This is a genomic window from Pirellulales bacterium (assembly GCA_019636335.1).
Taxonomy (GTDB): Bacteria; Planctomycetota; Planctomycetia; order Pirellulales; family JAEUIK01; genus JAHBXR01.
The window spans coordinates 1-57,671 of record JAHBXR010000004.1; the positions used below are offsets into that span (position 1 = coordinate 1).

Genomic DNA, 57,671 nt, shown 5'->3' on the forward strand with positions numbered 1-57,671 from the left:
GGATGAGCAGCTCTTTTCTCGATAGGTAGGGACAGGCCATGCGATTTGGAACCTTCTATTGGACGACGTGCCTAGTGGCATGTTTGGCCTGTTTCCCGGCCAGCCGAACGGTGCATGGGGAGCCGTTGTACCGCGTGACCGATCTTGGCGATCTGCCTGGCGGTGATAATCGCAGCTATGCGTCTGCCATCAGTAACAGCGGTTTTGTGGTGGGTTTCAGTTCGGTGGCAACGGGGAGTCACGCGTTTCTGTGGTCGAGTAGTGGCGGCATGCAGGATCTGGGTGAGTTGCCCGGCGGCGACGTTTTCAGTTCTGCCGCCGGAGTGAACGACGCCGGCGACGCTGTGGGTGGAAGTTACTCGGCCGTCGGGCAGCGCGCCGTGCTATGGTCGGCCGGAAGCATGCAGGATCTCGGCCAACTGCCGGGCTCTTCGGGTAGTAACGTGGCCTTGAGCATCAACAATCTGGGCCAGGTAGTCGGCTATAGCGGCCAACGTGCGTTTCTGTGGACGAGTGGGGCGGGCATGCAGTCGCTGGGCGATCTCACTGGCGGGCAAGGCTTTAGTGAAGCGGTCGCCATCAACGATGCCGGGCAGGTTGCGGGTTACGCAGCAAGTGAAGAAGGCTTTCATGCGTTCCTATGGACAAGTGCTGGTGGTATGCAAGATCTGGGGGACTTGCCCGGCGGTGAAAACTTCAGCCAGGCGTTGGATCTCAGTGCGCATGGTCACGTTGTGGGGTATAGCCATGGGGAGACGGGTTATCTGCCGTTTCTGTGGACTCCGGAGACGGGCATGCAGAGTCTAGGCGATCTATCAGACGGCATCGGCTATAGCGTCGCTTGGGGCGTCAATGCGCTAGGCCAAGTTGTTGGTATCAGTGATGGCACCTCCGGTAGCCGCCCTTTTCTCTGGACCAGCGCCGAGGGGATGTTGAATTTGAATGATCTGCTCGACGAATCGGGGGAGGGCTGGCAGATCTTTTTCGCCAACGACATCAATGACCATGGTCAAATCGCGGTGTATGGCCTGAGTCCGGATGGATCGCCCCGTGGTGCATTGTTGACGCCTGTGCCGGAGCCATCGACGTTCGTGCTGGCTGCCGTTGGTCTGTGCGGCGTGTGGTTCGTCGCACGACGTCGAGCGCGGCATGCTTACCCCGCTGCGCGGTGAAAGCATGGCACCCCCGAGCTTGTGCTCGAGTTGGACGCGACACGCACGCTTGACGTCGTTGCCGGGGGTGGGTGGTGCCCTTATCATCAGGGCCTATGAGCAAGCCGGATGAAGGGATACTGATTGCCGTCGAGGGGATCGATGGCGCTGGCAAAACGACGCAAGTCGAGCTGCTGCGCCAGGCGCTCGTGGCGGTGGGCGAGGTGGTCATCGCCTCGAAAGAGCCGACCAACGGGCCCTGGGGGCGGAAGATTCGCGAATCGGCGCAGCAGGGGCGCATGTCGGCGGACGAAGAGCTGCACGCCTTTATCGAGGATCGCAAGGAGCACGTGGCGCAGCTCGTGCAGCCGGCGCTCGAGCGGGGAGAGATTGTCATCCTCGACCGCTATTACTTTTCGACGATCGCCTATCAGGGTTCGCGGGGCATGGACGTGCCCGAGCTGCGGCAGCGGATGGAGTCGCTCTTTCCGCGGCCCGACGTCGTGTTGCTGTTCGACGCGCGGCCGGAGATTACGCTCGAGCGGATCGAGTCGCTGCGGGGCGAGGTACCGAACCATTTCGAGCGGCTCGATCTGCTAACGGCGATTCGCAGGGTGTTTCTCGATCTGGCGGCTCACGATGAGACGATCTTGCGCGTCGACGCCGAGCAAGTCGTGCCGGCCGTGTTTCGTAAAGTGATCGGCCTGCTTGTCGATTCCGTACTGCGGACGAAGCGCGCGGAACGTGGCTATCGCGCCGAGAGTTTTGCCGAGACGATGCGCGTGGCGGAAGCGCGCTGATGTTCGTTCCTGGGCGGTGAAGTGCGCCGATGCTCGAAGTTGAAATCAAGTTCCGCGTGCCCGATCCAAACGCCGTCGAGCGTGGGCTGGTGCAGCTTGGCGCGCGGTTCGGCGCGTCGCACGAGCAGGTGGATCGTTATTTCGCCCATCCGGCACGCGATTTTGCCCAGACCGACGAGGCGCTGCGGATGCGTTTGTCCGAAGGTTCGTGGTGCGTGACCTACAAGGGGCCGAAGCTCGACCGCCAGACGAAGACGCGGCGCGAGATCGAATTGCCGCTGGCTGGCGGAGAGGCGGGCGCGGCGCAATTCGCCGAATTGCTCGAGGCCCTCGGCTTTCGGCCGGTGCTCGAGGTGCGCAAGCTACGCCGCGAGGCGCGCGTAACGTGGCAGGAAGCCGAAATCACCGCGGCGCTCGATCGGGTGGACCGTGTGGGCGAGTTCGTCGAGCTGGAGATTTTGTCGAGCGAGAGGGATCTCGACGCGAATCGGGCGCGGGTGATGTCGCTGGCGGCGCATCTGGGACTGACCGAGACGGAGCGTCGCAGCTATCTCGAATTGCTGCTCGAGGCGGAAGAGGTTTAACGCAAAGACGCTAAGGCGCAAAGACGCAGGGATACACGCTAAGTGTACTAGCCGTGCGATGTCGTACTATGGTGTTTCGCCGAATCACTAGTCCCCTTACGCTTCGGGTTGGGATGAAGGACGAGCTGATTCTCGAGCAGAATTTCTACCCCCTTCTTTGCGCCTTCGCGCCTTTGCGTCTTGGTGTTGAAAAAGTTGAGGTTTTGTCACGCACGGGGTACGTGGCCTACGCGCCTTGTGGCGCACTGCTCATGTTGGCGTTCGCGCCAGGTGGTGGCGGCGAGGCGGTAGAAGACGTGTGGTAGTCGGGCGTGGATGATGTCGCGCTCGTACTCGAGACCCGACTTTTCCATCACGCGGCGTGAGCCCCAGTTGTTCCACAGCGTCCAGGCGGCGATCTCTTCGAGACCGAGCTCCTCGAAGCCGACGCGCAGCACCTCGCGCGACATCTCGGTCGTGTAGCCGTGTCGCCAGAACTCGTGGCGGATGGCGTAGAGGAGCTCGACGTGCGGTTCCTCCTGAACCACGGCCGAGCGGAGTCCGCAGCGACCCACGACGTGGCGCGTGCCGGCCTCGCGCAGGAGCCACGAGCCGTAGCCGTGCGTCTGCCAGTGCTCGACATGGCTGGCCAGGCGCCGGGCGACGGTTTCGCGCGTGATGACCGGCTCGCCCAGCAGGATGCGGACGCCGCGGTCGGACTCGACGAAGAGCAGGTCGTCGAGGTGTTGAGGGCCGAGTCGCTCGGCGATGAGCCGCGCGGTGCGGAGTTGGTCGATCGTGGGCATGATTAAATAATACGGCAGCGGTTTGCCAGATTACACTGCTGGGCATGCCAGCAGTGCCACACCGTGCGCGACTCGTGACGTCGCGGGACGTGACGTGGGTGGCGCGGCTGTGTATCCTCGGTCTACTTCCATTCTAGTGAATCGGGCCGGCGAACGTGATGGGAGCGTTCGCCCCTCCTCGAACAAGTTGTGATGAAGCCCTTCGCAGGCAGGCTTTGATGCGTCGTCAGCAGAGGATACCGTTCGAACTGCGCGATTTGGCGCCGGTGATCAGTCTGATGATCATCGTGGTCTTCTTTCTGGCCACGAGCGACTCGTTCTGGAAGCTCGCCACGCTGCGGCAGGTGCTGCAGCAGGGATCGGTGCTGGCGATCGTGGCGGCCGGTCTGACGTTTGTCCTGTTGTGTGCCGAGATCGATCTTTCGGTCGGCATGGTCGCGCTGTGGACCGCCTGCTTGTGCGGCTGGATGTTTCAACACTGGGGCTGGATCGCCGAACGTGTGTTTCAACAGGGGGCGCCGGCCGCTGACGTGGCGATGCCCGGGTGGGTGATCCCGCTGGCGATCGGCGTGCCCCTGGTGACGGCGGTGCTGTTGGGCTTGCTCTCGGGCCTGCTGACGGCGTGGTCGCGCATGCCGAGCTTCATCATCACGCTGGCCATGATGTACGTGGCGCAGGGTTCGGCCCGGTATCTCACGCGGAGCGAAACGCTCGACGTGCCCCCGGTGCTGAAGATGATCGGCAACCGGGGCATCGACGTGACCGAGCGCTTGAATGTTCCCTACAGTGCGATGCTGGCACTGGCGATCATGGTTGTCGGGCACCTTGTGCTGGTGCATACGCGGTTCGGGCGCTATGTCTACATGGTGGGGGGCAATCGCGAGGCGGCGCGGCTGGCTGGCGTGCGCACGGGGTTGATCGTCGTGGCGTGCCTGGCGATCTGTGCCTTGACGGCGGGCATCGGCGGATTGGTGAACGCGGGGCGCTTGAACAGCGTGAGCCTCGATCAGAATGCCGACCTGTTGTTGAACGCCGTGGCGTGCGTGGTGCTCGGCGGGACGAGTCTCTTCGGGGGCGAAGGAAGCATGCCGAAGACGGTGATCGGCGTGCTCACGTTCACCGTGCTGAACCTGGGTCTGGCGCAGATCAACTGGATCGATGATCTCGCGCGGCAGTTGCTGATGGGAGTGGTCCTGCTCGTGGCACTGGTCATCAATGGCGTGTTGGCGAAACGGGAATAGGACTTCGAGTTCCACGGCAAAGTGGCACAGGCTGCCAGCCTGTGCCTTGGAATCTTTTCCACACAAGGCCGGCGGCCTGTGTCCTTTTCTTGCTTTGCTCTCTGAATCGAATGCCGCGACCTAGCGAACAACTCCGCGAAGATGCGCTAGCGATCTGGCGTGCCGGGCTGGCGGCCGTGGCGGCCGATCGTTTGGTACACGCGGCGGTCGAACGCGCGGGGGACTTGCTGTTCGTGGCCGATGAAGCGCCAATCGATCTGGCGCGTGTGCGCCGCATCGCGGTGGTGGGGGCGGGCAAGGCGGGGGCCGGCATGGCGGCCGCGGTCGAAGAGGTGCTGGGCCACGAGTTGCTCGCTGAAAAGGGGGTGACCGGTTGGATCAACGTGCCGGCCGATTGTGTTCGCCCGCTCGAACGTATCCACCTGCACGCCGCGCGGCCCGCGGGGCGCAACGAACCGACCGCTGAGGGGTTGGCAGGCTCGGAAGAGATTTTGCGCCTCGTGGGTGAAATGACGGAAGAGGATCTTTGCTTCGCGCTCATCTCCGGTGGAGGATCGGCGCTGTTGCCGGCACCGGTGCCGGGGGTGTCGCTCGAAGACAAGTTAGCGGTGACGCGCTACTTGAGCGCCGCGGGGGCGAACATCGTCGAGCTGAACACCGTGCGCAAGCAGTTGAGCCGCATCAAAGGGGGCGGGCTGGCACGAGCGTGCCGCGCGGGGCGGCTCGTCACGCTCGTGATCTCCGACGTGCTGGGCGATCCGCTCGATCTGATCGGTTCGGGTCCGACCGTGGCCGATCGTGCGACACCGGACGAGGCGCTGACGATTCTCGAGCGCTTTGGCGCGCGTCGCGAGGCGCAGCTCGCCACGGTGGTGCAGTATTTGGAAGGCGCGGCCAAGGCAGGCAATCGTGCGAAATGTGATGCGCTGTCTGCGCGAACGACGTGCAGCATCCACGTCATCGGCAACAACGCCACGGCGGTCGATGCAGCGGGGATCGAGGCCGTCGAGCGAGGATATTCGCCGGCGCTCGATGCGGCTCGGGCGCCTGAGGGTCAGGCCGAAGAAGTGGGCAGGCATCTGGCCGACATGGCTCGCGTGATGCGCGCGCAAGTGGGGCCCGATTGCCTGGTGAGTGGGGGCGAGCCCGTGGTGACGCTGGCGCCCGAGGGGGAGCGAGGTCGCGGTGGCCGCAATCAGCAGTTGGCACTGGCGGCGCTCGAACGCCTCGGTCGCGGTGGATTGGAAGGTGTCTCGCTCGTGTCGGGCGGGACCGATGGCGAAGATGGTCCCACCGATGCCGCGGGCGCGATGATCGACGGCGAGATCGCCCAGCGCGCAGTCGCGATGGCGCTCGACGTGGAAGATTTCTTGCGCCGCAATGATGCCTATACGTTTTTCAAACGGGCCGGCGGTCTGATCAAGACGGGGCCCACGCACACGAACGTGGGGGATCTGCGCGTGGTGGTGGTGGATCGCGTGGAGCTGGACGCTCGGCCGTAGTTGCTGCACAGGCCGGCAGCCGGTGCCACTTTTCATTTTTAGAACCCCGCGTGCTACTTCTGCTCGAGCACGTCTTCGGCGGCGGGGGGGCTGGGGAGCGCGCCGGCGGCCATCTCGTTCTGCCGCTCTTTGTCCTGATTCTTGTTGAACTGCAGTCGTTCGTTGCCGACGGCTTTGAGCGTGGCGAGCGAGGCGGCGAAGTTTTGCCAGGAGTCCATGCCGTGGCGCGTATTGACCCAGGAGCGCGAGCTGCGCTGATACGGCTTGGCGAGGCCCACCTTTTGGAGATGGTTCATCTCTTTCTGCGTGGGGAGGCCGAAGCTGGTGAAGATGCCGAACTTCTTGTCTCCTTCCCAGTCGTAGTTGTCGACGGCCCACGATTTCCATTTCGTGACCGAGAAATCGAAGTTCACCGGTCCGTCGTCGAGTCCCTGGGGGATGCTCGTCTGTTTGACGCGGATGTGAATCTCGGACCGGATCATCGTACCGAAATAGGTGAGATTGTCGTCGGTGACGCCGCCGCTGGCGCTGCCCGACTGCCAGATGAGCACCACCTCGACTTCGGCCGGGTGGAGCTTTCCGCCGGCGGTCGGAAAGCCATTGGCTTGAATCCACTTGCCCGCGGCCTCTTGCAGCGCGACGAGGCGCATCTTCTCGACGGCCTGCGCCATGTGCTTGACTTCGGACTCCGCGCGGACGCGTTTGACCTTCGATTCGGGGATCTCGACGAAGGTGTCGGTCTTGTCGAGATAGTGATCGATGGCGGCGACGGCGTTCGGAAACTGTCCGGTCCAACTGGCGACGTTGCGCCACTTCTTGATGCGCCGCAGGATGTCGTCGGCCACGAGCGCCGCGGAGGCGGTATCGGTCGACACGCCGAACGTGCCGATCGGAGCGCCGACGGGAGTGGTGGGGGCCGGCTTGGGATCGAAGACCGGCTTGTGCGTGCGATCCTTTTTGGGCGTCTGATCCTGGCGCTGGCCGGGACGCCGTTTTTCTTGCCGCTCTCGCAGATGATGATCCGGGACGTAGCTCATGGTGGATTCGCGATCGACGGGAATCTTTGCAGGTCTTCCATCATTTTCGACCGCGCCTGTCGAGGTTGCGGGGAGGCGGTTTGCTCAGAACGGCGTCGACTTTTGACCGGAGGTGGCGTTGTCGGCCTCGGTGGGCTTCGTGGGATCGGCTTCTTTGGCCTGTTGGGGATCTTTGGGATCGGGCGCGGCGGGGATGCTGGGGACACCGGGGCCTTGGCCGGGGGAGCCACCACTGTTGATCTTGACCAGCATGCCTTGCACGGTGACGCCGCTGGGATCGATGCTGATGAAGCCGCCGGGACCCTTGAGGGTCAGTCGCATGCCCGCCTCGATGACGACCTCCTGGCCGGCCAAGACGTGGAGCACCTTGCCCGCTTCGATAATGTGGTTGCCGCCCGACTGTTCGACGCGGTCCTTGCCCGAGACGACGTAGGTGCTTTGCCCCACGGTGTGGACGTGGTCCTTGCTGATGGTTTCGTTGTGGGCGCCGCCGACGGTTTCGTTGAGATCCTGGCCGATCGTCAGGTCGCGCGCGTCGGCGATGCGAATCGTCTGAGCGCCGCCGATCGAGACGTCGTGATTCGAGCCGACCTGCTCGGTGTGGTTCTTGCCGACGATGTAGTCGTGGTTTTCGCCGATGGCCTCTTCGACGTTCTTGCCGATGGCCTCGATGAAGTTGCCGCCGACCTTGCGATCGTGGTTGCCGCCGATCTCTTCGAAGAGATTGGAGCCGATCGTGGTGTGGACTTCGTTCAGCACGATCTCGCGCTTGTCGTGCAGGATGCGCTGATCCATGTCGTACTGGGCGTGAACGAAGAACTGTTCCTTGCCGGCGGTGTCGTCGAGCCGGATCTCGTTGAAGCCGTTGCCCCCGGGTGTGGAGTTGGTCTTGATGAGCGTTTTGTTTTTTTCTTGCGGCAGGTTGTAGGAGACCATTTGCTCGGGGTTGTAGACCACGCCCGTGATGAGGGGGCGGTCGGGATCCCCCTCGAGAAAGCTGACGATCACCTCCTGGCCGATGCGAGGAATGGCCATGGTGCCCCAGCCCTTGCCGGCCGAGGGCTGCGCGACGCGCATCCAGCAGGAGGTCTTGTCGTCGCGTTTGCCGTAGCGATCCCAGAAGAACTGCACCTTGACGCGGCCGTATTGATCGCACCAGATCTCTTCGCCGTCGGGCCCGACGACGACGGCGCTCTGGATGCCGTGGATCATCGGCTTCGGCGTGCCGCGCGTGGGCCGGAACGTATTGGCCGACGGAATGCAGGTGAAGTGGTTGATGTAGTCGATGCGGTGCAGGCCGCCGTCTCCCATGCCGTACCTGGTGGGCTCGCTGGCCGAATGCGAGATCGACGTGATGACGTACGACTTGCCGACTTCGCTTTCGCAGTCGTGCTTGTTGATCGTGAATTTCTTGCCGACGCCGAGCGTGCGATAGGTGCTCGAGGCGACGGCGCCGTCGTGGCGCGTCTCTTCCGACCCGATGCGGGCCTTCGTGTCGGGGTCTCCTTCGGGTTTCTGCTCGTACTCGCCGGGGTAGTAGAAGACCTCGTACTTCTTGTTGCCGTCGAGCTGCACGACGCTGGGTTGTTCGGTCTGTAGCAGCTTCGAGGGGGTGCGCTCGGCCCGGGCGGGGTTCTCGAAGTAATAGTCGGTCTGGGCCCATTTGCCCGAGGTGAACTCGAACTGGTGGTTCCAGGCCGTGATGCGATCTTCGCGCAGGCGCGACGCATGCGTGTATTCGTAGACGAGATCGCTCTGGTCGGCGTTCTTGTAGGCGCTCTTCGAATCGGCCAGCACCATAACGTGCTTGTCGCCATCGTGGCGAAAGAAGTAGAAGATGCCCTCCTGTTCCATGAGTCGGGAGACGAAGTTGAAGTCCGACTCGTTGTACTGGACGCAGTACTCCCACTTCGGATGCTGCTCGCGAATTTCGCCGATCTCGTAGTCCTTGAAGCCGTGCTTCTGGAAGATCTCTTCGATGATCTCGGGCACGGTCTTTTCCTGGTAGGCCTTGAAGTCGGTGTTCAAGGTGAGAAACCACAACCAGGGGACGGCCTCGGCGCGGTACATGCGCATGGCGGACTCGCGCTCGCCCGCGCCGAAGCGGCTGATGTAACCGCTGAACTTGCGCTTCGATTGGTCCTCGAGCATGACGGACCAGGAGACTTTTTTGCCGACGATCTCCTTGGCGTCGATCCAGTCTCGGGTCGAGTACATCTCGAGCTGGTAGGTGTAGAGGGTCGACATGTTCTCGGTGCCGGAGAACGAGTCGAGCAGGAGCACGTCCTTGCCCAGCGGCGTGGTGACCTCCAACAGACGTGACTCTTGCGTAATCATGGAAAGCTGCCGTGTTTGCGACCAACGTTGCCGTGGAGTTACCGAGTGCCTTGCAGGTAGGAGTCTGGCCCGACCGGACTTGCTCGCCAGGCTGGCACGCGTCGATCCGACCAACTAGGGTTATCGTGAGACGCCCCGCGTGCGTTAACCAGTTCCTGCCGGGAATCGTCAAAGTCGTCCGGGCAGGGGTGGTGCGATGCCCTCGCGTAGCGGCGATCTTACTGGTGCCGGGTACCCGCGGCAAAACAGTTGACGACCGCATCGCGCGGCGCCGCCGCGAACCGTTCGTCGCTCTCCCTCGAAGGACGATTGGGGACGCTCTGGCCGAAGGCCGAACTTGGCATGGAGAGCAAGCGGGTAGCCATGAAATGGCGGCAAAGCGCAAAGATATCTTTACGATTTTTCGCTTGACTCAACGGCTGTAAAGATTATTAAACACTGCATGCGGTTCGTCTGAGAGGTCTGTGTAATCTTTGCCGGTCAGCGAGGACCGAGAGGTGACACGCGAACGGCCTCCGCGGATCGATTCTTGAACGTCGCGTCGGGACCGGCATGGCGGCCTTGTCTGCGATCGACTACTCGCATCGCCTGTGGAGGAGTCGAGGATGATGCCGTCTTCGGTTTGTGCCGGTGTGTCGCCAGAGAGAGGGCTGGCGCGCGGTCCCAGCCTGTTCGAGCAGGGTTGGGGGTACGTGCTCCGGCTGCTGCGTCAGCTATTCTCGCTGCCACTTCCTGCCCCCTGCGAACTGCAGCCGACGTTTGGCTTTGCCCGGCATATTGGTGGGCGGGCGTGGGAAGCGAAGGCAAGAGGAGTGCCGAATGGGGCAGACAGCGCCGCGCCCCGTGTGGTCGAGATGCCGGTGGGTTGCTCGCGCTGGGCGGCCGAGATGCGCGAGCGGACCACCCTGCTGGCGCCTTATCATTCGAGCGTGCTCATCACCGGACCCAGCGGCACGGGCAAGGAGCTGCTCGCGCGGCGCGTGCATGAGTTGAGCGCTTGCGCCGAGCGGGTCTTCGTACCGGTCGACTGTGCCGCGATCGGTGGCGAGCTGTTCGCCAGTCAGCTTTTTGGCCATGTGAAGGGGGCCTTCACGGGGGCCGACCATCCGGCGCTGGGGGCATTTCGGGCGGCGGACGGAGGGACGTTATTTCTCGACGAGATCGGCGAGCTCGACGCCACGCTGCAGGCCAAGTTGTTGCGCGTGCTGCAGGAACGCGTGGTCGTACCGGTCGGCAGCCACGAGGGGGTGCCGGTGAACGTGCGCCTCGTGGCGGCGACGAACCGCGATCTGGTCGATGAAGTGCGACGCGGTCGCTTTCGGCTCGACCTGTACTATCGGCTGGCAGTGCTCAAGCTCGAGACGGCACCGTTGGCCGCCCGGCCCGAGGATATCGAGCCCATCGCCGAGCAGTTTCTCGCGCGGCTGTCGGTCGAGCATGGCGTGCCCGGCAAGCGGCTCTCGCGCGACGCGCTGGCCAGACTCGAGTCGTACGCCTGGCCGGGAAACGTGCGCGAGCTGTTGAACGCGTTGGAACGGGCGTTCGTCTTCACGCCGGGCAGCACGATCGGGGCCTCGTCGATCGAGCTGCCGCAAGATCCAGCGCTCGACGCCGTAGCGACGTTCGCGCCGGCGCTTGCCGAGGTGCGCGGTGAGCATGCAGATGCGGTTCGCGAGAGGAGAGTCGCTTGGCCCGCGCTCGCCGAGATCGAGTGCCAGCACATTCGTCGTACCCTGGAGCGGACGCGGCACAATCGCAGTGCGGCCGCGCGGTTGTTGGGGGTCGACCGCCGGCGATTGATGCGTCTTCTGTCCAAGTACGGGCTGACCCATTTGCGTCCGTTGTGCCCCTCGGGCGAAGCGTGAGCAGGCAGACGTGACAAATGTATGCGGCGAGCGCGGTTAATGCCCGACCCGGGCGGGCCGGCCTTCGCGGAAGAGCCGCAAGCGTTGGCTGATGAGCGCGGCGAGCTTGGTATTGCCTTCGAGGTTCGCGCGTTCGAGGGCCAGGGTCGCCGTGCGGCGGGCCTCGTCGAAGCGGCCCACCTCGGCATAGGCCGTCGCCAACGCGTGGAGATGAGATGCGGGGGGCGAAGGGGAGAGTGCGCAAAGCTGCTCGCCGATCGAGACGGCGGCCGGACCATTGCGCAGGGCTGAATCGGCGATCGTGGCCAGCGTGAGCGTCAGCAATTCTACCGAGCGGAGATCGCCGGGGAACTGCTGGACGTTGTGCTTCATTTGCTCGATAGCCGAGGCGCTTTGGCCCGACTCGAGCAACGCCACAGCGAGAAAGAAGTTCGGATCCGAGCGGAGCGGATCGAGTTCGACGGAACGGCGCAACACCGGCACCGCTTCGGCGTGGCGGTTCAGCATGATGTACTGCAGCCCAAGATTGCTGGCCGACAGGGCGTGCTCGGGATTGAGTTGCAGCGATTCGAGGAACAATTGGGCCGCGCGGTGGTGATCGCCCCGGTTGGCGTAGACGCGCGCCAGTTCGTGATGGCCCAGCCAGCTATCGGGGCTTTGCTCGAGCACGCCCAGCCAGAGTTGTTCGCTGTCGGGGGCGCCGTAGACGGCAGCGTAGGGAATGCTCAAAGCGATCAAGTAGACGAGCACCAGCGCGGCGGCAACTTTGCCATGCGTGGGCGCTATTTGGAAGTGGCGCAACAAAGCCGCCGAGCCACCGATGACGAGGGCGACGATGCCCGGCAGCGCGATGTACTGCCAGTGGTCGGAGACCAGCGAAAAGCGCATGAAGTAGATGTTCACCAGGCCGAGCGAGGGGGCTAGATTGATCACGACGTAAGCCCCCGCGGCCAGCACGGCGGCGCCCCAGGTGGCGCGCCAGTACCATGCGGCGCCGGCGATGACCAGGAGCGCGGCATCGGGCACGAAGGTCCAGATCGATTGCACGCCGAGCGGAAAGCGGGGATAGACGAGCGCCAGGCGAATCGGCAGCAGATCTTTGCCGATGTAGAACCAGATCACGCGCCCGGCGAGCACCACGCGCGACAGCAGCCCATCGTCGCGAATCAGGGAGGCGTCGGAGCCGATCGAGACGTTGACCTGAAACCAGCGGGCAATCATCCCGCAGGCGGCGGCGATCAGCAGGAACGGTATCGTGCTCGCCACGTCGACCCAGGTGATCTTCCGGTGTTGCCACCAGCGCACCACCAGCAGGATCAGGGGCCACATCACGACCGACGATTTGGAGAGCATCGCGAGCAGAAACAGAAACGCGGCTGCCGCGTACCAACGATTCAGCAACAGGCGAAACTTGCCCGGACCGGTTTGCGCGTCGGGGATCTCGACGGCGCGGAGGTAGCAAGCCAGCGAGGCGAGCGCGAAGAAGACGGCAAAGATCGTCTTCGACTGCGTACACCAGGCGACGCTTTCGACCGTGGTCGGGTGAACGGCGAAGACGGCGCCGCAAAGCCACGGGGCCGGGACCTTGAGCCGCTTGAGCAGGTACCAGAGCAGGACGGCGCTGCCGACGTGGCCGGCCAGGTTCACGATCCGGTAGCCGGTGGCCCAAGGCCCCCACACGCGATACTGCAGCCACAAGATCGTGTAGTCGACGGGCCAATAATCGGGCTGATCGGTGGCCGTCCAGATGCCGACGATGCCCTCCGGCGTGTTGACGTGCCGGTTCTGCGCGATGAGCTCGTGATCTTCCCAGATCAATCCGCCGGGAAACGCGGCCGCATGCGCGATGATCGCCAGCACCAGGATGGCCAGCGCCCCCAACCTGCCGTGCCAGTGCGGTGGCACAAACGACCAGGTTTCGGCGGTCGCCGGAGCGACGCCGAGGCGTTTGTCGCGCGTGCGTGCGGAATTCTTCGCGCTCATGGCGACACGTAGGGTCGTTGGATTCGATAGAGTTGCAGACGCGATTGGATAGCAGTTGCCAATTCGGCCTGCTGGTGCGATCGAGCCAGTGCCAGCGCCTCGGCGGCAGTGCGCTCGGCGTCGTCGAAGCGCCCGGCGGCTGCGTAGGCGGCCGCGAGAACGTCGAGTTCGGCGGCGTTGCGATGCTGTTCGCGGGCCACGAATTTTTCGGCCAGCGCAAGGGCGGTGGTGGGATCGCGCCGTGGTGGGTCGGGGTGCGTGGCGAGCGCCCAGGCGAGCGCGGCGGCCAGGGCGTGGGCCTCGGGCAGACGGGCATTTCCCCGACGCCAGGCGTCGAGCGCCTCTTGCGGCCTTCCCACGCGGAAATACTGCCGTCCGAGTTCCAGGTAGGCGAGCTCGGCATCGGGATCGATCTCGACGGCGTGCTCGAAGTGGAGCAAGGCTTCGGCCTGTCGACCGCGACGCGCGGCATCGCCGCCGGCGGCCAGTTCGGCCCTCAGGTAGACGGGCCGTTGCGCCGGGTCGAGACGCAAGGCCTCGCGCAGGTGTTGCATGGCCTGGGGGTAATCGCCGCGGTCGCTGTAATAGCGGGCAAGATTGTTGTGGGCGAGCCAGCAGTCGGGGTTCTTCTCGAGCGTGTCGAGCCAGAGAGGAATGTTGTCGGGCGCGCCATAGACGCGGGCCTGATCGAAGCTGGCGACCGCGAGCAGACCGACGACCAGGGTAGCGGCCAGGCGACTTGCCACGTGCAGGCCCGGCCGCTGTGTGGCGAACTGCGTGGCGCCGCCGATCACCAGCGCGATGATGCCCGGCAGCGCCAGGTATTGCCAGTGATCGGCCACGTACGAGAAACGCATGAAGTAGATCGAGATGAAGCCGAGGACGGGAAAGAGATTCAAAAGATAGTAGCCAAGCGCAACGCCGGGGGCTGCCCCGAAGCCGCGCCGCTGCCGCCAGCAGAGGGCCAGCAGGATCAAGATCGCCACACCGGGCAGGTAGGCCAGCAGCGAAGGCGCCGCCAATTCCCAACGCGGATAGACGAACGCCAAGTTGATGGGAAGCAGCGCTTTGTACAGATAGAACCAGGCGGCCCAGCCGGCGATGGCCGTGCGAGCCCAGAGGGGATCGTTGCGCACGATCTCGGCATGCGCGCCGATCGACTTGTGCGTTTGAAACCACATGCCGATCAGGCCAAGCACGAGCGAAACGGCGAAGAAAGGGGCCGCGCGCAGGAGGTCTTGCCGGGTCAGGGATCGCCGCTGCCACCAGGCCAACAGCAAGAGTACGAAGGGCCACATGACGACCGCCGACTTGGCGAGCATCGCCAGCGTGAAGAGGACCAGCGCGGCCACGTAGCTCGTGGCGCGGCGATCGACTTCGTTTTTCAGATAGCAGGCCAACGAGGCGAAGACGAGCGCCGTCGAGAGGACCGTTTTGCGTTGGAAGGTCCAGGCGACGGCCTCGAGGGCGATGGGGTGGACGGCAAACACGGCGCCGCAGAGCCAAGCGCCTGGGATGCGCAAGCGCGCCGAGAGTCGCCACACGAGCACCGAGCACGCGATGTGCAGCAGCAGGTTCACCAGGCGATAGCCGGGCGCCCAATCGCCCCACAGCCGGTACTCGAACCAGTGGGTCGAGTAGCTCAGTGGCCAGTAGTCCGATTGCTCGGTGGTGAACCAGAAGCGATAGAGTCCATCGGCGGCGTGGATGCGCTCGTTGTCGAAGATCATGATCTGGTCGTCCCAGATCCCGGCGCCGCCCAGCGAAGGCCACTGTGCCACGAGTGCCAGCAGGGCGATCGCGAGCACGCCCCACACGATTCGTTGGCCGTCGTTGGCCGTCGTTGGAACCGGTTTCAGCGCCGCCACGCTCGAGGCGGGCGAGGAGGCCGTTCGCTGGGAACCAGACTTGCGGTGCATGGGGCGGTTGAGCTACGGGACGAGGTGGCGTCGTGCGATTGCCGGAAGACGAGGAGAGACGCGACGTTGCTACAAGCGTAGCACCTAAGGGCCATCGGCCGGATGCCAGGGAGCAGGACGTCTCGCGCGCCACCACACGAAAAACGCAGCGCCCGAGAAGCCAACGAGCAGCACCAGCGCGATCGGCGCCAGCGACGAGCTGGCGCGGGCATCGCCCATGCGCGTGGGTGCTTCGGTGGAGGGGGTGTTCCCATCATCGCGCGCGGCGGCACGGCGTTGTTCCTCGATGCGGAGACGATTTTCGTAGCGTTGTTCGAGACGCCCCTGGCGGCGGGCGTACTTCGGTGCGACTACCAGGAGGGCGAAGATGCCCATGGCCGCGAAGAGCCCGAACCACAGCCAGGGAGATTCGAGCCAGCCGGCAGGTAGATTGGACGAAGGCTGTTCGGCCGGCGGTTGAGACATGGAATTACTCGCGTCGCGCGCGGCGACGTTCGACGATGGCTTTCACGTGGCAAAGCCCTGCCGCGGCAAAGGTCGAGATCAACGGCATGATGGGCACGCGCATGCGGTGCGAGCCGAACGGTCCTCCACTGACGAGCAGCAGATAGAGGGCGGCGGCCAGCAAGAGGAGAGCTTCCCAGCGTCCGTGGTTGCGATTCGCCACCAGGCCCCACACCGCAAATCCAATATAACCGAGCAGGATCGCCTGGAGCATGGCGTAAATCAGCACGAAGGCCGGCCGGCGCACGAGGGCACGCCCGACGCGCCCCAAGTGGCCGAGCGGGGCCTTGGCCGCCGCATCGTCGTCGTGCGGGAGCAGAGGGCCGGCCAGCCCCTGCACGATCGTCATGCCGTTGTCGGTCATGGTGGCCGCGACGCCTTGGAGGTAGACCCTGAACGTCGAGCCAGGCGCCGCGCGGAACGCGGGCCAGGCGGCCTCTTCTTGAGCGGCGAAACGTTGGGCTGGTGTCCAGGGGGCCTGCTCGGGATGGGCCTCGCGGAACTCGACGTCGTCGAGGAAGCGGGCCCGCGACATGGCCGCGATGAGCGAATCGCCCGGCTCTCGCTGCCGCACAATCGAGCTGTAGTAGGTCAGGGCGTTCACGGGCCAGGACGAGAAACCGGCGTATCCCGTTTGCTGGTGATTGCGCACTTGCCACGGCACGATCAGCGCGACGACGAGCAGCAGATAGGCAAACGCTGGAAGGCTGCGTCGCGAGAAAAGCTCGCGTTCGAGGAAGAGCCGCGCGAGAAGCAGCAGCGCGACGAAGAGAGCGAAATAATATCCGACCGGCCTGGTATAGGTGGCCGCGGCGAAGCACACGCCCGCCGCGAGTAGTGTTCGCGCGCGTCCGCCTTGCAGGTAACACACGACTAGGTAAAGGCCGGCCAGGAAGAGAAAGGTGAAGAGCGTCTCCGTCAGCAGCTTCGAGGCGTAGAGAATGGCCGATGGTTCGCAGGCGGCGAACCAGGCGGCTGCCGAGGCAATGTCGCGCCGCTGGTACAGTGCCCAGGCGAGCCGATACGCCAGCAGCACGGTGCCGATGCTCAAGGCGATCTGCAGGGCGATCGTCACGATCTCGACTCGATCGAGCGCTACGGCCGTCAGCAGCAGCACGGGGTAGCCGGGCGTGCGAAAGACCTCGGGTTCTCCGGCGCGCTCGAAGCGACCCGACTCGAGCAGGCTTTGAGAGATGAGCAGGTAGGCCTTCGTGTCGGGCTCGTGGAAGAATGTGGGAGCAGTTCCGCAGACCCAGGCGATGAGCGGCACGGCCAGGCGCAGTGCGATCGCGACCGCGAGTGCGATGCGCGGCACTGGTGGAAGATTGTTCGTCGGTGGTTGATGGTGGTGTGAGTCAGTCACTACCCGCTCTCCGCCGCAGCTTGTTGCGGCTACGGTCCGTTAGTATGCTCAAAGGCTCGCCGTTCGCCGAGGGTGGTGGCTCGCGCGGCGGTACCTGTCGAGTGGATTCCGTTCGCCTTGCAAGTTGGGGGAAGCACATGCCCGCGCGACGCTCGCTGGCCGCGCTCTTGGCGCTCTCGTTCGTGGTGTCGATGGTTTCCTGGGTGGGTTGTGGCGGCGCTGCGAGCAACGCTCCGGCCGGTGGCACCGCGAAGAAGCTCCGCATCGCGGTCATTCCCAAGGGGACCAGCCACGACTTTTGGTACTCGGTGCGTGCCGGCGTCGAAAAGGCCGACGCCGAGCTCGACGACGTCGAGGTGACCTGGAAGGGCCCCGTCAGCGAGGGGGACACGAGCGACCAGATCAAGATCATCGAGAGTTTTGTGGCCGACGGGTACGACGGCATCTGCCTGGCGCCGCTCGACGCGCGGGCGCTGCGGCAACCGGTCGATGCGGCGATCGCCGAGAACGTGCCGGTGCTGATCTTCGATTCGGCGCTCGAGGGGGACTCGGGCATCGTCAGCTATGTGGCGACGAACAATTACCGCGGAGGTCAGGTGGCGGCGAAGCGACTGGCCGAATTGCTGGGTGGGCAGGGCAAAGTGATTCTCATGCGCTATGCGATCAACTCGCAGAGTACCGAGGAGCGCGAGCAGGGCTTTCTCGATGAGATCAAGAATTCGCCCGGCATCGAGATCCTCTCGGCCGACAAGTACGCGGGCCCCGACGAGCGTGGCGCGATCGAGTTATCGGAAAACCTGCTGGCGAATTTCGGCGACCAGGTGAACGGCATCTTCTGTCCGAATCAATCGACCGCCTCGGGGATGCTCACCGCGCTGCGGCGCGATGCACGCGGCCTGGCCGGCAAGGTGAAGTTTGTTGGCTTCGACGCGGGGGACAATATCGTCGACGGGTTGCACAAAAAGGAGATGCAGGGGGCCGTGCTACAGGACCCGGTGCAAATGGGATACGAGTCGGTGCAGACGATGGTGAAGCATCTCCGTGGCGAAGAGGTACCGAAGCGGATCGAGACCCGCGAGGTGCTGGCCACGGACGAGAACGTGGATGACGCGGAAATTCAGTCGCTGGTGCATCCCGAGTCGGTGGACTGAAAGACCTGATGCCGCGCATGAACAGACCGCTGTTGACGATGTCGGACGTGTCGAAGCGGTTCGGGGCGACGCAGGCGCTTGCGGGCGTTTCGCTCGAGGTGGAAGCGGGCCAGGTCCGCGCGCTGATCGGCGAGAATGGCGCGGGCAAATCCACGCTGATGAAAATCCTGGCCGGCGCGATTCGCGCCGACGCCGGGCGCATGACGGTGGCGGGAGAAGATTACGCGCCGACGGGTCCGGCCGATGCACGCCGTCGCGGCGTGGCGATGATCTTTCAGGAGTTGAATCTCGCGCCGCATCTTTCGGTCGAGGCGAATATCCTGCTCGGCCAGGAACGCAGCCGTTGTGGCCTGTTGAGGGGGCGCGAGAGTCGACAGATCGCGCGACGGGCGCTGGCGCGATTGGCGCAGGCCGAGCTGCCGCTCGACGTTCCCGTGGGAACGCTTTCGATCGGCGCGCAACAACTGGTCGAGATTGCGCGGGCGCTGGCCTCGGACGCGCGGGTACTCGTCTTCGACGAACCGACCAGCTCGCTGACCGAAGAAGACACGGCCTGCCTGTTCCAGGTGATTCGCGAGCTGCGCGCCGCGGGTCTGGGCATCATCTACATCAGTCACTTCCTGGAAGAGGTGGCCGAGATCAGCGACACGTACACCGTGTTGCGCGACGGGCGCACCGTGGCGAGTGGGCGGATCGAAGAGACAACGCTCGACGCCATCGTCAGGCAGATGGTGGGGCGCGATCTCGACGAGCTGTTTCCGCACGTGCCGCACGAAGCGGGTGAAGTGGTGCTGCGGGTCAAAAATTTCTCGGGGGTGAAGTCGCCGCGCGGCGTGGGGCTCGAATTGCATCGCGGCGAGATCTTCGGGCTGGCCGGCTTGATCGGCGCGGGACGCAGCGAGCTGGTGCGGGCGATCTTCGGTCTGGAACGCGTCGCCTCGGGTGAAGTGGCGATCGTCGACGGCGCGCGCGTGGCGCCGGTGGGGCGCTCGCCGCGGCGAAGCATCGAGCGTGGACTGGGGCTGGTGAGCGAAGACCGCAAGGAGGAGGGGCTCGCCGTCGAACTTTCGATCGCCGACAACCTGACCTACACGCGACTCTCGAAGTATGGTCGGGGCGGGGTGCTCAATCTACGCCGGCGCGACGCGGCGGTGCGCGAGTATATCGAGCGGGTGCGCTGCAAGACGACAGGACCAGGTCAGGCCATCGCCGAGCTTTCTGGCGGCAATCAGCAGAAGATCGCCATTGCGCGGCTGCTGCACCAGGAGGCCGAGGTGTTTTTGCTCGACGAGCCGACGCGCGGTATCGACGTGGGGACGAAGGCCGAGATCTATCGTCTGATTGGAGAACTGGCGCGTGTGGGCAAGACGATCGTGCTGGTGAGCAGTTACCTGCCCGAGTTGCTCGGCGTGTGCGATCGCATCGGCGTGATGTGCCGCGGCGAGCTGCGCGAGGTGCGCCCCACGCGCGAGTGGAACGAGGAGTCGATCATGCACTGTGCCACGGGCCGGGAGCAGGTGGCATGCTGAGCCGTGGAGAGCTTGCCGCGAACACTGCCCGAGTGGCGACGCGCGCCACGTGGCGCACGATCTGGTCAGCGGTGGCGCCGTTCGTGGGACTGCTGGTCGTGATCGCCATCTTTGGCATCTACCAGGAGCTTTACAAACCGGACAATCCGTTTCTGGCAGAGCGGTGGTTCAAGCTGATTGCCAAGCAGAGCACGATCGTCGGCATGGGCGCGCTGGGGATGACGGTGATCATCATCAGCGGGGGCATCGATCTTTCTGCCGGATCGATTCTCGCGCTCTGTTCCGTGTCGCTGGCCATCCTCTTGAAGAATGGCCACGGCGCGATGGAATCGCTGGCGCTCGCGCTGGGGCTGGGACTGTTGTGCGGCGCGGCGAACGGGTTGCTCGTGACCGGGTTGCGGCTGGTCCCCTTCATCGTGACGCTGGGCACGATGCTCGTGTTTCGCGGACTGGCCGAATGGGTCTCGGATCAGAAGAAGATTCAAGCCCCCGACGCGCCCGACTGGATGTCGACGCTGTTGAACACGCCGCCACCGGGGAGTTGGCAGTTGGTGCCCACTGGGGCGTGGATCGTCGTGGCGCTGGGCCTCGTGCTGGCCTTTGTGTTGCGCTATACCGTCTTTGGGCGGTACGTGTTCGCGCTCGGTTCGAACGAGGCGACCGCGCGGTTGTGCGGCATCAACGTGCCGGCGGTGAAGGTCGCCGTGTATGCGCTGGGGGGCCTGTTCATGGGGGCGGCCGGCGTGTTCGACTTCAACGATCTCTACAAGCAGGGGAGCCCGACGAGCGGACTGGGGCTCGAGTTGCAGATGATCGCTGCCGTGGTGATCGGCGGTGGCAGTCTCAATGGCGGACGCGGGAGCGTGCTGGGATCGATCGTTGGGGCGCTCACGATGACGACGCTCCGCAATGGCTGCGTCTATGCCGGCGTGAGCGATCCACTGCAGAAGGTGGTGGTCGGCGGCATTATCATCGCCGCCGTGGCGATCGATCAGGTGCTGCACCGCGGACAGCGCGGGTGAGTGAAAAGGAAGAGCCGGGAGTGCCAGTGATTTCAACTTGCCCGCTGCGTCGCTGCGTCTACTTTCTTTTCTCCACTGCTCCCCGTTCTTACTGACGCATGGCCTGCATGATGGGGACGGCGTAGGGGCTGGGGCGCTGTTGGCTACCGGCCAGCTTGGCGGCCTGTTCGAACTTGGCGTACGACTGTTCGTTCGAGAAGAGATAGAGCCGACCGTCGTAGACGCCACCGCACTCGCGGCGACCCGGCACGCGCACGCCTTGCTCGCGGAGCACGACGGCGTCGTCGCCCGCTTCGACCGGGGCGTACTTATGCGGATTTTCGAGGAACAACTGTCGTTCGCGGGGACCTGCGAATAAGTAGGTGCGACCTTCGTGAATGGCGCCCCATTGGCGATCTCCCACGACCCAGGTCCAGTTTTCGATCAATTGCACGGGACAGTAGCCGTCGAGACCGAGGGGCGGACTGCCCGGGGGCAGTCCGGTGGCCGTCTGCCCGGCGACTTGATTTTGTTGCGGCTGCATCTGCGGAGCCGTCGGCTGCTGCATCGGCGCCATCGGAGGAGCCTGCTGCGGAGTGCCCGCGGCGGCCGCCCAGGGGGGAGGCGAAGGCATGCTGTTTCCCGGCAACTGCGGCTGCTGATACTGCTCGATCGCGGGCGCGGTGGGAGCCGGCGAAGCAGGAAGGGGTTGGTTCATCGGCACCTGGTTCGCCGCGACGTCCGTGGCTGGCGGCGCCTGGTAGCTCGGCGTGCTTGAGGCGGCGGGGGGGGAATTCGGATCCATGCCCTGCTCGCGATAGTAGCCGGCGTAGCGATCTTCTTTCTGTGGCCGCCCAGGAGTTGCCGCCGGCGCCGGCGGAGTGGTGGGCGCGGCGACGACATCAGCGGCCGGCATCGCGCTCGCGGCGATTTGATTCAAACGCCCCAGGTAGTGATGCGGCAACTGCGGGCTGGGGGTCGTGCCGACGACCGAACCATCGGGCTTGATGATCACGTCGGTCGGAATCGAGCGCACGCCGTATTGGGCCGCGATGGGACGATTCTGATCGACGTTCAATTTCACTGGCACGAACTTGGCCTCGAGTTGCTCGGCCATGCCGGGCTGGTTGAACACCGATTGCTCGAGCGCCATGCAGGGATCGCACCAGGGCGCCCAAAAGTGGACGACCACCAGGCGGTTGGTTTCGGCGGCAAGGCGCTTGGCCGCTTCGAGATCCTGCTGCCACGCGATCGGCTGTTGAGCCTCGGCGGCCGCGACGTAGTGCAGAGCCAGCAGCACGACGACAGAATGCCAGATGAATTGACGCATCGACCTTGAGCCTCGTAAGCGCGTGTATGCATGCCAACGGCGAACGAATCGACGATGCCCGCGCGCCGCGATCTTCGCGACGCCGCAGGCGATCTGCCCGGTTCCACCGACAGGGGAACGTCGATCCGCGCAGCAGAGTTTGGGCTGCCGTGGGTGTTTATCGGACGCTACCTCGCGCCGAATGGCGTGAAAATGTAACGGCTCTGCTGCTTTCTCGGGTGTTTTCGATCGCGACGCGCTGCTAGCAGGATGCTGCTATCGTCGAGCGGAGAAGATGCGAAAGCTAGCTCGGCGGTCCGAGCTGATCGATTTCGTAACCGCGCGGATAACTGCGCCGCTGGACCTGGGTGAGCAGGCGCGGGTGACGTCGCGGAGGCAACCAGCGCACGGCGCCAGCGCGCAGACGAAGCAGGCCGTGGAGTAGCGGGCGTAGCCCAGGCAGGGGGGCACGATACGAAAGCGCCTCGCGCATGACGTCGTCGACCAGCGCGTCGACCATGGCGCCGGCGACGGGATGCGCGTAGCGCGGAAACCAGCTCAGGAAGAGGGCCCGCGTGGCGGCGCCGACGCGGCGATTGGTTTCGCAAGGCCGGATGCGATCGCGTTCGTAGCCGCGGTTGAAGCGATCGAAGGTGTCGAAGTCGGCCGGGATGTCGCGGATGCCCATGCGAGTGCCGATCTCGTACCAGAACCAGAAGCTGCCCAGGCGCTCCTGCTCGGTGAGAGGGCGCCAACCAAAGCGAGCGATCCAGCGTATAGGTTCGTAGATGAACGTGCTCAAGACGTAGAGATAATCGTCGTTCTGAATTTTGAAGCGGCCGTGGATTTCGTTCATCCTGCGGAGGGCCGCTCCGCCGCGCGGGCTGTCGTACCCGTGCTCGACGATTTCCGCCAGGATCAATTCGGTGTCGTCGTAACGTTTGGCGGCGCGCTGGGCGAACTCGCCCGAGCAATCGAGGATGGCCGAGATCGTGGGGACGCAAAACGTCCGCAGCAGGGCCAACTCGAGCGAGCGTTCGAAGTCCCAAGGGAATTCGTAGGCGCTGCTCAGAAAGACAATTTCCTGATGATCTCGGCGCGGGTCGAGCGTGAGGATCTTGGCCAGAGCGGGCGAACGAACCATGGAGGGGCGGTCGCCCGGCTGGCGACTCGAGAGCGGGAGAAAAAACGTCGGACGAAACTCCGGACGACAAGGTTCAGGATAGCCGCGGCGGCGCCCGGTACCGAGGGGTGCTGGCGGGTGGGGGACCGCCCACCGATCGGGTGATCGGCACAACGCTTGCTGGCGGATCTGGGCGAGGCGGGCAGGGCTTGTTTTTCCCAATTCCCACTCGATTTCGTGCTTGACACGTTCCGAAACTTAACTAGGATTATCGTAGTTTTGATTCTGCCTACACGAGTTAGGCGCTACGGGGTCGCAAAGTAATCTTTGGCCCCGTCTCCCTGTCAGGAAGTGAGTTACAGGGGGAACAAGCATGGCGCCTTTGGGCACCGGCCTTCCCGGATTTGTGTTTCCGACAGCCTCACGGTGAGTGGCTGTTGTTCGTGGGACAGGCCTGCCGTAGGTGGTTAATCTGCCCTCGTTGGCCTCAGTGCTTGGCGAGCTTGGCGTGACCCTTGTGTATTGGGTTGCGTGAGAGAGCCGCCGGCTTGTTGCCGCTTGGCAGCCATAAAATCCCGCGCGAAACCGCGCTGGGGTTCGTTCGATCCGTGCCAGTCGCCTTTGGTTGCGGCACGGCCACTCTGTCCTCGATTGCCAAGTCGTGGATGAGCTTTGATCTCTGAGCGAACAGGAATCGGACTCGCTCCGATTCCTCCATCCTGCATGTTTGATGCAACGGCCGCCCCGGCGGTCGTTCCGACCCTCACGCGGGGCGTGCGCACCGCCCGTGTGGTTTGCCAACCAAGTTGCGCCAGAGTTATAGGGCCGGATTTTCTCCGCTGGTGATTCAAGATGAAAAAGAAGAAGCAGGGCGGGCGCCCGCGCGGCCGTGGTGGTCCTGGGTATGGTGGTCAGGGCCAAGGGGGACCGGGGGGGGGACAGCACGGGCATAACAACGGTCCGCGAGGCCGTTTCCGTGGTCGGCCTCATCCGGGGAATCGCAGTCATCAGGCCGAGCCCGAGCTGCAGGAAAACGGCGAACCGATGCCGCTTGAGCCTGCCCGCGGCGTGCTTGAACTGCACCCCAACGGTTACGGCTTCCTCCGCTCGGTCGAGAATAACTACCAGCGCGAACGGACCGATCCCTTCGTGCCGGGGGCGATGATCGAAAAGTTCCGCCTCCGCGAAGGGTTGCTCATCAACGGCATGGTGCAGCCGAATCGCAAGCAGCAGGGACCGCGTCTGCGCGAGATCATCGACGTCGACGGCATGCCGCCGGCCGATTATGCGAACGTCAAGACGTTCGACTCGCTCACGCCGATCAATCCGGAGAGCTGGTTGCAGCTTGAAACGGGGCAGCAGCCGCTGACTACCCGCGTGATGGATCTGCTGACGCCGCTGGGCAAGGGGCAGCGTGCCTTGATCGTCGCTCCGCCGCGCACCGGCAAGACGATGATGCTGCAACAGATCAGCCATTCCATCTCGGAAAACTATCCCGACGTGACGTTGATCGTGCTGCTGATCGACGAGCGTCCGGAAGAAGTGACCGACATGCGCCGCTCGGTGAAGGGCGAAGTGGTGGCCAGCAGTCTGGACCGCGACGTCGAAAGCCACGTGCGTCTGTCGCAGTTGGTCGTCGAGCGCTGCAAGCGCCTGGTCGAGATGGGCAAGGACGTCTTTCTGCTGATGGATTCGATCACGCGCATGGCCCGCGCGTTCAACAAGTGGGTCGGCAACACCGGCCGGACGATGTCGGGGGGCGTCGATATCAAGGCGCTCGACATTCCGAAGAAGCTCTTCGCCACGGCCCGCGTGTTCGAAGAGGGAGGCTCGCTGACGATCGTCGCCACGGCGCTGGTCGACACGGGGAGCCGCATGGACGAGCTGATCTTCCAGGAGTTCAAGGGGACCGGCAACATGGAGCTGGTGCTCGATCGCAAGCTGTCGGACCGTCGCGTCTGGCCGGCGATCGACATTACGCAGTCGGGTACGCGCCGCGAAGAGAAGCTGCTCGATCCCGAGACGCTGCATGCCGTCACCATGCTGCGCCGTACGCTGACGCAGATGCATCACGTCGACGCCATGGAACAGCTCACGCAGAAGCTGGGCAAATTCAAGTCGAACAAAGACTTCATCAAGCTGATCGCCGGAGCGGGCGTGGCGCAGTAGTTTCACGCCCCGGGCGCAGTCCATGCCGACGGTGCAGGACGTATCCAGCAAATCAAGAAGCCCGGTCGTTCCCTTATGCGGGGGCGGCTGGGCCTTTTTGCTGGTGCTCGATTCTTCGTCGTGTCGTTGGGGCGGCTGAACCAGACCTTGCGCGGCTGGCAGGCGTCCTTTCGCCACGTACATCCCAACCGCGTGTTCCATCGACTCGACGGGTAGAATGACGGGCAGAATATTGTCACGCACGGGGTGCGTGACCTACGGTGCTCCGCGCGAGCCGTATTCCTATCCAGGCCACTTGCCGTCGACGATCGGCTTCGTGTCGAGTTTGGCCGGATCGATCTCGGCGTAGCGGATCTTCTTCCGCTTCCAGGTGTACGTGATGTGCGCGTGGCCGTCGGGGGTGCAGATTACCGCCGGATAAGAAAACTCGCCTGGCTCGGTTTCGAGCGGTAGGGCAGCTTCCCACATCTGGCCATCTTTGCTGAGGGCCACGTTGAGCGGGCTGCGGCCGCGGCGCGTGTGGTTGTAGACCAATAGCATCCGCCCATCCTTCAGGTTCACCGCGTCGATGCCGCTGTCGGGATGGGGCAAGTCGATGCCCGTCAGGGGAGACCACGTCTGCCCGTCGTCCTCTGACCAGGACTGGGCGATTTTTCCCTTGCCGCTGCGGCAGAGGATCTGCAACTTGCCTTCGGGATGGAAGAGGATCGTCGGCTGGATGGTGCGAAACTGCTTGGGATCGGCCACCGAGTCGGTCTTCGTCCAGGTGCGGCCCAGGTCGGGCGTGCGCTCGAGATGCACGCGCCAGTCGCGCCCCTTCCGCTCCGTGCTCGAGGGGCAGAGTAGCGCGTCTTTGACGGGCACCGGCTTGTTCTTGATCGGGCCGAGGATGCCGTCGGGCAGCCGCTCGGGCGCGGACCACGTCTGGCCGTAGTCTTCCGAGCGAATGAGCATGCCCCACCATTCGATCGGGTTTGGCCCCACCTTGTAGAAGAGCAACAGCGGACCGTCGTGTACCTGGTAGAGCACCGGGTTCCAACAGGGATAGCGCTTCTCGGCCGACTCGACGCCATTGGCCACCATGACACCGTTAGCCACCTCGACCGGCGCCGACCATGTCGAGCCGTCGTGCCGGCAGACCCAGATGCCGACGTCGTCGTTCCCTTCGTCCGATCCGCCGAAGAAGGCCGTCACCAGCCCCTTGGGCGTCTGCTCGATCGTCGAGGCGTGGCACGAAGGGAACGGGGCTTTGTCGTAGAGGAATTCGTGGACCAGGACGCCCGGCTTATCGGCGGCTTGGGTGTATAGCGTCGACAACAGAGTCGATCCAATGAAGGGAAGGATCATAGCAACCGAGAGCAATTTAAAGCGATGAGTCATGGAGCATTCTCGACAATGCGTGCTAGGCAGGAATATGAGGCGAGCAATTCTGTGGTGCCATTGTAGCGATGACGAGAGAAGTCTGCCTGACCCGTAGGTTCGCGTGGAAGTACGTCTTTCCGTTAGCCTCCTGGCGGTTCCGGTCCTTCGTCGTTACTCCAGGCGACGACTCGTCGCTGCAGGTCGTCCAAGAGCAGGCAGGTTCCTTGCCCTCTTGTCAGCACTGCGCCATCCATCAGTGCATCGTCAAATGTGCAGGTCTCGAACTTACTGCGTCTCAAGTCAGCATGCCGTAAGTCCGCGAATTTGAAATTGACGCGCTCGTAGATCGATGCGCGCATGTCGGATCGAGTCAGAACCGCACCCGTGAAATCGACATCAATAAAATCGTTCCAACAGAGATTCGACTCCGACAGGTCGGTGTTACGGAACGATGTGTCACGAATCTCGGATCGACCGAAGAAGGTCCGCGGGATCGTCAAGTTCGATAGATCGTCCCCTTCGCCGACACGTGTGCGAAAGAACGTCAGACCCAGCGGCTCGTCATCGTCGTATTGAGGCAGGTGATCGGGCAGCGGAGGTTGTTCATCCGATCCGAGATATCCCAACTCCTGAATACGACGAATCGATTCCTCGTAACTAGCTCGCGATTCGGCCATGGTTTGCCCCTCTGTTGATTCAAATTCTGCACGGACCTCTTGTTGCTGCGCAACACCGACGATTTTGCGAGGGATATTCTCAAAGCAAAGAAAACCACTCCGCAAAATCGTCGGTGCCACCCGCCCGTTGGTCTGTGCGCGCCCATGCGCGGCAATCTGCTGCTACTTCGCCGGCAGTTCCATCACTTCGACCTTGCGGATCGAAACCTTGCTGCCTGGATCGTGTTGCTGGAAGGCAAAGTGCCCCTCTTTGAACGTTTGGTCGAAGTCGAAGTATTCGTACAGTTCGTCGCCGTTGACGGTGATCTTGATCTTGGTGACCTTGCGGCCGCGCCACACGTCGTCCTTCACTTCGAGCTCGTAGGTGAACCATTCGTCCGGCTTGACGAGCGGCTTGTAGACGTGGCACATACCGTAGAGCGAGCCGGTGCGGATCGGATCGCTATGCGTGCTATCGATCTGCGCCTCGTAGCCGTCGGTGAAGCCGGGGCGGCGCTTCGTGCGGAAGTAGAGGCCCGAGTTCCCGCCGTCGTTGATCTTCACCTCGGCGCGGTACTTGAAGTTCTTATAGGGGCCGGTCGTGTTGACGAGCATCGAGGCCGCGCCCGAGCCTGCCAGGGCGCCGTCCTTGACCTCCCAGACGCTCTTGTCGCCGCCGACTTTTTCCCAGCCCTCCATCGTCTTGCCGTCGAACAAGGAAACCCATTCGCCATCGGCCGCGCGGCAATCGGCGATCCACACCGCCCCGATCATCAGGGCCAGCGCGAGCGAAAGTAAACGAAGAGACAATTTCATCGGTGCATCCTCGGAGTCAGGTTCGTAGCGAATGAATCTCGATGGTCTACCGCAGTGGTAGAGATTGTGCCGGTCGGGCGGCATCCCCTGCGAGGGCCTTCGACCATGTGTCATGGCACGGGCCGATTATCGGTGGTCGAACGACCGCCGGCAAGCGGCTTCCAGAACCTTGGGGAGAGCTGGAATCAGGCCTCTTGAGTCACCGTTTCGGGCTTTACGTTGCCACGATAGATCCGCTCGATGCGGTCGCGGTTCAGCCCCAGCACGCGGTCGAAGCGGCTGAGCTTCATCCCTTCGAGCGCGGGGCTCTTGTCGGCCAACTGCTCGAGCATCTTCACGTCGCAATTCACTTCGAGATTCACCAGGGCCCGCAGCGCCGGCTTCGTCAGCGCAATGAACGCGCGGCGGCCGGCGCTCGGCGCGCGCAAGAAGGCGAACGTCACGAGCTGGGTGCGTTCGTCGTCGAGCGGATTGAAGAAGACCCAGACCCGCCAGCGGTCGCGACGCTCCTCGCCCGACTGAGGATCGATCCAGTACTGGTTGTAGATCGTGTGGACCGGCGAAAAGTAGGTGGTCCAATCGTCGACGAAATGATCGCCGCGGTGCAGGCCCGAGATGGCCGATACGAGCCAGGGGGTTTTCTTTTGCGGACCGGAGTTCACGACGCGGATGCTCGAGTCTTCCGGCTCGACGCGCGTCTCGACCTCGCTCATCCGCGACAGGTCGTAGCCGAAATTGGCATGCGTCGTGGGCGTGTGCTCGACCTCGGTGAAGTTGTCGAGTACCACTTCCAGCGGCGCCTGGATCACATGCTCGAGCGTGCCGATGTGCGCGAAGCTTTCTATTGCCGTGAACTGCGGCATTTCTGCTACGGCGCCGGCCCGCTTGATCCAGATATAGTCGCGTGCGACGGCGGTGTCGTAGCTGTTCGTCTTGGCGTGCAACTTGGGGGTGCCGGGGCTCTCGCCGTTCCCCTCGCAATCGTAGGTCCAACCGTGGTAGGTGCATTGCAGCCGGCCATCGATCACGCAGCCGCGAGAGAGATCCATGCGGCGATGGACGCACATATTATCGAGCGCCCCGATCTGGCCGTTCTGGCCGCGAAAGAGGACGATATCGCGTCCGCCCAGCCGCACCCGCGCCGGCTGAGTCCCGAGCTTGGACATGGCAAGCATCGGATGCCAGTGATCGAAGATCGCCATCAGCCTCGACCGATCTGCTGGAGCAAGGATTCGCTGCGCCTGTCACGAATGGACGACGTCGGCGAAGGAATGGGAAGAATGTGTGGCGTTCATCTTACAGCGTCTATAGCACTGAGCAAAATCTTGCGCGGTTAGCATTTAGGTTTGCTTTGCCGGGCAGGTCTCAGAATCCAGCGTCTGGCTAATCACCTGGTTTGCTTGCAGTCCACCCGCACTTGTCGCATCGAAAATCGGTCTCTGCCCGAATCTCATTGCCGGATATGCTTTGTCGGGCACCCCACACCAATGAACCGCCACACTGTGGACATGGCTGGGGATGGCGGATAACTGGCTTTGGTCCGAAGCGAAACCGTACCTGTCGTTTCAACCGGTGCCATGTGCGCCGAAACCAAATTCGAGGTTTCATTGTCGTACTATTCCCCCTCAGCCAAGATCGCCGCTAATCCCTCGCGGTAACTCGGACAAGAGAGCACCGGCCGAAGTTCGGCCAGTAGGCGGGCATTGCAGATGCGTTTGTCGGTCGTGGCGCGGGCCGCGGCCGGTGCATCGGCGGGCGGCGGGGTGAACCGTGGTGCCGGGGCCCCGAGCTGACGGGCTAGCTCTTTGTAATATTCGCGCCGCAACACCGGCTGCCCATCGGCGACGACGTATAAACTCGGCAAGCGTGCGTTGGTCTCCGCCGCCAGCACGACATTGGCCGCATCATCGACGTGGATCAAGTTTAAAAAGCCTTCGGCGGCCGCGGCGATCGGTTCGCCCGCCAGTAGCGTCTCGCGACGTGGGATGCGGCCCGGTCCGTAAAGGCCCGCCAGGCGCAGGATCACGGCCCGGGCGCCGCTGCGGTGCTTCATCAAGGTTTGTTCGGCGGCCAGGCAGTCGATGCCGTTCTGGCGCGTCGGCTCGGTGGGAGAAGATTCATCGACCCACTCGCCATCCCGCTGCGCGTAGACGCTGGTCGAGCTGATGTAGATCAGTCGTCCGCTGGCGTCGGGAATCGCGTCGAGCGCCGCGCGCAGTCCGCCGACGTAGACCTCGTGCATCGTACGGCCCGAGCTGCGGTCGAAGCCGATCGCGTAGAGGATTGTGTCAGCGACGGGCAGTCCGTCGAGCGAGCCGGGCTGCGTCACGTCGGCCACGAAGGGGCGAATGCCTTTCTCACGCAGTCGTTCGGCCCGGGCCATGCTGCGCGTGACGGCGTACACTTCGTGCCCTGCCTCGCGCCAACGTCGGGCGACGCGGAGGCCCAGGTATCCGCAACCGAAGATGAGTTTCGTGCTCACGTGCGCCGATCTTCGAGCGGACCCGGTTCGCCTCGGTGTCCGCCCGACTCGAGATAAGAGGAAAGGATGATCTGCGCGGCCAGCATGTCTCGTCGCGCCTTGCGGCGCTTGCTCGTCAGCTCGGCGGCCTGGAGCATCTGCTCCGCCTCGGCGCTGGTATAGCGTTCGTCGAAAAACTCGACTGGCACGCCCGTCGTCTCCGTGAGCCAGGCGCCGTACTGGCGAGCTTCGTACGATTTTGCACTTTCATCGCCGCTCGGATAGAGGGGCAGCCCCACCACGAACAACACGACCCGCTCTTCCTTCACGAACTGCTGGAACCAACGGGCATCGGCCCCCTTGTCGCGGCGCGTGTAATTCTCGTAAGGGCTGGCCAGCCGGCGCTCGGCGTCGGAAATGGCCACGCCGATCCGCACGGTGCCGTAGTCGATGCCCGCCACGCGGCCCGGTGGCTGCGGTTGCGGCGGCGGAGGAGGTGGTGGCGTGCTAGAGGTACTCATGCCAGCCATGCTCCTCGATCAGGCGGACCAGCTCGCGAATCGCCTCCTCGTCGTGGCGATTGGCCACCAGCGTGGCATCGGGCGTATGCACGATGAGCAAATCCTGCACGCCCAGCGTCGCGACCAAGTGCTTCTCATCGGTGCGCACGATCGTGTTTGCCGTGCGCACGCCCAGGTGCCTGCCGGAGATCGTGTTGCCGGCATCATCCGCACCGCGCAAGCGCGCGAACGATTGCCAACCGCCGACGTCGTCCCAATCGAAGGGGGCCTCGATCACCACGACCTCGTCCGCCTTCTCCATCACGGCATAGTCGATCGAAATCGGCTTGATCGCCGCGAACTCGCGCCGCAGGACCTCGTCGCGCGCGGGCGTGTCCCAGGCGGCGGCGATTGTCTTGAGGTGGGCGAACATCTCCGGCTGGTGCCGTTCGAGCGCGTCGAGAATCGTCTTCGCCTGCCAGATGAATATCCCCGAGTTCCAATAGAAGTTGCCCGAGGCGAGATACTCGCGCGCTGCTTCTGCTTTCGGCTTCTCGCGAAAGCGCGTCACGCGGAAAACGTTTTGATATTTCGCATCGAGTGGCGCGCCCCGTTCGATGTAGCCGAACGTCTCGGCCGGATACGTCGGGCGAATGCCGAAGGTGACGATCCGCCGCGGCGACTCGTCGACCAATTGCTCGGCGAGTTCGAGCGCGTCTTGAAAGGCCTCGTCGGTGACGATCACGTGGTCCGACGGCATGACCGCTAGCGTGGCGTCGGGATCGTGCCGCGAGATGCAGATGGCTGCCAGCCCAATGCAAGGGGCGGTGTCACGCTTGCATGGCTCGGCCAACACGGCGTCGGAGGGCAAAGCTGGCAACTCCGCGACGATGCCAGGCCGCTGCACGTCGTTCGTCACCACCAGCACGCGCTCGGCCGGCACGAGATCGCCGAGCCGCGCGACGGTCGCCGCGATCATCGAACGCTCGTCCGCGAGACGCAACAGTTGCTTGGGGCGCGCCGTGCGACTCTCCGGCCAGAACCGTGTGCCGGATCCCCCCGCCATAATCACCGCATGCAGCATGACTTCTCCGCGAAAGCACGCGGTGCATCGCCCACGCCAGGCGATCGGCACCGCATGATCGCGAGTCTAGCAGAAATAGCGCGGTTCGGTCACTTGCAGTCCCGGCTCGATCTTGGTCGCCAATTCCGCAGCGTCGAGCGCAAAAGAGGGGCTGATCTCGACCGCCACGTCGGGCGCCACGCGGGCGCCGGCCGCCGTCAGCCACTCGCGATGCAGGGCGATCATCTGTGATTGCACCCTCTCCGGCGAATCGGTCGCCGAGCCGGGAGCATTCTTCACCGGCGCGAACTCGCGCGCCGCGTCAATCTCGACCACGATCGCCCGCTGCGCCGCGGGCAACAGATCGAAGATAAACCGCTCGAACTTGATGGCGTTCGGCTCGTCGGGCTCTACCATGCGCCCCGCCGCGTCGAGATAGGGGACCTTCTTCTTGGCCAGGTGGAAGGGCAAGGCGTCGGCCGAACGGGCGGCTCGCGCCAAAAAGTCGACGTCGAAGACATGGACCGCCGTATTGCCCGCCCAGAAGCGCAGCGATCCATCGCGCTCGCGAACCTCGGCCACGTCGTCGGGCAGGTCGCTGTACTCGATGATCTGTACCTGGCCATCGACCGACACGACATTGCCCACGCGATCGCGCGGGGCCCGCTTGGCGATCACCTGCGTCGACATCTCGGACTGTTCGAGCAGGTGCAGACCGATGAACTCGGGATCGCAGACCGAGACCAGCGGGTTGTCGATCTGCATGTAATACAACTGGCGGATGCCGCGCTCGCGCATCGCGGCGAGCAGCCCGCTACGGTCGAGCGCGCGGAGCGTGCCGCCGTGGCCATCGGGGCTGAGCTGCAACTGCCCGCGCTCGGCCAGTAGCACCTTGCCCGTGGCCATGTCGAGGGCCGGCATCGTCCCCTGGCAAAAGACCGCGAGGTCCCCCGAGGCGAAGCCGAACTCGCCACGAGCGCCGAGATAGGCCACCGTCTCGGCATGCGTCGCGGGGCTCGTCATGAGATACAGCGGCGCCGCGCGACCATAGCGTCGGGCCACGGCCTGCGTCTTGGCCAACAGGATCTCGAACAGCGAGGCCTGCGAGATCGGACCGATCGGGTAGATGCCTTTCGGCCGCTCGAATCCGAGCCGCGTCCCCTGCCCCCCCGCCACCAGCACGACGCCAATCTCGCCGGCCGCCAGCGCCGCGGCGCCACGTTCGCGGGCTGTCTGGCGCCGTGCGGGGGCGTCTTGCAGACGAAACGCCGGCGGCGGCACGGCGCGTCGGGCGCGGGCCGCCGCGTCGTTCGTCGCCACCTGGTGCGCGAACAGGTCAGCCAGTTCGGCGAAATCGACGGTGTCGATCTGGACGCCCAATTCGTCCTGCTCGACCGCCGAGAGCCCGTCCCAATAGCGCAGCAAATGCTCCTGACCAAACGCCGCGAGACGCTCGAGCAAGGCACGCTTCACGGGTACGGAATCCATGGTCGCCATGATGGGGGCGATTCGCCGGGAATCTGACTTCTTACATTCGACAATTCTAGCTCAAGCCAAGCGTTTGGCGTTAGGCGATTCGCGCCCTCTGAGAGCGTCGGACGCTCGATCGCCGGTAACAACGCAACGCCCGACACGCTTGGGCAAGTAGACGCCCCAGACCGGGCGTGCTAGCCTCTGGGCGCTGGCTGGCGTCCGAAAGCTCACCTCCACCGGCCAAGAAACGCTCGGCCACCCGGCCTACCTGTCTATGACGAACTGTCTCGCCCTGGTCGCACTGGTGCTTGCGGTCGTGCAGCCGCAGGATCTGACCAAGCGCGTCCACGACTATTCCGCGGTCTTGCCTGCCGCCGAGGCGGCCGAGCTCGAAACACTTTGCCAAAGGCTCGAAGCGGACACCACGGCGCAGTTCGCCATCGTCACGGTCCCCTCGCTCGATGGCCTCACGGTCGAAGAGTACGCCAACGAACTATTCAACGACTGGGGCATCGGCCGGCGCGATCTCGATAACGGCGTGCTGCTGCTCATCGCGCCGAACGAGCGTCGCATGCGCATCGAGGTCGGACGGGGAATCGAGCCCTTGCTGACCGATAGCCTGTGCGGCGAGATCCGCGACGATTTCATCATTCCCGCCTTCAAACGGGACGAGCTCGCCGTGGGCATTCGCGATGGGGCACGAGAGATCGATCGTATCCTGCGCGAGAATCGCGAGGCGGCCCGCGGCGTGCCGAACTCCGCACCCCAGTTCGTACACATGCCGCGTCGCGAAGCGCGGCTCGCCACCTGGGTCACGATCGGCGCGGCCGTCGTGCTGTTCGCCCTCAGCCTTTGGGCCGCCTACCATCGCGCCTTCTCGTCGTGGTACTTCTTCATCGCGGCGCTCGTCATGGTGACGATCCTCGGCGTCGCGATCGCGTTCGTCCTGAATCTACCCCAGCGCCAGCAGCCTTGGGGTTGGCTGGGAGGAGCCATCGCCGCTAGCGGCGCGGCGCTGTGGAGCCATTGGCGCAAGTACGCCCGGTACGGCCCCCGCGGTTGCTCGAAATGCGGTACCGCGCTCGAGCGCCTCGGCGAAGAGCAAGACGACGAATATCTCAGCGACGCGCAAAAGCTCGAAGAGAAGATCGGTTCGGTCGACTACGATGTCTGGTACTGCCCGGCCTGCCTGCACGCCGACACCGAGCGCTACGTCAGCTACTTCTCGGGCTACGGCGATTGCCCCTCGTGCAAGAGCCGCACGTTCAAGGAAGGCCCGCAGCAGACGATCCAGATGGCCACGACCTACTCGACGGGCGTCGCCCGGGTCGAAGGACGCTGCGTCCGCTGCAACAAGAAGACGGTGCGCACCGTGATCTTGCCGCGCATCTCGACCTCGTCGAGCAGCTCGGGCAGTAGCTTTGGCGGCGGGGGTGGGGGGGGTGGAAGTAGCTTCGGCGGTGGTTCGAGCGGGGGCGGAGGCGCCTCGGGAGGCTGGTGACATGTACGCGACTTTTGCAGCCATCGTTCTCTGCGGCGCCGTTGTGCTGTGGTACCTCTTCGCGTTCAACCAACTGGTCCGCGCGCGGAACGCCGTCGATCAGACCTGGTCGAACATCGAAGTCGAGCTCCAGCGGCGCTTTGACCTGATTCAAAGCCTTGTGGAGACCGCCAAGGGTTACGCCAAACACGAATCGGAAACCTTTCGCGAGGTGGCGCGGCTGCGCACGCGGGAACGCCCCTTTGCCGATGCGGGCACCGCCAACACCGCCCAGCACGATCTGAGCGGCGCCGTGGCGCGGATCATGCTGCTGGCCGAGAGTTATCCCGAGCTACGGGCCGACAAGAACTTTCTGCAATTGCAAAACGAGCTGACCGAGACCGAGAATCGCATCGCCACGCGGCGCAACGCCTACAACCAGACGGTCAATTACTACCAGAACCTCTGCCAGGCGATTCCCACGAACCTGGTGGCCGCCATCCAGGAAATGCCCCCCAAGGCCTTCTTCGACGCGCCCGATGAGCTTGCCCAGGCGCCGGAGATCCGACTGTCGTGAAATACATCATCCTCCCCCTGTCGGTCGTCGTGATGAGCGGGCTTATCGCCAGCGCCTTCGTCTGGGACTGCGTGCGCCTCGATCGGCGGTATGCGGCCCAACTGAGCGCGGTGGACGGCGAGCTGCTCAAGCACGAGACGCGCCTCATTACGGCCGTGCAAGGCATGCCTCGGGTGCCCGACGACGTGAACGCCGCGATCGAACAATACCGGGCCGCCGGGGGGCGCAAGGATCGCCACGCCGCGTACGCCACGCTCAAGTCCACCACCGAACGCTCGCTCAACACGTCGCTCGACCCGACCAACCCGCTGGCACGCCGCGTGATGGATGACGTCGCCGGAGCGATCAACCGCCGCTCGCTGGCCGAAAAGCCCTATGGCGACGCACAAGGCCAATACCAGGCCTGGCAGAACTCCTTCCGCGGCCGAGTCGCAGGCAATTTTGTTGGCGTCTCGAATTAAGGCATGCCCACAACATCACAACCCGACGCGTCAGCGAGGGAATGAAAAATTCAGCGAGACGCCAAGTCGCAAGACAGAGAGTTCAACGGAGACGCGAAAGAAATGAGACGTAGGGCACTGCTGGCTTGCCCAGCAGTGCGCGGTTCACACACCCCGTACGTGACAAAACCGAAGCTTCAGCGAGGAAGCTACCCCCTCGTGTCGTTGTGGTGAGCAATCGATCGTAACGAAGGACCACGACGTCACCACGACACGACGCAAAGTAGAACGAGGAAGAACCACCGCGACGCGACGAATCAGCCCGCCTTGGCAGTCTGCTTCCGCGCGATGTTTTGCCGAATGCTGTGGGCGTAGCGGGCGACATCCTCGGGGGACCAGACCAGGTTCCACGACTTGTGCCAGTCGGCGTACTTGTCGCCCCCCCCTTTCTTCAGCGCGATTGCGGCCACCGTCGAGCAGTTGCGATCGAGCGTCGACCACGATTGCAGCGGGCCGTACAATTCGACCCCGTCGCGCACCAGGCCGAACGACGCCCACCAGTCCTTCACCGCCGCTTCGTCAAGGCCATTGATATAGATGATGTCATCCGCTCGCTGCCCTTCGTCGCGCTCGTCGTCGAGCAACGAGCGATTGCGGAAGGGCGAAGACGCATAGATGTTGGGGTGCAGGCCCGAGGGAACCTGGCCCGGGTTGGCCGGCCACCAGCTCATGTAGGTCGTGTCGACCTGCACCGAGGCGTGTCCGAAGGCGGCGGGCTTCTGATCGCCCCCCTTCATGCGAAAACGCCACACATAGACGATGACCATCGCGTTGCCCTCCTGGATGAATCCACGGCGTTATTGCTGTCCGCGCGGCCAATGAGCCCCTTTGAAGAACGGTGCTCTCACGCATTCCGGGCTTCCGTTGGGCGCCCTAGGCTCATGGGCTGCACTGAGTGGAATAAGCCACACCAATGGACCGCGCGTCGCCAGCCGAATCAAGTGCGCCTGGGCTGATTCGAACAGCCGACCTACGGTTTAGGAAACCGTTGCTCTATCCCCTGAGCTACAGGCGCAATGCTTAAAAATAGGCATTATTAGTGACATTCACGGCGCTGGTGTCAAATTTGACTCCCGATTTGACACTTGACACCACTGTCGACGCCTCAGTAGTCTTTGTTGGGCCAAAGTTGACATCCGTGAAGCTACAACGTTCGGGTGCATGGCGCAAACCCTAGAGGAAGTCGACGCCGTGACAAAGTCTACCCTTCCGCCACCGCCCGGCAAAGTACACTTAAAGTACGAGAAGCCGAGCCCAAACTTCCCGCTCTTTCCTCATGCCACAGGCCGTTGGGCCAAGAAGATTCGCGGCAAGCTGGTCTACTTCGGACGCATGGCGGACGATCCAACCGGCATTGCGGCAATCGCTGCATGGCAGAAGTACAACTCCGAATTGCTTGCTGGACGCGGGCTCGATAAAGCAAAGCCAAGGCGGCGTGCCGGCCATCCTGAAAAGCCATACCCTGAGTTCCCGCTGTTCGCGCACGCCACGAAGCGCTGGGCCAAGAAGATTCGCGGAAAGCTGGTCTACTTCGGCCCGTGGGATGACCCCGAAGGCGCACTCGCGAAGTACCTAGAGCAGAAGGATGATCTGCACGCCGGCCGCGTGCCGCGCGTTATAGACGGTACGACGATCAAGGATGCGGTCAATGCCTTCCTCGACGTGAAGGAAGCCAGGCTTACGAATGGCGAACTGTCTCCGCGCTCATTCCGCGACTATCACGCGACGTGTGCGCGGTTGGTTGAATTCTTCGGGCGCAATCGACTCGTCGATGACATTCGGTCGGATGACTTTGGACGACTGCGGATCAAGTTGTCTAAGACGCTTGGGGCCGTCTCGCTGGGGAATGAGATCCAGCGCGTTCGCACCGTGTTCAAGTTCGCCTATGACGACGGCCTGATTGAACGGCCGTTACGCTTCGGCCAGTCGTTTGCCAAGCCGGCTCGGAGTGTGATCCGCAAGGCCCGCGCCTCAAGTGGCGCGAGAATGTTCGAGGCCGAGGAGATACGCAAGTTGATCGACGAGGCGGGCACACCATTGAAGGCGATGGTCCTGCTAGCCATCAACTGCGGGTTCGGCCAGTCCGACATAGCCGAGCTTCCGCTGTCGGCCGTCGATTTGACAACCGGCTGGATCGACTTTCCACGCCCAAAGACGGGTGTACCCCGGCGGTGCCCACTGTGGCCGGAGACAGTTAAGGCACTCAAATCGGCGATCAAGAACCGGCCGGAACCGGCGGATAATGCCGATGGCAACTTCGTGTTCCTGACGACGTTCGGCCGGCGTTGGGTGCGGACGAAACTAAATGCGAAGGGGGGTATTATCAGCGTCGATTCGGTACTCCTGGAGTTCAAGAAGATCATCGTTGCTGCCGACGTCACGCCGCACGGATTTTACGCGTTGCGGCACTCGTTCCGCACCGCGGCCGACGGCGCACGCGACCAGATTGCGGTGGGGCTCATCATGGGCCATCACGACGAAAGCATGGCAGGGGTCTACCGTGAGCGCGTCGAAGAGGCGCGGCTCAAAGCAGTCACGGACCACGTGCGGCGTTGGCTCTGGCCCCGCGGTGTCAGGAAGGCGAAAGCGAAGTAGCATCAGGTCGGCGGGATGGCGATAACTTCTGACCGTCGGAAGGCCTGTTTCCGACCGACAAGTAATACTCACCCGCTCTACCGCCTTACCGATTCACGGGACCCGGCAGAACGTGGCAGTCAAGTCGGCCGGCGCTACGATAGACTCATTACGGCAACTTGCGCGGAAGCTATCGCCGACGCCGTGAACCAGTCGCATGCTCCATCCGTGCTTCTGCTTTGTCCAACGCCCGCAGCTTCATTAGCGCCTTCCAGGCTGCTGTCTCTTTGACAGTCGATGCGGCGCACCCAAGTTCCTCGGCGTTTTTCTCGCCGACATACTCGGATCTCCTCATCCACAGGTCGGTTAGTCGTGCGTTCACTCCCGGTCGCTGAGCCCTCTTGGCTTCTGGTACCACTGCGGGCCGCATTTTCACCAGGTTCGCCGCGCCGGCTACTGCGGGGGCCTGCATCCCAGATTTTGCAGGTTGCTGCCCGGTAGCAATCGACCTGTCGACCCAGTCGAGCAACGCCAGGGCCGCGCGGCGCATAAGAACGTCGTTTCAATGACTGATCGAATCGCTCCGAATCGCGCTTCGAGCCCATACGCAAGACGAGGCGCCATTACGGCATCACGAATCCTGCCGTATTGACCTCTTCTTCGTTGGCTTCGTGGTCGCCCAGGATGTCCTGGAACAGGTTGTAGAGGAACCAGTCCAGATCGGTGGCGCCGCCCGTGAGGTTGTCGACTGCCTCATCGTCGAAGACGGTCATGCCGGGAACGAGGTACGTCGTGCCGTTCGCGCCACCGGGGGCGCCGGTGAGATGCGCCACGCGATCCTCGTAGCTGCCCGCCGAGCTCCACTCGGCGTGGAGGGCCAATAGCGCCGCGGCATTGAGATCGAAGTTCGTCTTGTCGGCCAGCAAGAGATCCTCGCCGGCCTCTCCCCGGAGCGTGTCGCGGCCAAAGCCGCCCAAAAGGACATCGTTGCCCGCGCCGCCGCTGACGCTGTCGTTGCCCGAGCCGCCGCTGAGCACGTCGTTGCCGGCGCCGCCGAGGAGGGTGTCGTTCGACTCGCCGCCATCGCCGCCGGTGATGAGATCGTGATCGTTTCCGCCGTCGATGAAGTCGTTGCCGTGATGGCCGAAGATCTGGTCGTTGCCGTCGTCGCCGAAGAGACTGTCAGCGCGTCCTTCGGCGCCGTCGCTGCCGTCGCCCAGGATGGTGTCGTTGCCGCTGCCGCCACGGATGGTGTCCTTGCCCCCTTCCAGGCCATCCCCTTCGATCAGGTCATTGCCCGGGCCGCCTGTGATCGAGTCATTCCCTTCGGCGCCATCCCCTTTTGCGCCGACGAACTCGCCGCGGAGGATGTCATCGGCCGCGCCGCCGATGAGCGTGTCGTGGTGGCGGCCCCCTTCGAGCGTGGCGGAAATGGTCGTCAGCGCGCCGGCATCGAGCCGGTCGTGGCCGGCGTGCCCTCGGCCGATGACGCGGCCGGTGACGCCGGAATAGGTTTCAACAACGTTCGTCGCGAAGCCGCCGACCTTCGTCGTGCGGACCTCGACCGCGTGGGCGCCGGTTTGAATGAACTCGACGGCGTCGTCGCCGCCGGAGCCTTCCCACTCGAGGTTCGCGCTGACCTGCGCGAGACGCCAGAGGTGGATCGTATGCACGGCGTTCTCGCTGGCGCCACCATCCTTGTCGGTGGCGCGGACCTGTACACGGAACGAGCCGGCCGTCGTGAACGTGTGACTCACCAGCGTGCCGCTGGGGCCGACGACCGTCTGGTCGAACGTGCCATTGCCGTCCCAGTCGATCTGGAAGGTAAAGCCGGCGCTCTGATCGACGGACGAGGGATCGGCGGCCGTGAGCACAAAATCCTCGCTGATGCCCGTCCTCGTCGTCATCGGGCCCGACACGCCCGCGATCGGTGGTGCGTTTACCACGGTGATCTCGACGAACGCGGACGAGGAAAGCGTTCCGATGCCATTGTCGGTGACGATGATTTCGATCGAGAACGGATTGGGGCTCACCGACAAGTTTTCGGGCGCTATCCAGGAGATCGTGGCCTGCCGCGCGCCGGGTCCCGGCGCAATCGTCATGCCGGCCGGAGCCCCGGGGCCCAGGCTGAACGTCAACGTATCGCCCGCGTCGAGGTCGGTCGCCGACACGATCAGGCTCCAAGGCCCTTCGCCTACCGTCTGCTGGTCGATCGGGTCGAACTGGGGCGCGTCGTTGGGATCGAACTTCCAGATCTCGCGGCCGGTCGTGCCGTCGTTGGCGGCAAAGTAGAGCGTCCCGCTCACGTTCGTCAGGTACTGCGGATCGGAGCTATTTGAGTTAATAAAAATATCCTTGACGCGGATGGTGCCGGCCGCTGTGCCGTCGCTCCTCCATAACTCGCGGCCGCTCGTCCCGTCGTCGGCGCTAAAATAGAGCATCCCCCCCACGTTCGTCAGGTGCCGCGGATAGGAGCTACCTACGCCGGCGCGAATATCCTCGATGCGGATGGTCCCCAGCACCGTGCCGTCGCTCTTCCACAACTCGTGGCCGTTCGCCCCGTCGTCGGCGCTAAAATAGAGGGCCCCACCCATGTTCGTCAGGTACCGCGGATAGGAACTAGCTGCGCCGGCGCGGATGTCTTTGATCCGTACGGTGCCGGCTTCGGTCCCGTCACTCTTCCACAGTTCGCGGCCGTTCAGCCCATCGTCGGCGCTAAAGTAGAGTGCCCCCTCCACATTCGTCAGGTACCGCGGATAGGAATCGCCCGAGCCTGTGTGGATATCTTTGACGCGCACGGTGCCGGCCTCGGTCCCGTCGCTCTTCCATAACTCGCGGCCGTTCGTGCCATCGGTGGCGCTGAAGTAGAGTGTCCCCCCGACGTTTGTCAGGTACCGCGGAAAGGAGTTGCCTGATCCAATGAAGATGTCTTTGATACGTACGGTGCCGGCCTCGGTTCCATCACTCTTCCACAACTCGAAGCCGTTCGTGCCATCGGTGGCGCTGAAGTAGAGAGTTCCTCCCACGTTCGTCAGGTACCGCGGATAGGAACTACCAGAGCCGGCGTGGATGTCCTTGATGCGTACAGTGCCGGCCTCGGTCCCGTCGCTCTTCCAGAGCTCAGAGTTGTTCGCCTCGGCTGTGGCGCTGAAGTAGAGGGTTCCCCCCACATTCGTCAGGTTACCCGGATAGGAGCTACCTGAACCGGCGTGGATATCCTTGACGCGCACGGTGCCGGCCTCGGTCCCGTCACTCTTCCACAGTTCGCGGCCGTTTGTGCCATCGTTGGCGCTGAAGTAAAGGATTCCCCCCACGTTCGTCAGGTTACCCGGATAGGAGCTACCTGAACCGGCGTGGATATCCTTGACGCGCACGGTGCCGGCCTCGGTCCCGTCGCTCTTCCATAACTCGCGGCCGTTCGTGCCATCGTGGGCGCTGAAGTAAAGGGCTCCCCCCACGTTCGTCAGGTTATTCGGATAGGAGTTGCTTGCGCCGGCGTGGATATCTTTGACGCGGACAGTATCGACCTCGATCCCGTGGAGCTTCCACAACTCCACGCCACGCATCCCGTCGTCGGCGCTGAAGTAGAGGGTTCCTCCCACGCTCGTCAGGTCCCATGGAGAGGAGCTACCTGGTCCGACGAAGATATCCTTGACGAGAACGGTTCCGGCTTCGGTCCCATCGCTCCTCCACAACTCGATGCCGTTCGTACCGTCACCTGCGCGGAAGTAGAGCGTTCCTCCCACGTTCGTCAGGGTATTCGGAGAAGAACCAGCAGAACCGGGGTAGATATCCTTGACACGGACGGTGCCGGCCTCGGTCCCGTCGCTCTTCCACACTTCGATGCCGTGCGTGCCATCGTCGGCGGTAAAGTAGAGCGTCCCCCCCACGTCTGTCAGGTCCCACGGAGAGGAATTATTGGGTCCGGCGTAGATATCTTTGACGCGGAGGGTTCCGGCCTCGGTGCCGTCGCTCTTCCACAACTCGACGCCGTTCGTGCCATCGATGGCAACAAAGTAGAGCGTCCCCCCCACGTTCGTCAGGAAGCGAGGATTGGAGCCATCCGGTCCGGCGAAGATATCCTTGACGCGCACGGTGCCGGCCTCGGTGCCGTTGCTCTCCCACAGCTCGATGCCATTCGTGCCATTGGTGGCGCTGAAATAGAGTGTACCTCCCACGTTCGTGAGGTACCTCGGAAAGGAGCTATTTGAACCGGCGAAGATATCCTTGACGCGCACGGTGCCGGTCGCGGTCCCATTGCTCTTCCACAACTCGCGGCCGTTCGTGCCATCGTGGGCGCTGAAGTAGAGCGTCCCCCCCACGTTCATGAAGTTACTTGGATCGGAGCCACCCGATCCGGCGAGGATATCCTTGACGCGCACGGTCCCAGACTCGGTGCCGTCGCTCTTCCACAACTCGGTGCCGCTCGTCCCGTCGTTGGCGGTGAAGTAGAGGGTCCCCCCCACGTTCGTCAGGTTACCCGGATTGGAGCTATTTGAGCCGGCGAAGATATCCTTGACGCGCACGGTGCCGGCCTCGGTCCCGTCGCTCTTCCATAACTCGCGGCCGTTCGTGCCATCGTGGGCGCTGAAGTAAAGGGTTCCCCCCACGTTCGTCAGGTTATTCGGAAAGGAGCCATCTGATCCGGCGACGATATCCTTGACACGGACGGTGCCGGCCTCGGTCCCATCGCTCTTCCACAACTCGGTGCCGCTCGTCCCGTCGTTGGCGCGGAAGTAGAGCGTCCCCCCCACGTTCGTCAGGTACCGCGGATCGGAGCTATTTGAGCCGGCGAAGATATCCTTGACGCGGACGGTGCCGGCCTCGGTCCCGTCGCTTCTCCACAACTCGAAGCCATTCGTGCCATCGAAGGCGCGGAAGTAGAGCGTTCCTCCCACGTTCGTCAGGTTACTCGACCCGGAGGAATTACCAAATCCGGCGAAGATATCCTTGACGCGCATGGTGCCGGACTCGGTGCCGTTGCTCTTCCACAACTCGACGCCAGCCGCCTCGTCAAGAGCGGTGAAGTAGAGCGTTCCCCCCACATTCGTCAGGTTCGACGGGTAGGAGCTACCTTGTCCGGTGACGATGTCCTTGACGATTACGGTGCTGGCTACGGTCCCGTTGGTCCTTAACAACTCAATGCCCAGCCCGGTAAGCGCGGTGAAGTAGAGCGTTCCCCCCATGTCCGTCAGGTTACCCGGAGAGGAGCTCATTGAGTCGCCGGTGAAATCGATGAAGATGACCGTGCCGGCCTCGGTCCCATCGCTCTTCCACAACTCGCGGCCGAACGTGCTATGAAAGGCGGTGAAGTAGAGGGTCCCCCCCGCGTTCGTCAAGTTATCCGGAAGGGAGCCACCTGATCCAGCGACGATATCCTTGACACGGACGGTGCCGGCCTCGGTCCCATCGCTCTTCCACAACTCGCGGTTACCCACGAGAAGCAGTTCATCCGCTACATCCCCGGCGGTGAAGTAGAGAGTCCCGCTCACATTCGTCAGTTTACTCGGAAGGGAGTTATTTATTCCGGGGAAGATATCCTTGACACGGACGGTGCCGGCCTCGGTCCCATCGCTCTTCCACAACTCGGTACCGTGCGTCTCATCAAAGGCGGTGAAGTAGAGCGTCCCCCCCACGTTCGTCAAGTTACTCGGACCGGAGCCACCTGATCCGGCGACGATATCCTTGACACGGACGGTGCCGGCCTCGGTCCCGTCGCTCTTCCACAGCTCAACGCCGCTCGTGCCATCGTCGGCGCTGAAGTAGAGCGTCCCCCCTAGGTTCGTCAGGTATCGCGGATCGGAATGATCTGATCCAGCGCGGATATCCTTGACGCGGACGGTGCCGGCCTCGGTCCCGTCGCTCTTCCACAACTCAAAGCCGCTTGCGCCATCGTAGGCGGTGAAGTAGAGCGTGCCTCCGACTTCGACGAACCGTAATGGGCTCGAACCAAGTCCTACTGCATTGATGTCTCTCACCATCTCGGGCGTGGCGGATAAGAGCCGGCGATCTTCAAGGGGTTCGAGCCCTGACTGACGCGAGATAGTCGATAGAGTCGCGCGGCAAAAACCCCCAGAGCGCCGCTGAGCATGCCTTCGATACCGCATTGGAAACACCTTTGTTGGTCAATGGTGTAGCGCTATGCGACGCCGACTCGTGCGTCGCCCGACCGCATGGAGAATACTGATACTGCGCAGATGACTGCCCCAACCCGGGCGGCAGGGCAACGGCGCCACGCCGCGGTCAGGCTCCCTCGCGCTCCAGACGCCTCGCCCTGCCGCGCCGACACTGGCTAATGCTTAATCCGGAAGAATCTCCCCGCCATCCACCGCGGAACGAACATTTTGAGGCAAAAAAGCCTCGTCCGTAGAATCCGTGGGGGGAATACCAGATGTACGTGGGCTTCCTGCGCTGCGGAGGCCAGGGCTTGCGAGCCGTGGAGCTACTGGGAGACGGTGTGTGACGCGGCCTGAAACAGGCGCCGTCTCGTCCCACATTCGGCCTTCGGCCGACTGGGCTGCATCCGTGCGACGGGCAAGTAATGCGGCGGTCACACCGGCGAAATGCGCCACATCCGCTCGTTCTTGATGGATTGCGCCTCGCGCAGCAGAGCAAATCTCTGTAGCACCTGCTTGAACTTCTCTCCCGAGCTACAGGCGCGTGACTCTATTCTTATCCGTCCCGCCGTCAAGCGTCGATCAACTGTCGCGCCAGCAGTTCTCGGTGATAGATTGCGTCGCCGAAGTAGATTTCCGCGGCCTTGGCGCGCTTGTAGTACAGTTGCAGATCGTGTTCCCAGGTGAAGCCGATGCCGCCGTGAACCTGGATGGCGCGGTTGCCCACTTCCCGCGCGGCGTCGGATAGATAGGCCTTGGCGATCGAGACGGCGCTTTCCGCCGCGGGATCGTTCTCCGAGAGCGCCCAGGCGACGTAATACGCGGCCGAGCGGCCGCTTTCGAGCCAGAGCAGTACGTCGGCCAGTTGGTGTTGCACCGCCTGGAACGAACCGACCGGTTTGCCGAATTGCTCGCGCGTCTGCACGTAGGCCGTCGCCGTCTCGAGCATCCACTGCATGCCCCCCACTAGCTCGGCGCACACGACGACGGTGGCCGTCTGCACGCCGCGCGCGAGCGCCTGCTCGGCGGCAGCCCCCTCGGCCAGCACCGCGCTCTTGGCAACCTCGACGTTCTTGAACGTCACCTCGTAGAGCTTGCGCGTGGCGTCGATGGCCGGCGTGGCGCGCACGTCGAGTCCCGCAGAATTCCGCTCGATCGCCACGATCGCCCGCTCGCCGTCGAGCTGCGCGACGACGAGTAGCAGGTCGGCCACCGCGGCATCGAGCACGAGGAGTTTCTGGCCGTTCAATCGCACGCGGTCGCTTTGCACGGTGGCGGTCAATTCGCTCGCCGCACCGGTCCAGTCGAAGCTTGACTCGAGCAGCGCCACGGTGGCGCGCAGCTCCCCCGTGGCAAGGTTGGACAAGTACTGCCGTATGCTCGTGGACGAGGGGATCGCCTGCAGCGTCGCCGAGGCCCAGAGATTCGACAGAAAGGGTCCTGGCAGGCAGGCGCGCCCCATCTCTTCGGCCACGACGGCCAGCTCGACCAGGCCCAGGCCCAGCCCGCCGTCACTTTCGGCGACGATCATGCCCAGCCAGCCCTGTTCGGCCATGCCGCTCCACAGCTCGGGATCGTACGCCGTGTCGCTATCCATCAAGCGCCGCACGCGTGACGTGGGGCACTCGCCGGCAAGAAACGTCCGGGCCGTCTGCTGCATCAATCGCTGCGTATCGGAAAGATCGAATTCCATGGCTGCCGAATCTTTAAAGGTCGTGTGCTAGTAACTCTTGCCCAGGCCGAGGACGCGCTGCGCCACGATATTGCGTTGCACTTCACTCGTGCCGGCTTCGATCGTATTGCCGCGCGAACGCAGGTAGTGGTAGATCCACTGCCCACCGTCGAACTCCTCGAGTTGCGCCGCCGGCCCCAGGATCTCGAAGGCGGCCTGCGTCATCCGCTGGTTGTATTCGCTCCAGAAGAGTTTCTGAATCGAGCCCTCGGGCCCGGGCATGCCGGTCTTCATCAACTTGGTCAGAGCGCGGCTCGTATTGAGGCGGAAGATCTCCAGCTCCAGATACAACTGCGCCAACTTCTGCCGCGTCAAGGGGCAATCGGCTGCCGGCGCTTGGCCGGCGCGCGGCTGCCGCGCGTGTGCGATCAAGGCCTCGAGATTGCGTTTGAACATGGCATACAGGCCCGAGCCCAGGTTTGCCCGTTCGTTGGCCAGCGCCGTGATGGCCACCGGCCAGCCCTGGTTCTCCTGGCCCAGCATCTCGCTCACTGGCACGCGGACATCGGTCAAGAAGACTTCGTTAAACGCGCTGTCTCCCGACATCATTTTCAACGGACGCACCTCGATGCCTGGCGAGTGCATGTCGACCAGCAGGCAGGTAATGCCACGATGCTTGGGCGCGGCTGGATCGGTCCTGGTCAGCAGCAGGCAGCGATGCGCGAGATGGGCGAAGCTGGTCCAGATCTTCTGGCCGTTGACGACATAGTGGTCGCCCTCGCGCACGGCCCGCGTGCCGAGCGAGGCAAGATCGCTGCCGGCGTTCGGTTCCGAAAAGCCCTGGCACCAGATCTCCTCGCCCGAGAGGATTTTGGCGAGATAGCAGTTCTTTTGCTCCTGCGTTCCCACCGAGATGATCGTCGGACCGACGAGCGACAGCCCGATCACGCCGATCGGCTCGGGCGCGTTGGCGGCGGCCATTTCTTCCTGGAAGATGGCCTGCTCGATGAACGAGGCGCCCCGCCCGCCATACTCCTTGGGCCACGCAATGCCGGCCCAGCCACCATCGAACAGCGTGCGCTGCCACGCCTGGAGATAATCGGTATAGGCCCCGCTCGATTCCGCTTCGTGCGCGGCGCCGCTCCAAGGGGCGGGCTGGTTCACCTCGAGCCACGCCCGCAGTTCGTCGCGAAACGCCAGTTCGCTCGCTGTCAGCTTCAAATCCATCGATCGTACTCGTGTCGAATGTTACTTCCGCAAAAAAGGCGCGCCACGGCGAAATACTCGTCACGGCGAATTCGGACGATGATAGCCGAGCGGACTCCAGGCGACTACTCACCGGGAACGCGAGAATCGCCCCCGGCGGCAACTCGACGCGGCAGGGTCCGGCAGCGATAATCGACAGCGCGGTTCACACGCGTAGGCCCAGGAGAGTTCCGGTGATGAAAATGTTGCTTGCGATCGCGAGCCTGCTACTCGCGTTGCCCCTTTCATCGCGAGCTGCGGACCAGGCACGCCCCAATATCCTGTTGATCGTGGCCGACGATCTCGGCTGGAGCGATGTCGGCTGGCACGGCGGTTATGCCAAGACGCCCCATCTCGATCGACTGGTCGAAACGGGCGTCGAGTTCGACCAGCACTACGTGCAGCCGGTCTGCACGCCGACGCGTACCGCCCTGATGAGTGGCCGCTACCCTGGCCGGTTCGGACCGCACGCCCTGGCGCCGAGCAATCTCCGGGCGATGCCCCTCGGTACCGTGACGCTGGCGGCGGCGCTTCGCTCGCTGGGTTACCGCACCTACCAGTCGGGCAAGTGGCACCTGGGCGCACGGCCCGAGTGGGGCCCCAATCAGTTCGGCTTCGATCATGGCTACGGCACTCTCACCGGCGCCGCCGATCCCTGGAATCACAAGTATCGGCCCGGTCCCTACGAAGAGACCTGGCACCGCGATGGAGTTCTGGGGCCTGAGCCGGGCAACGCCACCGAACTGGTAGCCGCCGAGGCCGTCCGCCGCATCGAAGAGCGCCACACGCCCTGGTTCATCTACGTCCCCTTCCACGCGGTCCATACGCCGGTCGATGCGCCGGATGAGTACAAGCGACTCTACGACGGCGTGACGTTTCACGCCGATCCCGAGAAGCACGATTCGCGCTTGCGCATGGCGGCCATGATCTCGCAGCTCGATGCGAAGGTGGGCGAGCTCGTTGCGGCCCTCGAGCGCACCGGACAGCGCGACAACACCTTGATCGTCTTTACCAGCGACAACGGCGGCATCGAGTCGCTGAAGAACGCCTACGTGAGCGACGTCGGGCATTCGCCACTCAACAGCGAGAACGATCCGCTGCGCGGACAGAAGAACACGCTTTACGAGGGAGGAATCCGCGTCTGCGCCTTCGCCAACTGGCCCGGCCAGCTCCGTCCGCGCAAGCACACCGAGCCGCTGCACGCCGTCGACTGGTTTCCCACGCTGGCGAGCGTGACGGGCTACGCGCCTCCGTGGGATCTCGCCTGGGATGGGGTCAACCAATGGCAAGCGATCGCCGGCGAGCAGACGCCGAGCGAGCCGCGCACGATTTACATCGCCATGAAGAAAGGTCACGCCCTGCGGCACGGCGACTGGAAGTTGATCGTCGCCGGCAAGAACGCTCCGGAGCTATTCAATTTGGCCAACGATCCCTACGAAAAGTACGACCTCGCCGGCGACGAGCCCGAACGAGTCGCCGAGCTGCAACAATTGCTCGCCCAGCAGAAGGCGCTCGATGTGGCCGAGTTGCCTGAGGATCTCGTCGGGTTTCCTCCCTAAGCGTTGCGGACCGTGCGCGAAATTACCAGCCGCGAATTGCAGTACCCAACAGGTTGCCGAGGGGGAGGAACGCAATCAAAGTGGAGGGATCAGACTTTCACTTCCGGCCTTGAATCGTGGGTGGTACATGTCCGAATTACACGCTGCACCTAGCTCCTGTGTCATGCGGACATCCTTGTCCGCCCTCGTGTTGTTGTTCGTCAGCCATGCAGTGCTCGCCGAGCAACCCTTGCCGCGACAAGTACGAGATTCTGTCGTGCGCATCGTGTACCAACAGTCGGAGCACGCCTGTCTCGGCACGGGCACTTTCGTCGGCCACGACGAGGGACTAGGTCTCGTGGTCACGTGTGCGCATCTCTTCACCGAAGGAGTCGGCGAACCGTTCATCATCGGTCCCAACGGTCTGCAACGCGCTCATCTGGTGGCCATCGACGAAAAGAACGATCTCGCTTGCCTGCTCGTCGTCAGCAAGACTACGGCGGCCGTGGCCGTCGCTGCCGAGCGACCGCGGCGCGGCACGACACTTACCTGGTGTGGCTACGGAGAAGTTGGCGACTTTGTCGCCATGCGTGGCACGCTCGAGGAATATGCCACGCTCCAAGGTGGCAAGGCAAACGGCGTGCTCGAAGTCACCGGCGCCGCGCGGCATGGCGATTCCGGCGGCCCGATCTTCAACGCGCGTGGCGAACTGGTGGCGGTCATCATGGGCACCGATGGCTCGCTCGTCGACGGCACGCACGGCGCGATCATCCGCGACTTTCTGGCGCAGCATCCCGTGACCGAGGAACTGCGCGCGAAGATGCTGGCCCGGCAGTCCCACCCGGTGCCCGACCGACTCCACGCGCTAGCACGACTGTCAGAAGAGGCGGGCGACATTATCAAGGCTTCCGAATAGGGGCCGAGGCTCGATCGTCCACGGTGCGCCGCGACCTTGTCCGTTTCTCTTTACCGCATTTTCATTGACCCGCCTGTAACGGCGCGATACTTCTACAAGTGGTCGTTCGACCATTCTCTTTTATGTTCGCGCCGCACCGACGAGAGGAGGTGCCATTGAGGGAACGCGTCACTTCGCTGTGTTGTCGCGCGTAATGCCGTGCGTGGAACGGAAGAGCAGAGGCTGGCAAGGCATTCGTTCGCTGCTATTCATTCCGATTCTCCTCAGGCCATTCTGACGGCCTCTTCTTACGTTCTGCGGAATCCGTGCGCTTGGCGTTCGATGGTAGCGCCGGCAGGTAGACGGCCTCGCGCGCAGTTGGCCCGCATTCTTGCCGTCGGTCGACGCCCTGTCGGCTCGCGAGAGCTCGTTGTCTCCTCGCGTGCTGAGGTCGTCTCACCCCGCGCACCCACCGGAACCAGGAGGGAACGAGGCATGGAACCCGCGCTATCTCGCCACCCATGGTCATTCTGGAATCTCATCTATACGCACAACCCGTTCTATTTATTGAGTGCCCTGCTGATCCTCTACGGCTTGAGACTGAGCTTCGACTCGCCCGTTACCGTGCGCACCTCTTGCGTTTTGGCGATCTCGTTGGCGGCCTATGCCGCGATACTGACCGCCATGGGTTGGCTGGTCGTGCGTTATGGCATCTGGGACGATGCCCGCACGATTCTGCTTGCCGTGCTGATCGTGCTCCTGTCGCTGGGCAACAGTTTCGACCTGCTGGCCATCCGGCATGTCGAGGCGGGAAGACTGATTCTGTTCCTCAGCTTTGTGTATGCGATCGCTCTGGGCGAATTGCTACTGGCGGCACTGAGGATTCGCCTGCCACTTGCGTTGCGCGCGCCTTGCCATCTGATGCTGGCGCTGATCTATCTCTATCCGCTCTATCTTGCTCGCGTGGTCGACACGTCGAACACCTGGCCCCCCGTGGCCTGGGCTATGTTGCTCCTCTCTCCGTTGGCGGCGTTCTCGATCTTGCTGTTCTTGCCAGCGACTCGCTTGCCGCGCGAGCGGTTCTTCCTCGCCGGTACGCCTTGGGAGTGGCCCTGGTTTCCCTGGGTGTTGCCCGCCGTGTTGGTGCTGGGTCTGTTTGGACGATGCTACATGCTCAGCTACTCGTTTGTGCCGGTGCAGGGCAATGCCGCTGCCATGGAGCCCTACTTTTTCGTGCTTCCCTTGTTGGCACTGGCGGTGGTCGCGATCGAATTGGCGCGCGCGAACGGTTGCCGTCGCGTGGAGCACGTGCTGACGATCTTGGGAGGGCTCGTCGTGCTTTTGCCTGTAACCAGCGCGCAGCATGCTTATCAGGATCGCTTTCTGCCACTCATCGTCGCACAACTAGGCTCGCCCTTGTTCCTCACGTTCGTCACGCTGGCAGTGTTCTATGGGTATGTTTGGCTGCGAGGCAATCGGCTGGCGGAACTGGGACTCTACGCGGCGCTTGCGAGCCTGGTTTTCGTCGCACCTCAGACGGTGCATCTGCGAGCTGCCGTGGCGGCGCAGTGGCTTCCTCTCGTGTTGGCGACCCTGGTGGCCGGATATCAGGCACTACGTTGGCGCACTTCGTATCGCTGGGTGTGGGGGGCCGGAATGCTGCTTCTGATGGGCTCCGCGGCCCTGCGCGAGACAGCGTTCGTCGCACACGAAGGTTTCCTTCCGCGCCACCTCGCCTTGTTATTGCTACTCCTCATCGCTCACTTCTGTCACGATGCCTTTACTTTCGTGGTGCGTGGCGCCGCGGCGCTGCTGCTCGCGGCGACGTGTATCGCCGGCGCGGTCCATGCGGACACCATGCTCCCCGCTTGGGGTGATCTCGACACGCTGATCTACGAGATTGCCTTGCTATCGCTGGGGGTTTGGTTTGCCTGGCGCATGACCAGTTACTTTTTGCTGGCCACGGTGGCGTTCGCCGTCGCGGGTACGCTCTCGGTCGCACTCTGGCCCTTGATCGAAGATCTCCGGCGCGTGTACTTGCGCGAAGGCTTTGAACCAATCGTGGGAGGCGTTGCCTGCATGTTGCTCGCCATAGCAATCAGTCTGGCCAAGATGGGCGCCTGCCGACGATGGCCCTTGCCCGTGCGGCGCTGGCGGTTGATCTAAGTTGGGCCACAGTCGCCAGGCAGATGCCCCTATTCCGCTCCGCGCCGTCAGTAATCAAAGCAACACGCGAGTTTTTGCCTCTTGGCGGCGTAACAATCGCCCCGCTTCTGCGCCTACATGAACATCTCAGGTCGTGCCCGTGGTGGGCGCGCTGGTGGTTCTATCGTCGCAAGGAGCACAACCTCCATGACTATTCGTCACTTCGCTCGTCTCGCGGTGGCCGTCGTTCTGGCGGTCGCCCTGGGCAATCTGCCCTCGGCGGTCTTCGCCCAGCAAGGGCGCGCCGTCATGTTCGATCAATTGCTCGAGTATGTGGAACTGCAGGTTCCCGAGACCAAGATCGAGCAACTCGTGGCCACCTCGCCGACCCGCTTCATCCTGGGCAGCGAGCAACTCGATCGCTTGCGCGCCGCCGGCGCCTCGGAGCAACTGCTGCAAACGCTCGCCGCGCGCAGCCCGGCGGTCGCTGCCGGCTCCGATGTGACCGACCTGGTCTTGATCCTCGACTGCTCGGGCAGCATGAACGACAGGCTCGTCGACGGTGGCAGCAAGTGGCAGGCCGCGCGACAGGCCGCCCTACAACTGATCGACAGCATTCCGGAAGGGCGCCATCTGAGCGTCATCGTCTATGGAACCGACCTGGCGCGCAAATGTCATTCGGTCGATCTCGTGCGCGGCCTACAGCCCCTGACGTCTGGCGATAAGGAGGAACTGGCAAGCTACCTTGGACGCCTGAAGGCCGTCGGCCACACCCCCATCGCCAACTCGCTGGAACTGGCCGGCACGCAACTCGAAAACGCGTCGGGCATGTCGAGCATCGTCCTCATCACCGATGGCATGGAAAGCTGCCACGGAGATCCGGCCGCGATGGCCGGCAAGCTCGTCGAACGTTTTCCCCATCTGCGCGGCGGCATCAACGTCGTCGGCTTCTGCCTGGGTGAGGCGGAATCGCGGCAGGTGGCTCGCATTGCCGAAGCCGGCCAGGGACAGTTCTACGACGCCCGCAATGCCGAGCAGTTGTTGACCAGCATGCGCAAGATCGAAACGAGCGTCGTCCAGCCCGCCCCGCCGCTCGAGGTCAATCTGGCAGGACTCTCGGCCCTCGACCGACTATTGATCGAACAACTGCGCGACGCCGACATCGACGTGCGGACCCAGGCCGCCAAGACTTTGGGAGAGCGCCAGGTGCAAGCCGCCGTGCCGGCGCTGCGCAACTTGCTCCTGCAGGCTCCCTACGGCTCGGGCATCTTCGGCGATGTGGATCGCGATGCGGCGCTCGATGCGATCCTGGCCATCGACGCCGAGCAGGCCGGCGCCGCATTAACGGCCGCGCTGACTTCCGCCGAGCGCAAGGTGCGTCTCTGGGCCGCCGAAGAAGTGGGCGATCACCGGGTCGTCGCGGCGGTCGACGCCGTGGTTCGCCGCCTGCTGGCCATGAACGACCAGGACTTGCCCACCTCGGCCATCAACGGCACGGATGAAGCCGATGCGTTGTTCAAGGCCCTGCAAAACACCTCGCCCGAGCGGCTCGAAGAGACCGTGCTGCAATTGCTCCGCGGCCGAAGTGCCAACGTCAAGGCCTGGGCCTCGAGCAAGGCACGCCAGTTGTAAACGACCATTACGCTTGCTCATCAAGCAAACTCAGGAGCGCCCCAGCAGCCGACCGGCTTCCAACCGGTCGGCTGGCGGCGTTTCGACCGGCCACTTTCTCGGTTACAGTGGTGGCACTTGTCGCAACGCTGCTCCGGGAGTGCGAGATCATGTCCGTACGCGTATGTGTCTGGCGTCCGTTCGTCATGCTGAGTCTCGTGCTGGTCGTGTGTGCCACGGCCGTGGCCGACGATCTGCGTTTGAACCAGATCCAGGTCATCGCCACGCACAACAGCTATCACGTGCGGCCGCCAGAAAAGGCCCTCAAGGCGGCCATCGCGGCCAACAAGGAAGCCGGTACTTGGGACTACACGCGGCAACCGCTCGATCGCCAGTTGGATGAGGGCGTGCGCAGCTTCGAGCTCGATCTGCACGTGGCCAAGGATGGCACCTGGCGAGTGATGCACGTGCCGATGCTCGACGCCGGCACCACGGTCGAGACGTTCGCCGAGGCCCTGCAAGTGATCCGCGCCTGGTCCGACGCACACCCGCGGCACGTGCCGATCTCGCTCCTCTTGGAGCTCAAGGAAGAAGGTTTTGGACTGAGCCGCGCTTACCGTCGCCCCGAGGCCGCGGATCTCGACCAGCTCGACGAGCTGATTCGATCGGCCTTCTCCGCGGATCGCCTGTTGACGCCCGACGATGTGCGCGGCGATCACACGTCGCTCTATGAAGCCGTTCACACCACGGGCTGGCCCAAGCTATCGGACGTCGCCGGACAGGTGTTCGTCATCTTGCACGAACAAGGTCCCCATCGCGCGGCCTATCTGAAAGGCCGCGAGGCCTTGGAAGGACGAGCCATGTTCGTCGAGTCGGAGCTGGGACAGCCTCATTCGGCCGTGCTGATTCGCAACAATCCGCAAGATCGCCAGACCGATGACCTTGCCCGCGAAGGTTATCTGGTGCGGACGCGCGTCGATTCGCAGGGGAGCATCCGCCCCGCGCAGCGCGAGCGTGCCCTGGCCAGCGGCGCCCACATCCTCACGACCGACTATCCGCGCGGTGAAGAGCACGGGCAGGAGCCCTTCACCTTTCCGCAAGACGCCCCCGCGCGTGTGAATCCGATCACGGGCAAGGAACGGGCGCCAGGGACGCTCGCCGAGCCGATTCCCTGATTCTTCGATCAACTCTGTCGCATCCCGCCGGTGTCGCAGAGGTGGGCGAAGGTTCGTTCACAACGCTCGCTCCGCCAACGTTGAAATTGGCGGCTCTTGGCCCTCTTCAAGCGGCGCCGATTGGCATACACGACTCGCTGGAACTCGGACGGTTTGTCGGTCCAGCGTGAACGGTAGGGCTGCATCCGCTCGGGGATATAGGTCCGCAACGCCATGGCATCGGCCAATTCCAAGGTGGCTGCCGCAGTTGCACCTTGACACGGGCATGTGATTTACGATCCTGGGAGTTTTCCAAGCATCTGCCAATGGCGAGATCCAGGCGATCGACGCGGGGGCACGGTTCGAGGGAGCTAAGGCCGTGGAGCAACTTCCGTCTCGGATTACCGTGGAGAATGTTCCGTTGTTCGTCGAGGCTGCGCGAACGGGGGCGGATGACGCCCTTTCGCGATTGCTGGAGTCGTATCGCACCTATCTACGACGTGTGGCACGTCGCGAGTTGGCTGGCGATCTGCGAGGGAAGATCGATCCATCTGACCTGGCGCAAATCACTCTGATCGAAGCGCATCGCGATTTCGTGCAGTTCACATCCTCGACGCACTCTCGACTACGAACGTGGCTCGGGCAGTTGATGATTAACAATGTTGCGGATGCCAAACGATGGTTCCGTAGCACGGCGAAACGCGACATTTCTCGCGAAGTACCTCTTGATTCGAGTCTCAAGGAGGTATCCGCCTACGAGGACGTTCCTCGAGAGGCAGTGTACTCGCTGTCGGGCCAGTTTCAGGTGGCGCTCGAAAGGCTGCCGCAGACGTACCGAGAGATCATTCTTCTGCGACACTTCGAGCGCCTATCATTTCCAGAAATTGGACAGCGGATGAACAAGACCACCGACGCCGCGCGGATGTTCTACAGTCGCGCGATGTCGGCTCTGAAATCCGAGTGTGAGCATGACGATCAACCCGACGCAAAGCGATAACCGTAGTTCCGATGGCCATGAAGTAAACAACGCCCAGCATCATGCTCGTGCGTCCTCTTCCCACGGGTCACGCCTATCGCGTCATCCCGAGTTGGCGCACCTGCAAGATTTCATCGATGCGTTTGACGCGGTGCTGCATGCGTCTTCCGTGACTACGGAGCGGGCCGATGCTCAAAAGACGAACCAAGGAGATTTCTTCGGCCGATTCGCGCTCGACCGTATGTTGGGTTCCGGTGGCTTCGGAACGGTCTTTCTCGCCTTCGATCCCATGCTCGGCCGGCAGGTTGCGCTGAAGCTTCCTCGCGTGGAAGTGTGGCAGTCGCAGGAATTGCACGATCGATTCTTGCGAGAAGGACGAGCTGCGGCAGGACTCGATCATCCCAACATACTTCCCGTCTACGAATCGGGGGAACTCGCCGGACTCGGCTTCATCGTCAGCGCCTACTGTGCGGGACCAACCCTGGGCCAGTGGATGGAGCAGGAACAGCCGCCACGTTCGCCAAAGCTTGCGGCCCGGCTCGTCATGCAACTCGCCAGGGGCGTCCATCATGCGCACGAGCGTGGTGTGCTGCACCGCGATATCAAACCGTCGAACGTGTTGCTTGAGCCATGTGCCGATTCACGTGCCGCAGATTCGTTCATGCCACGCCTGACCGATTTCGGTTTGGCGAAGCAACTGAACGAAGTCTCGGTCGACACCGCTCCAGGCATCCAGGCTGGAACACCGCGTTACATGGCCCCCGAACAGTTGGCCAGCGACGGCAAGCGGGACATCGGCGTGTTCACCGATGTCTATGCTTTGGGGGTCGTGCTCTACGAGGTGCTCGCGGACAAGCCCCCTTTCGATGACGCTAATCCGTTTGCCCTGGCCCGTGCGATTCAAGAGGATGAACCAACCTCGATACGATCGGTGCGTCCCGATATCCCCCGTGACTTGGAAACGATCTGCCTCAAATGCCTGGAAAAAGACAAGACGAGACGCTACGGGACGGCACGCGAGTTGGCTGACGACCTGGAACGATTTCTTGATGGCCATGAGGTAACAGCACGACCCTTGGGCTTCGGTACGCGATTTCTACGCCGATGTCGACAGCACCGGCTCGTTACGGCTTTGGTTAGTCTGCTGGTTGTCGGTTCGATCGTTGGGCTTGGCAGCATCTTCCATCAGTGGCGGAGTGCCAACCGCTATGCCGCCGCCGTCGAAGCGAGTCTGATTCAGGCCGAGCAAGGGCTCGTCAACATGTCCTGGGTAATCGAGGAGATGCACCTGTGGACGATGAGTGGCGATCCTTTCTTCACCGGCAATAGCGACCAGTTGCGAAGCTATTACGAACGCATGCTGGCACGGCCGGCCCCGCTTCGTCCTTCGCTCGCCTACGAAGCCACGATGCAGTCGTTTCATGCCCGCGTTGCAGAATTGGCCAATCACCCTGAAGAAGCCCGACGACACTTTCGAGAGAGCATCGACTCTTGGGTAGAATTG

General features: G+C 63.4%; 43 protein-coding genes and 1 tRNA gene (1 of these 44 running past the window's edge). 22 read left to right on the top strand and 22 right to left on the bottom strand.

Going from position 1 to position 57,671, the window contains the following annotated elements; all coding sequences use genetic code 11:
• The first annotated feature begins 134 nt into the window (after nt 1-134).
• From KF708_05440 to cyaB, 3 genes are all read left to right on the top strand, one after another.
• Nucleotides 135-1,172 (top strand): PEP-CTERM sorting domain-containing protein, encoded by a 1,038-nt coding sequence (locus KF708_05440; protein MBX3412143.1) that lies wholly within the window; start codon nt 135-137, stop codon nt 1,170-1,172.
• A gap of 95 nt (nt 1,173-1,267) precedes the next feature.
• Nucleotides 1,268-1,951, top strand: coding sequence for a dTMP kinase (locus tag KF708_05445; protein ID MBX3412144.1), 684 nt, complete (start codon nt 1,268-1,270; stop codon nt 1,949-1,951).
• A gap of 29 nt (nt 1,952-1,980) precedes the next feature.
• A complete protein-coding gene (gene cyaB / locus KF708_05450) occupies nt 1,981-2,535 on the top strand; it encodes a class IV adenylate cyclase (GenBank protein MBX3412145.1) in 555 nt (184 codons plus the stop codon).
• A 206-nt stretch (nt 2,536-2,741) separates the two neighbouring features.
• Here the strand turns inward: cyaB and KF708_05455 are convergent, their stop codons facing one another.
• Nucleotides 2,742-3,320: a GNAT family N-acetyltransferase gene (locus tag KF708_05455; GenBank protein ID MBX3412146.1), complete on the bottom strand. Its 579-nt coding sequence runs from the start codon at nt 3,318-3,320 to the stop codon at nt 2,742-2,744.
• Between the two features lie 218 nt (nt 3,321-3,538).
• Between KF708_05455 and KF708_05460 the strand changes: the two genes are divergently transcribed.
• Nucleotides 3,539-4,561 (top strand): ABC transporter permease, encoded by a 1,023-nt coding sequence (locus KF708_05460; protein ID MBX3412147.1) that lies wholly within the window; start codon nt 3,539-3,541, stop codon nt 4,559-4,561.
• Between the two features lie 110 nt (nt 4,562-4,671).
• Complete coding sequence (locus tag KF708_05465) at nt 4,672-6,063, top strand: DUF4147 domain-containing protein (GenBank protein MBX3412148.1); 1,392 nt, start codon at nt 4,672-4,674, stop codon at nt 6,061-6,063.
• A gap of 53 nt (nt 6,064-6,116) precedes the next feature.
• Here the strand turns inward: KF708_05465 and KF708_05470 are convergent, their stop codons facing one another.
• Together KF708_05470 and tssI are read right to left on the bottom strand one after the other, a co-directional pair.
• Nucleotides 6,117-7,100: a hypothetical protein gene (locus KF708_05470; protein MBX3412149.1), complete on the bottom strand. Its 984-nt coding sequence runs from the start codon at nt 7,098-7,100 to the stop codon at nt 6,117-6,119.
• Nucleotides 7,101-7,184: 84 nt separating this feature from the next.
• A complete protein-coding gene (gene tssI / locus KF708_05475) occupies nt 7,185-9,437 on the bottom strand; it encodes a type VI secretion system tip protein VgrG (protein ID MBX3412150.1) in 2,253 nt (750 codons plus the stop codon).
• Between the two features lie 605 nt (nt 9,438-10,042).
• Between tssI and KF708_05480 the strand changes: the two genes are divergently transcribed.
• Entirely contained in the window at nt 10,043-11,302 is a 1,260-nt protein-coding gene (locus tag KF708_05480; protein ID MBX3412151.1) for a sigma-54-dependent Fis family transcriptional regulator, read from the top strand.
• A 36-nt stretch (nt 11,303-11,338) separates the two neighbouring features.
• Here KF708_05480 and KF708_05485 read toward each other — a convergent pair whose 3' ends face one another.
• The 4 genes from KF708_05485 to KF708_05500 all read right to left on the bottom strand — a co-directional run bounded on the left by KF708_05485 (nt 11,339) and on the right by KF708_05500 (nt 17,071).
• A complete protein-coding gene (locus KF708_05485; protein MBX3412152.1) occupies nt 11,339-13,285 on the bottom strand; it encodes a tetratricopeptide repeat protein in 1,947 nt (648 codons plus the stop codon).
• Entirely contained in the window at nt 13,282-15,204 is a 1,923-nt protein-coding gene (locus KF708_05490; GenBank protein ID MBX3412153.1) for a tetratricopeptide repeat protein, read from the bottom strand. The genes KF708_05485 and KF708_05490 overlap by 4 nt, the downstream gene beginning before the upstream one ends.
• 84 nt (nt 15,205-15,288) lie before the next feature.
• Nucleotides 15,289-15,669 (bottom strand): hypothetical protein, encoded by a 381-nt coding sequence (locus KF708_05495; protein MBX3412154.1) that lies wholly within the window; start codon nt 15,667-15,669, stop codon nt 15,289-15,291.
• 4 nt (nt 15,670-15,673) lie between these two features.
• On the bottom strand, nt 15,674-17,071 hold the full coding sequence (locus KF708_05500; protein ID MBX3412155.1) for a glycosyltransferase family 39 protein: 1,398 nt from the start codon (nt 17,069-17,071) through the stop codon (nt 15,674-15,676).
• A 137-nt stretch (nt 17,072-17,208) separates the two neighbouring features.
• Between KF708_05500 and KF708_05505 the strand changes: the two genes are divergently transcribed.
• The 3 genes from KF708_05505 to KF708_05515 are packed head-to-tail and all read left to right on the top strand — an operon-like array spanning nt 17,209 to nt 20,773.
• Nucleotides 17,209-18,222 carry a substrate-binding domain-containing protein gene (locus KF708_05505; protein ID MBX3412156.1) on the top strand — a complete coding sequence of 338 codons (1,014 nt, stop codon included), beginning with the start codon at nt 17,209-17,211 and terminating at the stop codon, nt 18,220-18,222.
• A gap of 17 nt (nt 18,223-18,239) precedes the next feature.
• Entirely contained in the window at nt 18,240-19,751 is a 1,512-nt protein-coding gene (locus KF708_05510) for a sugar ABC transporter ATP-binding protein (protein MBX3412157.1), read from the top strand.
• On the top strand, nt 19,745-20,773 hold the full coding sequence (locus tag KF708_05515) for an ABC transporter permease (GenBank protein ID MBX3412158.1): 1,029 nt from the start codon (nt 19,745-19,747) through the stop codon (nt 20,771-20,773). Before KF708_05510 ends, KF708_05515 begins: the two co-directional genes overlap by 7 nt.
• Before the next feature lie 88 nt (nt 20,774-20,861).
• Here KF708_05515 and KF708_05520 read toward each other — a convergent pair whose 3' ends face one another.
• Complete coding sequence (locus KF708_05520) at nt 20,862-22,082, bottom strand: thioredoxin family protein (protein MBX3412159.1); 1,221 nt, start codon at nt 22,080-22,082, stop codon at nt 20,862-20,864.
• Nucleotides 22,083-22,136: 54 nt separating this feature from the next.
• On the opposite strand from KF708_05520, the gene KF708_05525 reads away from it, so the two are divergent.
• Nucleotides 22,137-22,280 (top strand): hypothetical protein, encoded by a 144-nt coding sequence (locus KF708_05525; GenBank protein MBX3412160.1) that lies wholly within the window; start codon nt 22,137-22,139, stop codon nt 22,278-22,280.
• 85 nt (nt 22,281-22,365) lie between these two features.
• Here the strand turns inward: KF708_05525 and KF708_05530 are convergent, their stop codons facing one another.
• The gene (locus tag KF708_05530; protein MBX3412161.1) at nt 22,366-23,205 is read right to left on the bottom strand and encodes a DUF2236 domain-containing protein; all 840 of its coding nucleotides are present in this window, start codon (nt 23,203-23,205) and stop codon (nt 22,366-22,368) included.
• Between the two features lie 831 nt (nt 23,206-24,036).
• Between KF708_05530 and rho the strand changes: the two genes are divergently transcribed.
• Nucleotides 24,037-25,353, top strand: a complete 1,317-nt coding sequence (gene rho / locus KF708_05535) for a transcription termination factor Rho (GenBank protein MBX3412162.1) — start codon at nt 24,037-24,039, stop codon at nt 25,351-25,353.
• A gap of 282 nt (nt 25,354-25,635) precedes the next feature.
• On the opposite strand, the gene KF708_05540 is transcribed toward rho, so the two are convergent.
• The 8 genes from KF708_05540 to KF708_05575 form a co-directional block, all read right to left on the bottom strand.
• Entirely contained in the window at nt 25,636-26,733 is a 1,098-nt protein-coding gene (locus KF708_05540) for an exo-alpha-sialidase (GenBank protein MBX3412163.1), read from the bottom strand.
• A 122-nt stretch (nt 26,734-26,855) separates the two neighbouring features.
• Complete coding sequence (locus KF708_05545; GenBank protein ID MBX3412164.1) at nt 26,856-27,512, bottom strand: pentapeptide repeat-containing protein; 657 nt, start codon at nt 27,510-27,512, stop codon at nt 26,856-26,858.
• 42 nt (nt 27,513-27,554) lie between these two features.
• Entirely contained in the window at nt 27,555-28,187 is a 633-nt protein-coding gene (locus KF708_05550; GenBank protein MBX3412165.1) for a DUF1080 domain-containing protein, read from the bottom strand.
• Between the two features lie 185 nt (nt 28,188-28,372).
• Nucleotides 28,373-29,353, bottom strand: a complete 981-nt coding sequence (locus KF708_05555) for a Rieske 2Fe-2S domain-containing protein (GenBank protein ID MBX3412166.1) — start codon at nt 29,351-29,353, stop codon at nt 28,373-28,375.
• Nucleotides 29,354-29,802: 449 nt separating this feature from the next.
• On the bottom strand, nt 29,803-30,669 hold the full coding sequence (locus KF708_05560) for an SDR family oxidoreductase (protein ID MBX3412167.1): 867 nt from the start codon (nt 30,667-30,669) through the stop codon (nt 29,803-29,805).
• Complete coding sequence (gene ruvX / locus KF708_05565; GenBank protein ID MBX3412168.1) at nt 30,666-31,169, bottom strand: Holliday junction resolvase RuvX; 504 nt, start codon at nt 31,167-31,169, stop codon at nt 30,666-30,668. Before ruvX ends, KF708_05560 begins: the two co-directional genes overlap by 4 nt.
• Nucleotides 31,156-32,232, bottom strand: a complete 1,077-nt coding sequence (locus KF708_05570; protein ID MBX3412169.1) for a mannose-1-phosphate guanylyltransferase — start codon at nt 32,230-32,232, stop codon at nt 31,156-31,158. The genes ruvX and KF708_05570 overlap by 14 nt, the downstream gene beginning before the upstream one ends.
• 66 nt (nt 32,233-32,298) lie before the next feature.
• Nucleotides 32,299-33,699 carry a UTP--glucose-1-phosphate uridylyltransferase gene (locus KF708_05575; protein MBX3412170.1) on the bottom strand — a complete coding sequence of 467 codons (1,401 nt, stop codon included), beginning with the start codon at nt 33,697-33,699 and terminating at the stop codon, nt 32,299-32,301.
• Between the two features lie 259 nt (nt 33,700-33,958).
• On the opposite strand from KF708_05575, the gene KF708_05580 reads away from it, so the two are divergent.
• The 3 genes from KF708_05580 to KF708_05590 are packed head-to-tail and all read left to right on the top strand — an operon-like array spanning nt 33,959 to nt 36,202.
• Entirely contained in the window at nt 33,959-35,185 is a 1,227-nt protein-coding gene (locus KF708_05580) for a TPM domain-containing protein (GenBank protein ID MBX3412171.1), read from the top strand.
• 1 nt (nt 35,186) lies between these two features.
• Nucleotides 35,187-35,741: a LemA family protein gene (locus tag KF708_05585; protein MBX3412172.1), complete on the top strand. Its 555-nt coding sequence runs from the start codon at nt 35,187-35,189 to the stop codon at nt 35,739-35,741.
• Nucleotides 35,738-36,202, top strand: coding sequence for a hypothetical protein (locus KF708_05590; GenBank protein ID MBX3412173.1), 465 nt, complete (start codon nt 35,738-35,740; stop codon nt 36,200-36,202). Before KF708_05585 ends, KF708_05590 begins: the two co-directional genes overlap by 4 nt.
• A 296-nt stretch (nt 36,203-36,498) precedes the next feature.
• On the opposite strand, the gene KF708_05595 is transcribed toward KF708_05590, so the two are convergent.
• A complete protein-coding gene (locus KF708_05595) occupies nt 36,499-37,008 on the bottom strand; it encodes a hypothetical protein (GenBank protein ID MBX3412174.1) in 510 nt (169 codons plus the stop codon).
• 175 nt (nt 37,009-37,183) lie between these two features.
• Nucleotides 37,184-37,256: transfer RNA gene (locus KF708_05600), tRNA-Arg, on the bottom strand.
• Between the two features lie 146 nt (nt 37,257-37,402).
• Between KF708_05600 and KF708_05605 the strand changes: the two genes are divergently transcribed.
• Nucleotides 37,403-38,836, top strand: a complete 1,434-nt coding sequence (locus tag KF708_05605; protein ID MBX3412175.1) for a tyrosine-type recombinase/integrase — start codon at nt 37,403-37,405, stop codon at nt 38,834-38,836.
• Nucleotides 38,837-39,438: 602 nt separating this feature from the next.
• Here the strand turns inward: KF708_05605 and KF708_05610 are convergent.
• From KF708_05610 to KF708_05620, 3 genes are all read right to left on the bottom strand, one after another.
• Nucleotides 39,439-44,796 (bottom strand): PKD domain-containing protein, encoded by a 5,358-nt coding sequence (locus KF708_05610; GenBank protein MBX3412176.1) that lies wholly within the window; start codon nt 44,794-44,796, stop codon nt 39,439-39,441.
• A gap of 706 nt (nt 44,797-45,502) precedes the next feature.
• Nucleotides 45,503-46,624: an acyl-CoA/acyl-ACP dehydrogenase gene (locus KF708_05615; protein ID MBX3412177.1), complete on the bottom strand. Its 1,122-nt coding sequence runs from the start codon at nt 46,622-46,624 to the stop codon at nt 45,503-45,505.
• Between the two features lie 27 nt (nt 46,625-46,651).
• Nucleotides 46,652-47,830 carry an acyl-CoA dehydrogenase gene (locus KF708_05620; protein ID MBX3412178.1) on the bottom strand — a complete coding sequence of 393 codons (1,179 nt, stop codon included), beginning with the start codon at nt 47,828-47,830 and terminating at the stop codon, nt 46,652-46,654.
• A 215-nt stretch (nt 47,831-48,045) separates the two neighbouring features.
• Here KF708_05620 and KF708_05625 point away from each other — a divergent pair, with 215 nt between their 5' ends.
• The 7 genes from KF708_05625 to KF708_05655 form a co-directional block, all read left to right on the top strand.
• The gene (locus KF708_05625; GenBank protein MBX3412179.1) at nt 48,046-49,407 is read left to right on the top strand and encodes an arylsulfatase; all 1,362 of its coding nucleotides are present in this window, start codon (nt 48,046-48,048) and stop codon (nt 49,405-49,407) included.
• 163 nt (nt 49,408-49,570) lie between these two features.
• Nucleotides 49,571-50,302 (top strand): trypsin-like peptidase domain-containing protein, encoded by a 732-nt coding sequence (locus KF708_05630; protein MBX3412180.1) that lies wholly within the window; start codon nt 49,571-49,573, stop codon nt 50,300-50,302.
• Nucleotides 50,303-50,776: 474 nt separating this feature from the next.
• A complete protein-coding gene (locus KF708_05635) occupies nt 50,777-52,447 on the top strand; it encodes a hypothetical protein (GenBank protein ID MBX3412181.1) in 1,671 nt (556 codons plus the stop codon).
• A 186-nt stretch (nt 52,448-52,633) separates the two neighbouring features.
• Nucleotides 52,634-54,058 (top strand): VWA domain-containing protein, encoded by a 1,425-nt coding sequence (locus tag KF708_05640; GenBank protein MBX3412182.1) that lies wholly within the window; start codon nt 52,634-52,636, stop codon nt 54,056-54,058.
• A 149-nt stretch (nt 54,059-54,207) separates the two neighbouring features.
• The gene (locus tag KF708_05645; protein MBX3412183.1) at nt 54,208-55,212 is read left to right on the top strand and encodes a hypothetical protein; all 1,005 of its coding nucleotides are present in this window, start codon (nt 54,208-54,210) and stop codon (nt 55,210-55,212) included.
• Nucleotides 55,213-55,570: 358 nt separating this feature from the next.
• Nucleotides 55,571-56,188: a sigma-70 family RNA polymerase sigma factor gene (locus KF708_05650; GenBank protein ID MBX3412184.1), complete on the top strand. Its 618-nt coding sequence runs from the start codon at nt 55,571-55,573 to the stop codon at nt 56,186-56,188.
• Nucleotides 56,160-57,671 carry the 5' portion of a serine/threonine protein kinase gene (locus tag KF708_05655; protein ID MBX3412185.1) on the top strand. The gene runs 1,098 nt beyond the window's last position, so the window shows 1,512 of its 2,610 coding nt (coding positions 1-1,512); it begins with the start codon at nt 56,160-56,162; its stop codon lies off the right edge, out of view. The genes KF708_05650 and KF708_05655 overlap by 29 nt, the downstream gene beginning before the upstream one ends.

Bases quoted from the DNA above. Each gene is read 5' to 3' on its own strand.
- KF708_05645 (MBX3412183.1), top strand. From the start codon at position 54,208: ATGTCCGTACGCGTATGTGTCTGGCGTCCGTTCGTCATGCTGAGTCTC.
- KF708_05635 (MBX3412181.1), top strand. From the start codon at position 50,777: ATGGAACCCGCGCTATCTCGCCACCCATGGTCATTCTGGAATCTCATC.
- tssI (MBX3412150.1), bottom strand. From the start codon at position 9,437: ATGATTACGCAAGAGTCACGTCTGTTGGAGGTCACCACGCCGCTGGGC.
- KF708_05610 (MBX3412176.1), bottom strand. From the start codon at position 44,796: ATGGTGAGAGACATCAATGCAGTAGGACTTGGTTCGAGCCCATTACGG.
- KF708_05620 (MBX3412178.1), bottom strand. From the start codon at position 47,830: ATGGATTTGAAGCTGACAGCGAGCGAACTGGCGTTTCGCGACGAACTG.
- KF708_05515 (MBX3412158.1), top strand. From the start codon at position 19,745: ATGCTGAGCCGTGGAGAGCTTGCCGCGAACACTGCCCGAGTGGCGACG.
- rho (MBX3412162.1), top strand. From the start codon at position 24,037: ATGAAAAAGAAGAAGCAGGGCGGGCGCCCGCGCGGCCGTGGTGGTCCT.
- KF708_05525 (MBX3412160.1), top strand. From the start codon at position 22,137: ATGCCCGCGCGCCGCGATCTTCGCGACGCCGCAGGCGATCTGCCCGGT.
- KF708_05595 (MBX3412174.1), bottom strand. From the start codon at position 37,008: ATGGTCATCGTCTATGTGTGGCGTTTTCGCATGAAGGGGGGCGATCAG.
- KF708_05640 (MBX3412182.1), top strand. From the start codon at position 52,634: ATGACTATTCGTCACTTCGCTCGTCTCGCGGTGGCCGTCGTTCTGGCG.
- KF708_05530 (MBX3412161.1), bottom strand. From the start codon at position 23,205: ATGGTTCGTTCGCCCGCTCTGGCCAAGATCCTCACGCTCGACCCGCGC.
- KF708_05510 (MBX3412157.1), top strand. From the start codon at position 18,240: ATGAACAGACCGCTGTTGACGATGTCGGACGTGTCGAAGCGGTTCGGG.
- KF708_05605 (MBX3412175.1), top strand. From the start codon at position 37,403: ATGGCGCAAACCCTAGAGGAAGTCGACGCCGTGACAAAGTCTACCCTT.
- KF708_05555 (MBX3412166.1), bottom strand. From the start codon at position 29,353: ATGTCCAAGCTCGGGACTCAGCCGGCGCGGGTGCGGCTGGGCGGACGC.
- KF708_05585 (MBX3412172.1), top strand. From the start codon at position 35,187: ATGTACGCGACTTTTGCAGCCATCGTTCTCTGCGGCGCCGTTGTGCTG.
- KF708_05470 (MBX3412149.1), bottom strand. From the start codon at position 7,100: ATGAGCTACGTCCCGGATCATCATCTGCGAGAGCGGCAAGAAAAACGG.
- KF708_05485 (MBX3412152.1), bottom strand. From the start codon at position 13,285: ATGAGCGCGAAGAATTCCGCACGCACGCGCGACAAACGCCTCGGCGTC.
- KF708_05575 (MBX3412170.1), bottom strand. From the start codon at position 33,699: ATGGATTCCGTACCCGTGAAGCGTGCCTTGCTCGAGCGTCTCGCGGCG.
- KF708_05570 (MBX3412169.1), bottom strand. From the start codon at position 32,232: ATGCTGCATGCGGTGATTATGGCGGGGGGATCCGGCACACGGTTCTGG.
- KF708_05615 (MBX3412177.1), bottom strand. From the start codon at position 46,624: ATGGAATTCGATCTTTCCGATACGCAGCGATTGATGCAGCAGACGGCC.
- KF708_05495 (MBX3412154.1), bottom strand. From the start codon at position 15,669: ATGTCTCAACCGCCGGCCGAACAGCCTTCGTCCAATCTACCTGCCGGC.
- KF708_05505 (MBX3412156.1), top strand. From the start codon at position 17,209: ATGCCCGCGCGACGCTCGCTGGCCGCGCTCTTGGCGCTCTCGTTCGTG.
- KF708_05465 (MBX3412148.1), top strand. From the start codon at position 4,672: ATGCCGCGACCTAGCGAACAACTCCGCGAAGATGCGCTAGCGATCTGG.
- ruvX (MBX3412168.1), bottom strand. From the start codon at position 31,169: ATGAGTACCTCTAGCACGCCACCACCTCCTCCGCCGCCGCAACCGCAG.
- KF708_05460 (MBX3412147.1), top strand. From the start codon at position 3,539: ATGCGTCGTCAGCAGAGGATACCGTTCGAACTGCGCGATTTGGCGCCG.
- KF708_05520 (MBX3412159.1), bottom strand. From the start codon at position 22,082: ATGCGTCAATTCATCTGGCATTCTGTCGTCGTGCTGCTGGCTCTGCAC.
- KF708_05445 (MBX3412144.1), top strand. From the start codon at position 1,268: ATGAGCAAGCCGGATGAAGGGATACTGATTGCCGTCGAGGGGATCGAT.
- KF708_05625 (MBX3412179.1), top strand. From the start codon at position 48,046: ATGAAAATGTTGCTTGCGATCGCGAGCCTGCTACTCGCGTTGCCCCTT.
- cyaB (MBX3412145.1), top strand. From the start codon at position 1,981: ATGCTCGAAGTTGAAATCAAGTTCCGCGTGCCCGATCCAAACGCCGTC.
- KF708_05480 (MBX3412151.1), top strand. From the start codon at position 10,043: ATGATGCCGTCTTCGGTTTGTGCCGGTGTGTCGCCAGAGAGAGGGCTG.
- KF708_05630 (MBX3412180.1), top strand. From the start codon at position 49,571: ATGCGGACATCCTTGTCCGCCCTCGTGTTGTTGTTCGTCAGCCATGCA.
- KF708_05490 (MBX3412153.1), bottom strand. From the start codon at position 15,204: ATGCACCGCAAGTCTGGTTCCCAGCGAACGGCCTCCTCGCCCGCCTCG.
- KF708_05455 (MBX3412146.1), bottom strand. From the start codon at position 3,320: ATGCCCACGATCGACCAACTCCGCACCGCGCGGCTCATCGCCGAGCGA.
- KF708_05550 (MBX3412165.1), bottom strand. From the start codon at position 28,187: ATGAAATTGTCTCTTCGTTTACTTTCGCTCGCGCTGGCCCTGATGATC.
- KF708_05540 (MBX3412163.1), bottom strand. From the start codon at position 26,733: ATGACTCATCGCTTTAAATTGCTCTCGGTTGCTATGATCCTTCCCTTC.
- KF708_05580 (MBX3412171.1), top strand. From the start codon at position 33,959: ATGACGAACTGTCTCGCCCTGGTCGCACTGGTGCTTGCGGTCGTGCAG.